General features: G+C 40.0%; 55 protein-coding genes and 2 tRNA genes (1 of these 57 running past the window's edge). 47 read left to right on the top strand and 10 right to left on the bottom strand.

The window, feature by feature from the left end:
- The 3 genes from ACYSNU_RS14380 to ACYSNU_RS14370 all read left to right on the top strand — a co-directional run.
- Positions 1–375, top strand: the end of a protein-coding gene (locus tag ACYSNU_RS14380) for an ABC transporter ATP-binding protein (protein WP_461737880.1). Its footprint begins 1407 nt before the window's first position; the window shows 375 of its 1782 coding nt (coding positions 1408–1782); its start codon lies off the left edge, out of view; the stop codon is at positions 373–375.
- A 316-nt stretch (positions 376–691) separates the two neighbouring features.
- A complete protein-coding gene (gene licT, locus ACYSNU_RS14375; RefSeq protein ID WP_461737879.1) occupies positions 692–1531 on the top strand; it encodes a BglG family transcription antiterminator LicT in 840 nt (279 codons plus the stop codon).
- Between the two features lie 146 nt (positions 1532–1677).
- The gene (locus ACYSNU_RS14370; RefSeq protein ID WP_461737878.1) at positions 1678–3594 is read left to right on the top strand and encodes a beta-glucoside-specific PTS transporter subunit IIABC; all 1917 of its coding nucleotides are present in this window, start codon (positions 1678–1680) and stop codon (positions 3592–3594) included.
- A 53-nt stretch (positions 3595–3647) separates the two neighbouring features.
- Here the strand turns inward: ACYSNU_RS14370 and ACYSNU_RS14365 are convergent, their stop codons facing one another.
- Positions 3648–4559: a MurR/RpiR family transcriptional regulator gene (locus ACYSNU_RS14365; protein WP_461737877.1), complete on the bottom strand. Its 912-nt coding sequence runs from the start codon at positions 4557–4559 to the stop codon at positions 3648–3650.
- 234 nt (positions 4560–4793) lie between these two features.
- Here ACYSNU_RS14365 and ACYSNU_RS14360 point away from each other — a divergent pair, with 234 nt between their 5' ends.
- The 11 genes from ACYSNU_RS14360 (at position 4794) to ACYSNU_RS14310 (ending at position 15921) form a co-directional block, all read left to right on the top strand.
- The gene (locus ACYSNU_RS14360) at positions 4794–6167 is read left to right on the top strand and encodes a 6-phospho-beta-glucosidase (RefSeq protein WP_461737876.1); all 1374 of its coding nucleotides are present in this window, start codon (positions 4794–4796) and stop codon (positions 6165–6167) included.
- Between the two features lie 90 nt (positions 6168–6257).
- Entirely contained in the window at positions 6258–7697 is a 1440-nt protein-coding gene (locus ACYSNU_RS14355) for a 6-phospho-beta-glucosidase (protein WP_265458945.1), read from the top strand.
- Between the two features lie 104 nt (positions 7698–7801).
- A complete protein-coding gene (locus ACYSNU_RS14350) occupies positions 7802–9259 on the top strand; it encodes a glycoside hydrolase family 1 protein (RefSeq protein WP_461737875.1) in 1458 nt (485 codons plus the stop codon).
- A 213-nt stretch (positions 9260–9472) separates the two neighbouring features.
- Positions 9473–10435 (top strand): AraC family transcriptional regulator, encoded by a 963-nt coding sequence (locus tag ACYSNU_RS14345; RefSeq protein WP_265458947.1) that lies wholly within the window; start codon positions 9473–9475, stop codon positions 10433–10435.
- A 298-nt stretch (positions 10436–10733) separates the two neighbouring features.
- Positions 10734–12047: an MFS transporter gene (locus ACYSNU_RS14340; RefSeq protein WP_461737874.1), complete on the top strand. Its 1314-nt coding sequence runs from the start codon at positions 10734–10736 to the stop codon at positions 12045–12047.
- A 14-nt stretch (positions 12048–12061) separates the two neighbouring features.
- Positions 12062–13642 (top strand): alpha-L-rhamnosidase-related protein, encoded by a 1581-nt coding sequence (locus tag ACYSNU_RS14335; protein ID WP_461737873.1) that lies wholly within the window; start codon positions 12062–12064, stop codon positions 13640–13642.
- Between the two features lie 16 nt (positions 13643–13658).
- Complete coding sequence (locus ACYSNU_RS14330) at positions 13659–15005, top strand: MFS transporter (RefSeq protein WP_461737872.1); 1347 nt, start codon at positions 13659–13661, stop codon at positions 15003–15005.
- Between the two features lie 102 nt (positions 15006–15107).
- Positions 15108–15341, top strand: coding sequence for a DUF2969 domain-containing protein (locus ACYSNU_RS14325; protein ID WP_461737871.1), 234 nt, complete (start codon positions 15108–15110; stop codon positions 15339–15341).
- A 117-nt stretch (positions 15342–15458) separates the two neighbouring features.
- Positions 15459–15542 (top strand) — tRNA-Tyr (locus ACYSNU_RS14320).
- A 1-nt stretch (position 15543) separates the two neighbouring features.
- Positions 15544–15615, top strand: a tRNA-Gln gene (locus ACYSNU_RS14315).
- Positions 15616–15753: 138 nt separating this feature from the next.
- Positions 15754–15921, top strand: a complete 168-nt coding sequence (locus tag ACYSNU_RS14310; RefSeq protein WP_461737870.1) for a hypothetical protein — start codon at positions 15754–15756, stop codon at positions 15919–15921.
- An 80-nt stretch (positions 15922–16001) separates the two neighbouring features.
- Here ACYSNU_RS14310 and ACYSNU_RS14305 read toward each other — a convergent pair whose 3' ends face one another.
- Complete coding sequence (locus ACYSNU_RS14305) at positions 16002–16610, bottom strand: TetR/AcrR family transcriptional regulator (RefSeq protein ID WP_461737869.1); 609 nt, start codon at positions 16608–16610, stop codon at positions 16002–16004.
- Between the two features lie 225 nt (positions 16611–16835).
- Between ACYSNU_RS14305 and ACYSNU_RS14300 the strand changes: the two genes are divergently transcribed.
- Both ACYSNU_RS14300 and ACYSNU_RS14295 read left to right on the top strand, forming a co-directional pair.
- Positions 16836–21080 (top strand): acyl-CoA dehydratase activase-related protein, encoded by a 4245-nt coding sequence (locus ACYSNU_RS14300; protein WP_461737868.1) that lies wholly within the window; start codon positions 16836–16838, stop codon positions 21078–21080.
- A 309-nt stretch (positions 21081–21389) separates the two neighbouring features.
- The gene (locus tag ACYSNU_RS14295; protein WP_461737867.1) at positions 21390–22097 is read left to right on the top strand and encodes a GntR family transcriptional regulator; all 708 of its coding nucleotides are present in this window, start codon (positions 21390–21392) and stop codon (positions 22095–22097) included.
- 66 nt (positions 22098–22163) lie between these two features.
- Here ACYSNU_RS14295 and ACYSNU_RS14290 read toward each other — a convergent pair whose 3' ends face one another.
- Positions 22164–22799 (bottom strand): YigZ family protein, encoded by a 636-nt coding sequence (locus ACYSNU_RS14290; protein WP_461737866.1) that lies wholly within the window; start codon positions 22797–22799, stop codon positions 22164–22166.
- A 126-nt stretch (positions 22800–22925) separates the two neighbouring features.
- Between ACYSNU_RS14290 and ACYSNU_RS14285 the strand changes: the two genes are divergently transcribed.
- The 3 genes from ACYSNU_RS14285 (at position 22926) to ACYSNU_RS14275 (ending at position 23975) form a co-directional block, all read left to right on the top strand.
- On the top strand, positions 22926–23213 hold the full coding sequence (locus tag ACYSNU_RS14285) for a DUF7662 domain-containing protein (protein WP_265458955.1): 288 nt from the start codon (positions 22926–22928) through the stop codon (positions 23211–23213).
- A 77-nt stretch (positions 23214–23290) separates the two neighbouring features.
- The gene (locus ACYSNU_RS14280; RefSeq protein ID WP_265458956.1) at positions 23291–23611 is read left to right on the top strand and encodes a PTS sugar transporter subunit IIB; all 321 of its coding nucleotides are present in this window, start codon (positions 23291–23293) and stop codon (positions 23609–23611) included.
- Between the two features lie 61 nt (positions 23612–23672).
- Complete coding sequence (locus tag ACYSNU_RS14275; RefSeq protein WP_461737865.1) at positions 23673–23975, top strand: hypothetical protein; 303 nt, start codon at positions 23673–23675, stop codon at positions 23973–23975.
- 133 nt (positions 23976–24108) lie between these two features.
- Here ACYSNU_RS14275 and ACYSNU_RS14270 read toward each other — a convergent pair whose 3' ends face one another.
- Positions 24109–24336 carry a DUF378 domain-containing protein gene (locus ACYSNU_RS14270; protein ID WP_265458958.1) on the bottom strand — a complete coding sequence of 76 codons (228 nt, stop codon included), beginning with the start codon at positions 24334–24336 and terminating at the stop codon, positions 24109–24111.
- 383 nt (positions 24337–24719) lie between these two features.
- On the opposite strand from ACYSNU_RS14270, the gene ACYSNU_RS14265 reads away from it, so the two are divergent.
- The 3 genes from ACYSNU_RS14265 (at position 24720) to hpf (ending at position 27385) form a co-directional block, all read left to right on the top strand.
- Positions 24720–26033 carry a DEAD/DEAH box helicase gene (locus ACYSNU_RS14265; RefSeq protein ID WP_461737863.1) on the top strand — a complete coding sequence of 438 codons (1314 nt, stop codon included), beginning with the start codon at positions 24720–24722 and terminating at the stop codon, positions 26031–26033.
- Positions 26023–26712: a ComF family protein gene (locus ACYSNU_RS14260; RefSeq protein WP_461737862.1), complete on the top strand. Its 690-nt coding sequence runs from the start codon at positions 26023–26025 to the stop codon at positions 26710–26712. Before ACYSNU_RS14265 ends, ACYSNU_RS14260 begins: the two co-directional genes overlap by 11 nt.
- Positions 26713–26830: 118 nt before the next feature.
- Positions 26831–27385, top strand: a complete 555-nt coding sequence (gene hpf, locus ACYSNU_RS14255; protein WP_265458961.1) for a ribosome hibernation-promoting factor, HPF/YfiA family — start codon at positions 26831–26833, stop codon at positions 27383–27385.
- Positions 27386–27629: 244 nt separating this feature from the next.
- Here the strand turns inward: hpf and ACYSNU_RS14250 are convergent, their stop codons facing one another.
- Complete coding sequence (locus tag ACYSNU_RS14250) at positions 27630–29570, bottom strand: ABC-F family ATP-binding cassette domain-containing protein (RefSeq protein WP_461737861.1); 1941 nt, start codon at positions 29568–29570, stop codon at positions 27630–27632.
- A gap of 311 nt (positions 29571–29881) precedes the next feature.
- Here ACYSNU_RS14250 and ACYSNU_RS14245 point away from each other — a divergent pair, with 311 nt between their 5' ends.
- On the top strand, positions 29882–30535 hold the full coding sequence (locus tag ACYSNU_RS14245; RefSeq protein ID WP_461737860.1) for a redox-sensing transcriptional repressor Rex: 654 nt from the start codon (positions 29882–29884) through the stop codon (positions 30533–30535).
- 73 nt (positions 30536–30608) lie between these two features.
- Here ACYSNU_RS14245 and ACYSNU_RS14240 read toward each other — a convergent pair whose 3' ends face one another.
- Positions 30609–30953 carry a thioredoxin family protein gene (locus ACYSNU_RS14240; protein WP_461737859.1) on the bottom strand — a complete coding sequence of 115 codons (345 nt, stop codon included), beginning with the start codon at positions 30951–30953 and terminating at the stop codon, positions 30609–30611.
- 179 nt (positions 30954–31132) lie between these two features.
- Here ACYSNU_RS14240 and ACYSNU_RS14235 point away from each other — a divergent pair, with 179 nt between their 5' ends.
- Positions 31133–32182, top strand: a complete 1050-nt coding sequence (locus ACYSNU_RS14235; protein WP_461737858.1) for a permease — start codon at positions 31133–31135, stop codon at positions 32180–32182.
- Positions 32183–32195: 13 nt separating this feature from the next.
- Positions 32196–33038, top strand: coding sequence for a TIGR03943 family putative permease subunit (locus ACYSNU_RS14230; RefSeq protein ID WP_461737856.1), 843 nt, complete (start codon positions 32196–32198; stop codon positions 33036–33038).
- 149 nt (positions 33039–33187) lie between these two features.
- On the opposite strand, the gene ACYSNU_RS14225 is transcribed toward ACYSNU_RS14230, so the two are convergent.
- Complete coding sequence (locus ACYSNU_RS14225; protein ID WP_461737855.1) at positions 33188–33910, bottom strand: GntR family transcriptional regulator; 723 nt, start codon at positions 33908–33910, stop codon at positions 33188–33190.
- A gap of 374 nt (positions 33911–34284) precedes the next feature.
- Between ACYSNU_RS14225 and ACYSNU_RS14220 the strand changes: the two genes are divergently transcribed.
- From ACYSNU_RS14220 to ACYSNU_RS14185, 8 genes are all read left to right on the top strand, one after another.
- Positions 34285–35427: an acetylornithine transaminase gene (locus ACYSNU_RS14220; RefSeq protein WP_461737854.1), complete on the top strand. Its 1143-nt coding sequence runs from the start codon at positions 34285–34287 to the stop codon at positions 35425–35427.
- A 251-nt stretch (positions 35428–35678) separates the two neighbouring features.
- On the top strand, positions 35679–36707 hold the full coding sequence (gene argC, locus ACYSNU_RS14215) for an N-acetyl-gamma-glutamyl-phosphate reductase (protein ID WP_461737853.1): 1029 nt from the start codon (positions 35679–35681) through the stop codon (positions 36705–36707).
- A 26-nt stretch (positions 36708–36733) separates the two neighbouring features.
- On the top strand, positions 36734–37924 hold the full coding sequence (argJ, locus tag ACYSNU_RS14210; protein WP_461737852.1) for a bifunctional glutamate N-acetyltransferase/amino-acid acetyltransferase ArgJ: 1191 nt from the start codon (positions 36734–36736) through the stop codon (positions 37922–37924).
- A 64-nt stretch (positions 37925–37988) separates the two neighbouring features.
- A complete protein-coding gene (gene argB, locus ACYSNU_RS14205) occupies positions 37989–38741 on the top strand; it encodes an acetylglutamate kinase (protein WP_265458972.1) in 753 nt (250 codons plus the stop codon).
- Positions 38742–39006: 265 nt separating this feature from the next.
- On the top strand, positions 39007–39273 hold the full coding sequence (locus ACYSNU_RS14200) for an IreB family regulatory phosphoprotein (protein ID WP_265458973.1): 267 nt from the start codon (positions 39007–39009) through the stop codon (positions 39271–39273).
- Entirely contained in the window at positions 39273–39701 is a 429-nt protein-coding gene (ruvX, locus tag ACYSNU_RS14195) for a Holliday junction resolvase RuvX (protein ID WP_265458974.1), read from the top strand. Before ACYSNU_RS14200 ends, ruvX begins: the two co-directional genes overlap by 1 nt.
- Before the next feature lie 22 nt (positions 39702–39723).
- Positions 39724–40056: a DUF1292 domain-containing protein gene (locus ACYSNU_RS14190; RefSeq protein WP_461737849.1), complete on the top strand. Its 333-nt coding sequence runs from the start codon at positions 39724–39726 to the stop codon at positions 40054–40056.
- A 424-nt stretch (positions 40057–40480) separates the two neighbouring features.
- A complete protein-coding gene (locus tag ACYSNU_RS14185; protein ID WP_461737847.1) occupies positions 40481–42064 on the top strand; it encodes a hypothetical protein in 1584 nt (527 codons plus the stop codon).
- Between the two features lie 267 nt (positions 42065–42331).
- Here ACYSNU_RS14185 and ACYSNU_RS14180 read toward each other — a convergent pair whose 3' ends face one another.
- On the bottom strand, positions 42332–43378 hold the full coding sequence (locus tag ACYSNU_RS14180) for an oxidoreductase (protein WP_461737846.1): 1047 nt from the start codon (positions 43376–43378) through the stop codon (positions 42332–42334).
- A 304-nt stretch (positions 43379–43682) separates the two neighbouring features.
- Between ACYSNU_RS14180 and ACYSNU_RS14175 the strand changes: the two genes are divergently transcribed.
- The 7 genes from ACYSNU_RS14175 (at position 43683) to ACYSNU_RS14145 (ending at position 48344) form a co-directional block, all read left to right on the top strand.
- Positions 43683–44555, top strand: a complete 873-nt coding sequence (locus tag ACYSNU_RS14175; protein WP_461737845.1) for an AraC family transcriptional regulator — start codon at positions 43683–43685, stop codon at positions 44553–44555.
- A 139-nt stretch (positions 44556–44694) separates the two neighbouring features.
- Positions 44695–45066, top strand: a complete 372-nt coding sequence (locus ACYSNU_RS14170; RefSeq protein WP_461737844.1) for a hypothetical protein — start codon at positions 44695–44697, stop codon at positions 45064–45066.
- A 357-nt stretch (positions 45067–45423) separates the two neighbouring features.
- A complete protein-coding gene (locus ACYSNU_RS14165; protein WP_461737843.1) occupies positions 45424–45744 on the top strand; it encodes a nucleoside triphosphate pyrophosphohydrolase family protein in 321 nt (106 codons plus the stop codon).
- Complete coding sequence (locus ACYSNU_RS14160) at positions 45734–46324, top strand: uracil-DNA glycosylase family protein (protein ID WP_461737842.1); 591 nt, start codon at positions 45734–45736, stop codon at positions 46322–46324. The genes ACYSNU_RS14165 and ACYSNU_RS14160 overlap by 11 nt, the downstream gene beginning before the upstream one ends.
- Before the next feature lie 43 nt (positions 46325–46367).
- A complete protein-coding gene (locus ACYSNU_RS14155) occupies positions 46368–47147 on the top strand; it encodes a class I SAM-dependent methyltransferase (RefSeq protein WP_461737841.1) in 780 nt (259 codons plus the stop codon).
- 180 nt (positions 47148–47327) lie between these two features.
- Positions 47328–47714 carry a hypothetical protein gene (locus ACYSNU_RS14150; RefSeq protein ID WP_461737840.1) on the top strand — a complete coding sequence of 129 codons (387 nt, stop codon included), beginning with the start codon at positions 47328–47330 and terminating at the stop codon, positions 47712–47714.
- 15 nt (positions 47715–47729) lie between these two features.
- Complete coding sequence (locus tag ACYSNU_RS14145) at positions 47730–48344, top strand: Type 1 glutamine amidotransferase-like domain-containing protein (protein ID WP_461737839.1); 615 nt, start codon at positions 47730–47732, stop codon at positions 48342–48344.
- On the opposite strand, the gene ACYSNU_RS14140 is transcribed toward ACYSNU_RS14145, so the two are convergent.
- A complete protein-coding gene (locus tag ACYSNU_RS14140; RefSeq protein WP_461737838.1) occupies positions 48289–48561 on the bottom strand; it encodes a hypothetical protein in 273 nt (90 codons plus the stop codon). The two genes, ACYSNU_RS14145 and ACYSNU_RS14140, sit on opposite strands and share 56 nt — an antisense overlap.
- Before the next feature lie 148 nt (positions 48562–48709).
- Between ACYSNU_RS14140 and ACYSNU_RS14135 the strand changes: the two genes are divergently transcribed.
- On the top strand, positions 48710–48937 hold the full coding sequence (locus ACYSNU_RS14135; RefSeq protein WP_265458986.1) for a hypothetical protein: 228 nt from the start codon (positions 48710–48712) through the stop codon (positions 48935–48937).
- Positions 48938–49082: 145 nt separating this feature from the next.
- Here the strand turns inward: ACYSNU_RS14135 and rnhC are convergent, their stop codons facing one another.
- A complete protein-coding gene (gene rnhC, locus ACYSNU_RS14130) occupies positions 49083–50027 on the bottom strand; it encodes a ribonuclease HIII (RefSeq protein WP_461737837.1) in 945 nt (314 codons plus the stop codon).
- 142 nt (positions 50028–50169) lie between these two features.
- On the opposite strand from rnhC, the gene ACYSNU_RS14125 reads away from it, so the two are divergent.
- From ACYSNU_RS14125 to ACYSNU_RS14100, 6 genes are all read left to right on the top strand, one after another.
- A complete protein-coding gene (locus ACYSNU_RS14125) occupies positions 50170–50607 on the top strand; it encodes a cell division protein ZapA (RefSeq protein ID WP_461737938.1) in 438 nt (145 codons plus the stop codon).
- 14 nt (positions 50608–50621) lie between these two features.
- On the top strand, positions 50622–51170 hold the full coding sequence (locus tag ACYSNU_RS14120; RefSeq protein WP_461737836.1) for a CvpA family protein: 549 nt from the start codon (positions 50622–50624) through the stop codon (positions 51168–51170).
- 194 nt (positions 51171–51364) lie between these two features.
- Positions 51365–53728 (top strand): endonuclease MutS2, encoded by a 2364-nt coding sequence (locus tag ACYSNU_RS14115; protein ID WP_461737835.1) that lies wholly within the window; start codon positions 51365–51367, stop codon positions 53726–53728.
- 88 nt (positions 53729–53816) lie between these two features.
- The gene (gene trxA, locus ACYSNU_RS14110; RefSeq protein ID WP_461737834.1) at positions 53817–54131 is read left to right on the top strand and encodes a thioredoxin; all 315 of its coding nucleotides are present in this window, start codon (positions 53817–53819) and stop codon (positions 54129–54131) included.
- A gap of 195 nt (positions 54132–54326) precedes the next feature.
- Positions 54327–56126: an excinuclease ABC subunit UvrC gene (uvrC, locus tag ACYSNU_RS14105; RefSeq protein WP_461737833.1), complete on the top strand. Its 1800-nt coding sequence runs from the start codon at positions 54327–54329 to the stop codon at positions 56124–56126.
- Between the two features lie 208 nt (positions 56127–56334).
- A complete protein-coding gene (locus ACYSNU_RS14100; RefSeq protein WP_461737832.1) occupies positions 56335–56997 on the top strand; it encodes a hypothetical protein in 663 nt (220 codons plus the stop codon).
- The last annotated feature ends 40 nt before the right edge of the window (positions 56998–57037 follow it).

Genomic DNA, 57037 nt, shown 5'->3' with positions numbered 1-57037 from the left:
GATGGATTTATTGAAAGCCTGCCAGGAAAATATCATGCGAAGGTCATTGAACGGGGTGCCAGCTATTCCAGCGGGCAGCGCCAGCTGATTTCCTTTGCTAGAACGATTGTAACGAATCCGAAGGTCTTAATCTTAGATGAAGCAACTGCAAATATCGATACGGAAACTGAAGGGCTGATTCAAGAAGGTTTGGCCAATATGCGTCAAGGCCGGACAACGATTGCCATCGCCCATCGTTTGTCGACGATTAAAGATGCCAATTTAATTTTAGTTTTGGAAAAAGGTCATGTTGTTGCACAGGGAACCCATGACAGTTTACTAGCTGAAGATGGTTTATATAGCGACATGTATCGTCTACAAAATAATGAGTTTTAATAATGAGTAAATAAAGTAAAAGTTTTGCTTTTCTAGTCGTTGGACTGTGGGAAGCAAAACTTTTTTTTGTCAAAATAAAGTTAGATTGACAAGAAAAACGGCACGGGCTATTATTTTGTATAGAGAAAAATAATTTTAGAGAAAAAAATTTATGTGAAAGCGTTGACAAAGCATAGCAAGAAGTTTACAATAAATTTAACAATTTATGTGGATAGTGATTGCTTTGGCAAGCTAAACCTGGTATTGTTCTCGTTTATTTGGCGACTTTTGCGCCGTGAGAATAGTATGAGGTTCTTTTTGACGAGGAGGGTTCTTATTGGTTATTGAAAAGATTCTCAATAACAATGTCGTAATAACAAGAGATGAGCAGCAAAACGAAGTCATCGCCATGGGTCGCGGGCTGGCCTTTCAAAAAAAGATTGGTGAAAAAATTGAAGCCGACAAGGTCGACAAAATTTATCGCCTAGCCGACAATGCGATTTCCCAAAAGTTTCAAGAGCTTTTGGCGGAGCTACCCTTGGAGTATTTGAACACCACCGATGAGCTGATTAATTATGCCAAGCAGCAATTAAATACTGAATTGAACGAATCCATCTATATTTCCTTAACCGACCATATTCACACGGCGATTGTGCGGCAGAAAAAAGGCATTGTCGTAAAAAATGCCCTGCTGTGGGATATTAAGCGCTTTTACCCGAAGGAATTTCAAATCGGAGTGAAGGCTTTGGAAAAGATTGAAGCAGAGTACGGTCTGCGTTTACCAGAAGATGAAGCCGGCTTTATTGCGTTGCATCTGGTTAACGCCCAGGCGGAAAATGACAGTTTGAATGATACCTATGAGCTGACTAAAATCATGCAGGATATCATGAATATTGTGAAGTATTATTTTAAAACTTCCTTTAATGAAGATTCGGTTTATTTTTATCGCTTTACCACGCATCTACGCTTTTTCATTATGCGGATGCTATCAAACTCGCCTCATTCTGGTGAGTCTGATGAAGATTTATTAGAACTGGTCAAAATCAAATACCGCAATTCCTTTGAATGCGTCAATCGAATCGATGAGTTTTTAAAGGAAAAATACTATTATGAAATGACCGACGACGAACGCCTTTACCTAACCATTCACATTGCACGTTTGATGGAGAAGGGTTAATAAAGATATTTATTTCAATTAAAGGAGGCCCGTAGTAGTTTCCCACTTGGTCAGGGAAAGAGCAAATTGACCAAATTTTGGATAGTGACATTCAGTTGGCTAAACCTTCAAAAATTTTAAAAAACAAATTATTGGAGGAAAACAAAATGGGTAAATATCATGATTTAGCAGCAAAGATTGTAGATGAAGTAGGGGGCAAAGAAAACATTAATTCTTTAACCCACTGTATTACACGGCTTCGTTTTAAATTAAAAGACGAAGGTAAGGCAAACGACGAAACCTTGAAAAATATGGACGGAGTGGTAACTGTAATGAAAAGCGGCGGCCAATATCAAGTCGTAATCGGCAACCATGTGCCAGCCGTTTATGAAGATGTGATTGACATTGCCGGTATTTCTGACAGTACCTCAAGTGAAGGTGGCAAAGACGGCAATATTTTCAATCGTCTAATTGATTTACTAAGTGGGGTCTTCCAGCCTTTCTTAGGTGCGATGGCTGCGGCCGGTATGGTTAAAGGTTTAAATGCCTTGTTAGTCTTTTTAGGTTCTCTTGGTTGGTTTAATTACACCGCTACTGGCGGCACGTATATTATGTTGAATGGGATCGGCGATGCAATTTTTTATTTCATGCCTGTCATTATTGGCTACACTGCCGCAAAAAAATTCAACCTACAGCCAATGGTCGGTCTTGTAATCGGGATGGCTCTAGTCTATCCAAACGTCCAATCTTCTGCTTTATCCGCTCTAGCTACTGACGGTGTTGCAGGATACAGCTTGTTTGGTTTACCAGCCTATACAACCTTCTTAGGTATTCCATGGGTGGGTGGTTCATACACAAGTTCTGTAGTACCAGTAATCTTTATTATTGCTTTAGCAGCACAAATTCAAAAATTAATGAAACGCATTATTCCTGAAGTAGTGCAAACTTTCTTGGTACCGTTTTTCGTTTTATTAATTTCTTTACCAATCGGCTTTTTAGCAATTGGTCCAGTTATCACAATGGCAACTGATTTATTAAGCTCAGGTTTTACTGCTTTGATGAACTTCTCACCAGCGCTATATGGTGCGATTTTAGGTTTCGTTTGGCAAGCGTTGGTTATCTTTGGGTTACACTGGTCTGTTGTGCCATTGGCAATTTTACAAATTACTCAAGACGGCTTCTCACAAGTGCTTTCCGCTTCATTTGGTGCCAGCTTTGCCCAAACTGCGGTTGTCTTTGCAATGATGTTCAAATTGAAAGATAAAAAATTAAAAGCCTTGACTATTCCAGCGATTATTTCTGGTATCTTCGGCGTAACTGAACCGGCAATTTACGGGATTACTTTACCGAAGAAAAAACCTTTTGTCTTCTCAATGATCGGTGCTTCTGCTGCCGGCGCTTACTTGATGATGAATAACTTGACTGCCTACACAATGGGCGGCTTAGGTGTCTTTGGTTTACTAAATTACATTAACGGAACCGATGCAAGTGGTGTGATGACTGGTGTGATTGGGATTGCTATCGCAGCGGTAATCGGTTTTGGTTTAACAATTGTCTTTTGGAAAGACGATTCTGTTGTGGCAGATGTTGAAGTAGATGTCGATACAACAGTTAAAATCAAATCGAAAAAAGAAATCATCACCTCCCCTGTACAAGGAACTGTCGCTCCATTGAGCCAATCAAAAGATGAAGCCTTTGCATCAGGCGCTTTAGGCAAAGGTGTAGTGATTACACCGACAGAAGGTAAAGTTGTGGCACCATTTGACGGTACTGTCATGACCTTGTTCCCAACAAAACACGCAATTGGTTTAGTTTCTGATGATGGCTTAGAATTATTGATTCATATCGGCATTGACACTGTGCAATTGGATGGTAAATATTTTGAAAGCTTTGTTAAACAGGGCGACCGGGTGACACCAGGTCAAACGCTCGTAACTTTTGATAAAGATGCCATTGAAAAAGCTGGATTCAGTACAGAAATTCCAGTAATTGTCACGAATTCCGGGGACTACTTGGATGTTTTAGAACCAAGTGTGAAGGAAATCAATTTTAATGATGAATTTATCACGGCTTTAAATCTATAATAAAAAAGGGCTCAAGCTCAGAAAAATCAGCTTGAGTCCTTATTTTGTGAGGACTAATTGGGAATCCACGAGTCAGCAGCCGTTACCTCTTGATTTTCTTTAATGAAATCAATGTCGCTGGTGCGGGTATCGAAGGCCTGGCCCAAAGTAATTAAATGTTGCAGATTTTTTTGATAATGTTCCGAAAAGACAGCAGCATACAATAAATCCAGTAAATAAACGATTGAGGTATTACTGGAGAAGTTGCCGATTTTCGAATAAAGTTTTTCCCGCGTCGTAATTCGCAGGACGGCATCGCTGTGATCTGCCAAATAATTATTGCCGATGGTGGTAATCGCAATCACCGGCACCTGATTTTTTTTGAAAATCGGCAGCAGTTTTTTGGCCATGTTACTTTCACCCGAATAAGAAATTAAAATGGCACAGTCTTGAGGACTGAGATTATAGGCTTCGTAAAAACTGTCATAATTGACTTCTGCTAAAGCGACAGAAAAGCCTAGCCGATTCATTTTTAAAATGAAGTCTTGGGCAATCAAGGAGTTGCCGCTGGTTGCAAAAATCCGGATTTTTTTGGCCAAAAGCAAAAATTGCTTGGCCTGCTGCAGCTGGTCGTGATGCAAGAGACTATATGTATCTTCAATAGTTGCTTGTTCTAAGTTCGCTAATTTTTTAGCGATACTCATGACCCCGTCGCTTTCACTGAAGGGCAGATTCCAGTCGCTGGCGGTAAATTGATTATTCAAATACTGCCATTCTTCTAGAAAGGCCTCCCGCAGTGCCAGCCAGCCTTCAAAATCCATTTTTTTGGCGAGCCTGATAAAAGTGGAGGGATGGGTAAAAGTTTTTTTAGCTAATTCCTGCACCGTTAATTGATTTAAGTTTTCTGGTTCTGCCAGCATAAAGTCTGCTATCGTTTTTTCTGAAGGGGATAGCTTTGCGGCTTTTAATTTTTCTCGTAGTAACATCTGCTCACCTCTATTTACAAAAATGTTAAATTAATGATAATGATTTGTAAAGGTTTTTTTAAGTGAGTTTACAAAAAAAGTTGATAATTTAGTGATTTGTATATGATATTCGCAAATTTTTTCTAATTTTACTAGCAATTTTGTAAACGATTTACCTAAAATCATAATTTCTATTGTAGAAGTCATTTACTTAGGTGATAATCATTTTGTAAATAAAAAGAAGGAAGTGACAGCATGAAAGGAATTAAAATTGCGACTATTGGTGGAGGAAGTTCTTACACACCAGAATTAATGGAAGGTTTTATCAAACGGTATGATGAGCTGCCGATTTCAGAAATCTGGTTGGTAGACGTTGAAGCAGGAAAAGAAAAATTAGCAATCGTTGGCGCTATGGCACAACGGATGTGGGATGCTTCTCCTTATGATGTGAAAATTCATTTAACTTTGGATCGTGAAGAAGCCTTAAAAGATGCTGATTTTGTGACAACGCAATTCCGTGTTGGTCAATTAAATGCCCGGATTAAAGACGAAAGAATTCCTGCATACTACGGCATGTTAGGTCAAGAAACCAATGGTGCTGGCGGTATGTTCAAAGCCTTTAGAACGGTACCAATAATTTTAGAAATTGTTGAAGATATGAAACGTCTCTGTCCGGATGCTTGGTTGGTCAACTTTGCTAACCCAAGTGGCATGGTAACAGAAGCTGTTGTTCGCTATGGTAAATGGGACCGAGTTATTGGCCTGTGTAATGTACCTGTGATGGCGATGATGGTGGAACCAGAAGCTCTAGGTGTTGAAAAAGATGATTTAATTTACAAATTTGCTGGTTTAAATCATTTCCATTGGCATAAAGTTGCTGACAAAAATGGCAACGACATCACGTTGAAATTAATTGAAAAATTATTCACTGAAGATGCTGGCTTACCGAAAAATATCTTTGATGTTCCATTCTTTATTGAACAATTAGAACAAATGAAAATGATTCCGTGCGGTTACCACCGTTACTATTACCGGGAAGAAGAAATGTTAGACCATGCCCTTGAAGAATATAAAACAGTTGGCACACGGGCGCAACAAGTAAAACAAACCGAAGCAGAATTATTTGAACTCTATAAAGATCCAGAATTAAATTACAAACCAGAACAATTACAAAAACGTGGCGGTGCGTATTATTCAGACGCTGCTTGTGAAACAATTGCCTCAATCTATGGTAATAAAGAAACACAAATTGTCGTATCAACCAAAAACGACGGTGCCGTACCAGATCTACCAGCTGATTGTGTTGTGGAAGTAACCGCTTATGTTGGCGCTCAAGGTGCCCGCAATGTTGCCTTTGGTTCATTACCACCAGCAGAACGTGGTTGGTTGCAAGTGATGAAGAACATGGAATTATTAACGATTGAAGCAGCCGTTACTGGCGATTACGGCACTGCCTTACAAGCTTTCACAATTAATCCGCTAGTGCGCTCAGGAGCAACTGCCAAACGCATTATGGACGAATTATTTATCGCCCACAAAGATTATCTGCCACAATTCAGCGAAACAATTGCTAAATTAGAAGCAGAAGGCATCACTGTACAAGATGAAATTGCGAAAGATTTAGTCTAAAGGTCAATTTTTCCCCACAGAAAAAGAACATTTGACCAGTAAAGTAAATAATGTACTAAATATTTTAAATCAAGTTAGGAGCACAAATTCATGGCATTTAGAAAAGATTTTTTATGGGGCGGCGCAACTGCTGCCAATCAATGTGAAGGCGGATATAACGAGGGCGGCCGTGGCTTAGCCAACGTGGATGTTGTGCCAATCGGCAAAGACCGCTTCCCAATTATCGCCGGTGAAATGAAAATGTTCGACTTTGATGATGAACATTTCTATCCAGCTAAAGAATCGATTGATATGTATCACCGTTTCAAAGAAGATATCGCTTTGTTTGGCGAAATGGGCTTTAAAACTTACCGCTTATCGATTGCTTGGAGCCGGATTTTCCCAAATGGTGACGAAAAAGAACCAAATGAAGATGGCTTGAAATTCTATGAAGATTTATTTAAAGAATGCCATAAATATGGCATTGAACCATTAGTGACCATCACGCACTTTGATTGCCCAATGCATTTAATCAAAGAATACGGTGCATGGCGCAGCCGTAAATTAGTCGGCTTTTACGAAAATCTTTGTCGCGTGATTTTCAACCGCTACAAAGGCTTAGTAAAATACTGGTTGACATTTAATGAAATCAACATGATTTTACACGCACCATTTATGGGAGCGGGCCTCTACTTTGAAGAAGGTGAAAACAAAGAACAAATCAAATATCAAGCAGCTCACCATGAATTAGTTGCTTCTGCAATTGCTACAAAAATTGCCCATGAAGTGGATCCAGAAAATAAAGTTGGCTGTATGTTAGCTGCCGGCAATTTCTATCCTTATACTTGTAAGCCAGAAGATGTTTGGTCAGGGATTCAAAAGGATCGGGAAAATTATTTCTTCATCGACGTGCAATCTCGTGGTGAATATCCGGCCTATGCCTTGAAGGAATTAGAACGTAACGGCATCAAGATTGAAATGGAAGAAGGAGATACGGAAATTTTGAAGGAACACACTGTTGACTTCATTTCCTTCTCTTATTACTCTTCACGGGTAGCAACAACCGATCCAGAATTATTGGACCAAACAGCCGGCAATATTTTTGCCTCTGTCAAAAATCCTTACCTAGATGCTAGTGAATGGGGCTGGCAAATCGACCCTCTTGGCTTGCGCATCACGATGAACCAAATGTACGATCGCTACCAAAAACCATTATTCGTTGTTGAAAATGGTTTGGGGGCAGTAGACACTCCAGATGCTAACGGTTATGTGGATGATGATTACCGGATTGAATACATGAAGGCCCACATCGAAGCGATGAAGGATGCTGTAGAACAAGATGGTGTTGATTTATTAGGCTACACTTCTTGGGGCTGTATTGATTTAGTTTCTGCCGGCACTGGCGAAATGAAAAAACGCTATGGCTTCATCTACGTTGACCGGGATAACGACGGCAACGGCACCTTAGCTAGAAGCAAGAAAAAATCATTTGATTGGTACAAACAAGTTATCGCATCAAATGGCGAAAATGTTGAAAATATCAAAAGATAAGTATAACTAAACAAAGAAAAGGCGGTGACGGCTGCCTTTTCTTTGTTTAGCAAATTTTTAAAAGCGTTTTTCTCGTTTATAAAAAATATTGAAGGAGCACAACTATGGGATTTCCAAAAAACTTTTTATGGGGCGGTGCCACCGCTGCTAATCAATACGAAGGCGGCTATCTATCCGGCGGTAAAGAACCCAGCACCTTAGATGCCATCACTGGTGGCAGTCACACAGAGCCACGGCGGATCACCTTTAAAACAAAAGAAGGCCAGCTTGAATCCGTTACGAGAGAGCATCGACTGCCAGAAGGAGCAGTCGGCTATATTGATCCGGATTTATATTATCCGAGTCATGTGGCGACCGATTTTTATCATCACTATAAAGAGGATATTGCACTATTTGCAGAAATGGGTTTTAAATGCTTCCGTTTATCAATCAACTGGTCACGGATTTGTCCTAAGGGCACTGATGAAGTCAATGAAGAAGGCCTCGCTTTTTATGATGCAGTCTTTGATGAATTAAAAAAACACAATATTGAACCAGTCGTGACTATCAATCATTTTGATATTCCAATGTATTTGGCGGACAATCTTGACGGCTGGAGCAATCGCAAAGTCATCGACTATTTCTTGTTCTTCTGCGAAACGATTTTCAAACGCTATAAAAATAAAGTCAAATATTGGATGACCTTCAATGAAATTAATTTTCTGCGCAGTTGGACTCAAATTGGTATCCATGATAATTCTAAACAAGCCAAATTCCAAGCAGCTCATCATTTATTTGTCGCTAGCGGCAAAGCAGTTCAACTGGGACATGAAATCAATCCTGAGTTTCAAATCGGCATGATGGTGGCTTATATTCCAAGCTACCCGATGTCTTCGCGCCCTGAGGATGTTTTGGAAGCCTTGCAATTTAATCGTGACCAAGAATTTTATATTGACGTGCAGGTCAAAGGCTATTACCCAGCTCATAAGCTAAAAGAATTTGAGCGGGAAAACATTATCATTGAAAAAGCTCCTGGGGATGACGAAATTATCGCTAACGGAACCGTCGATTATATTGGCTTCAGCTATTACATGTCGACAGTCTCTTCTGCCAATCCAGAAAATGTTAAGTTTGTCGGCGGCAATCAAATGCCCGCCGTTAAAAATCCTTATTTAGCAGAATCAGAATGGGGTTGGGCAGTTGATCCGCTAGGTCTACGGATTTCTTTAAGCAAATTGTATGACCGCTATCACATTCCGTTATTTGTGGTGGAAAATGGTTTTGGTGCTGTCGACGTTGTTGAAGCTGATGGCAGCATTAATGATGACTACCGCATTGATTATTTCCAAAAACACGTCGCTGCCATGAAGGATGCGATTGATTTAGATGGTGTTGATCTAATCGGCTACACACCATGGGGCTGTATTGATTTAGTTTCCGCCGGCACCGGTGAGATGAAAAAGCGCTATGGTTTCATCTATGTTGACCTAGACGACAACGGCCACGGCAGCTTAGCCCGCAGCCGTAAAAAATCCTTTACCTGGTATCAAGAAGTGATTGCCAGTAATGGTGAGAAGATTTAAACAAGCTAAATTAATTAGCGCTATGAGCTAAGCTGACAGAAAAGTTTTCTTTCTAATTGAAAATAGTTACCACAAACTAATTTTGAAAATGAATTAGTTTGTGGTTTTTTTTATTAAAGAGAGAGTTGCTATCTGTTGGACTCATAGTGCTTTTTTTGCTGGTATATTGTCTGATTATCAGCTATAACTAAAGAAAAGACTTTGGAGGGTGCAATGAATCAGCAGGAATTAAAGGCTATTTTGTGGCAAGAAAATGCGATTGAATTTGAACAACGGACACAAGGCTATAATGTCAATGACCAGAACTTACCTTTTGCAGAAATTGCAGTGCCGAAAATGCCTAGCGACCATTTTTTTCGTGAGGGTAATATTTTTATTAATAAGCATCACCGTTACTCGGCGATGCCGGCCCATACTCATGAATTTGTTGAATTCAATTACATGTACTCCGGCAGCTGTGTTCAATATATCAATGACCAGCCGATTTATTTGCAGGAGGGAGAAATTTTGTTGATTGATAAAGATATCATTCAGCGGATTGACCCTCTGGCCGAAGATGATATTCTGATCAATATCTTATTAAAGGATGATTCGATTACGACAGAGATTGTCGTCAATATGGTGAAAGCTAACAGTTTAGTGAATGAATTTTTGCTGACGGCCTCAAATGAGCTATCCTCCCACAACAATTTTATTCATTTTAAAAGCGGCTCAAATGAAGAAGTCAAAGAGACATTATTTAAGATGATTACAGAATATTTTGAAAAAAAGAATTATTATATGCGCTCGCTAAATCTTTTATTGTCACTGCTCTTTATTCAATTAACTAGAGAACTAGAAGCGGAAAATCTGGAAAATTATCAGGCGGAAACCAATATTTTGGATGTTCTCCGCTATATTGACAGTCACTATCGCAACTTGAATCTTCAGGAGCTAGCGGAGGTTTTTGGCTACAATAAAAATTATCTGAGCAATAAATTAAAGAAGGAAACTGGCCGTAGCTTCCAAGAATTAATCAATACTCTGCGCTATCAAGCAGCCATTGAGATGATTGAAGAGACTGACCAAAGCTTTGAAGAAATTGCCTATCAGCTAGGTTTTGAAACCTTGCCTTCACTTTATAAATTATTCGCCAAATACACGGATAAAACACCTAAAGAATTTCGTAAACACTAAAAATATTTTGAACCTGTGACCTTAGCTTTATAGTTGAAATACTATTCAAACAACAAATTATCTGTTTAATTATGCTTTCAAAATAAGTGAAAACTCTTTTTGAAAGGACCATTATATTTTCTGAAGCAAAAATTCAGAGATGGTAATTTTGTTTGATAGTCTTTTATCTTTGCGCTCTTGTTACAGGTTTTTTTGTTGTCATCTGTGATTTGGATAAAAACGTCTGGGTTTTTGCAATAGTTGAAAATTGTAAATCCGCTTACAATGACATCAGATAAAAGAAAAGGATGTGCAGGATATGAAACAAAATGCAAAAGGGGATTTGGTTAAAGAATATACCCCATTGGCGACAGCTGCAGGAATTGGCTCCATGTTAGGGTCCGGCTGTATTGTCGGCTTGTCAGCTACAATTACTGTTTGGCAGGCGGGATTGGGTTTATCAACAGGACAGGTGGGGATTATCTCAGGTGCTCTAACATTTGCAATCGCTTTCGGTTCATTGTTTGCTGGTCAGATTACTAAAATTTTTGGATTGATTCGAGCATTTAACTGGTTGAACTTATTTTATGCTATTGGAACACTTATCTGTATTCTAGCGAATGATTTTTCCTTTTTATTAATTGGAGTCATTATCATGGGCTTTTCATCTGGTGCCGATTTGCCAATTAGTTTAACAGTCGTTTCCCACGACGCTCCAGATGAGACCACCTCTGCAAAGCTGGTCTCATCAACGCAAATTTTTTGGCAGGTAGGGGTCTTCATCTCTTATATTTGTTCTTTCTTACTGTCAGGTATTCAAGGCGTTTTAGGCGCTCGAATTGTCTTTGGTATTTTATTTATTTTTGCAGTAGTGACTTGGCTATGGCGCTTAACTTCTAAAACATTCCGCGCCTTTCATGAAGCGGGAACTATCCGCCAAGCAGAATTAAAAGCTCAAACAAGTGGCCAAGCAGAAGTCTCCTTTAAAACGGTTTTATTTGGCTCTCAAATGAAAAAATATTTCAGCTTCTTCATGGCCATCATTGTCTTTTATGTTTGCTGGAATTTATTGGCGAATACTTGGGGACAATTCCAAACCTACGCGTTAACCAATGCTGGGGCAACTCAAACACAAGCAACCGGTCTAGGAATCGTATTAAATGTAGTTTCCTTGTTAACGACCATCGCCTTTACCTCAGTAGCAGGCGGCAAATATCGCAATAAAGCCTTCTTCGTAGGAGCTTTTGTCCAAATTGCAGCAATGTTAGGCATGGCCTTAATTGGTGGCGGCGCAGGGTTTATTGCTTTGGCAATCACCATTGGTTTTTATAATTTTGGAAATCCGCTGGCCGGAGAAGCAATTTATAAAGTTTGGACGCAGGAATCTTTTCCAGCTGAAACCCGGGCTTCACTGCAGGGCTTTATCAACGGTTTTTCAAGAATGTGCTGTGGCTTGTTTGCCTTTGTGACACCTTATCTCGTTGCTCCTGGAATGATTCAACAATCCATGTACGGCTTTGCAGGAATTGTGGCAATTGCAGCAGTAGCTGGCATTGTCATGATGCGTCTGCAAAAGAAATACAATGTAGGTAGTTCCCAAGAAGAAACTGCAATAACTGCAGAAAACCATTAAAAGGAGAATCAATTATGGCTTTTACTTTTCAAATTAATCCAGATGTAACTTGGCTGCATGATGAAAAATTACTGCAAAGGGCTGAGGAAAATTTACCCGAACTAAAAAAACACCAGATTCAGTTTAAAGATATTGTTGAAATGCAATTTGACGGCAAGGGTATTGATGGTGTTGATATGATTTCCTCACCGAAAAAAATTAAGCAATTGGCAGAGTATGCTTTGGCGAAAGGTGAAAGCTTAATTTTAGACTTAGGCGACCACTATGTGGGGACCTTTCAAATAGATATCACTTCTGTCGGTTCACCGATGGATGCCCCTTTATATTTGAAACTAAAATTTGCAGAGGTGCCAGCAGAAATTGCTGCCGATTCTGCTGATTACCAAGGCTGGCTATCCCGTTCTTGGATCCAAGAGGAATTTGTCCATCTGGACGTCTTACCAGCAACTTTATCTTTACCACGCCGTTATAGCTGTCGGTATGTTGAATTATCTGTAATCGATACTTCACCAAAATGGCAAGCTAGTTTTTCAAATCCAGTTTTTATTGCAGAAAGCAGTATTGATTTAAAACATTTGCCAACTAAAGAGCTGGCGGACAAAGAACTACAAAAAATTTATGATGTGTCAGTAAAGACTTTAGCTGACTGCATGCAGACGGTTTTTGAAGATGGTCCTAAGCGGGATCGCCGTCTGTGGATTGGCGATTTACGATTGCAGGCACTGGCCAATTATGCCACCTTTGATGATTTAGCCTTAAGCAAACGCTGTTTGTATTTATTTGCAGGCATGACTACAACGGAAGGCAAAATTCCTGCTAATGTCTTTACTGCGCCAGCTTTAATTCCAGATGATACTTTTTTATTTGATTATAGCTTATTTTTTGCGACAATCTTGCATGATTATGTGCTTCACTCAAATGATCAAGTAGTTTTAAAAGAACTATATCCAACTGCTAAAAAAGCTGTTGACTTGGCATTACAGCAAGTAGACCAAGAAGGTCGCCTAGTTCTCTCTGAAGAGTGGCCAGTATTTGTCGATTGGTCCAATGAGTTTTTAAAGGATTCAGCGGGACAGGGGATTTTAATTTATGCGCTGAAACGCTTTTTAGTTCTAGCAGAAATGGTGGGAGAGCCAGAGGTGGCCGCTTATCAAAGCCAGCTATCGCAATTAGTTAATTTCAGCCAGACTCATTTATTTAACCCACAAGAACAACTCTTTTTAGTTGAATCAAATGGCGAGTACAATATTGCCAGCCAAGTTTGGTTAGTTTTGGCAGAAGTGTTTGAAACAGAGCAAAATCAACAAATTTTAAAACGGATGCAGCAAAAATTATTTCCAATCACAGGAATTGCTACACCTTACATGTATCATCATGTGGTAGAGGCTTTGTTTGTGGCCGGTTTAGACCATGATGCCGTTAAGTTAATGAAAGAATATTGGGGCAAAATGATTGAGATGGGGGCCGATACTTTCTGGGAGGCCTTTAAGCCTGAGGACCCAAGCTTTTCACCTTACGGGAGTCCGATTATCAGCAGTTTTTGTCACGCATGGAGCTGTACACCGGCATATTTGATTGAGAAATTTTTAGCTTAGTGAAGGAGTTAGTCCAATGGAAAATCTTGCAGCTCAACCCAAAATTTCTAAATGGCGCCAAAGAATTGGCTACGGTGTGTCAGATTTGGCCTGCAATTTAATTTGGCAGATGATTTCTTTATATCTTTTATATTTTTACACAGATATTATGCAGTTAAATGCCGCAGCGGTTAGTCTGATGTTTGTGTTCACCAGAATTTTTGATGGGGTGACCGATTTACTAGTCGGTTACCTAATTGATCATACGACTACCCGGTGGGGCAAGTCCCGGCCATATTTTCTCTTTGGAGCAATTCCTTTTGCAGTTTTTGCCTATCTTTGTTTCAGTGTTCCGGAAATTTCCGGTAACGGTAAGCTGATTTATGCTTACTTTACGTATTTCGGCCTTTCACTTTCTTATACTTTAGTCAATGTACCAATGGCTTCGGTGTTACCCAGCTTAACAAATGACACCAAAGAGCGGACGGCTTTATCGACTTCGAGAAAGTTTTTCGGATTTTTAGGTGCGACGATAGTCAGTGCATCTGCTCTGCGATTAGTTCAAGTTTTTGGTCAAGGTAATCAAATTTTGGGTTTTAGAATTTTAATGGCCGTTTTTGGTGTGGCAAGTTGTCTGTTGTTCTTCTTTACTTTTTTTAATATTCGAGAAATTCCAACACCGCATATAAAAGTCAAACTACAAGATGTTTTTCATTCTTTAGCCCAAAATAAGCCATGGAAAATTTTTGCTCTCAACATTTTATTTATGTGGACGGGTTATTTTCTGCAAACTAGCGCGTTAGTCTACTATTATACAGTGGTTGTCGGCAGTACAGCATTATCGGTCACAGTGGCAACAATCATGTCAGTGATTCCGATGGTGGCAAACTTTTTTGTGCCTTTTCTTGCGGGACGTTTAGGTAAGCGAAATCTGTATCTGCTGGCCGCGGGTGTTCAAGGTTTAGGTATTGTCCTGATTTTATTGGGGCAAGCCAACCATACAATCATCATCGCTGGTGCAGCAATTTCTGCAGTAGGCTACGGGCTTAAAGAGAGTATTTACTTTTCGATGCAAGCAGATCCGGTTGATTACAGTCAGTGGAAAACAGGAATCAATGTTGCTGGATCGCTTTCGGCAATTAATGGTTTTCTAGGCAAGGTAGCTCAAGCGCTGTCTGGAGGCTTAGCAGGTGCGCTTTTAGCCTGGGGCAATTATCAGCCGGATGCAACGGCGCAAAGTAGCCAAGCCATTTTCGCTATTCAAGCGATGTATGGCTATCTGCCATTATTGTTGATTATCTGCTCGATGATAACTATGAGCTTTTACGATTTAGATAAACAATTTCCTTTAATCAAAGCTGAATTGTCAGCAAATCAAAATTAGTCTGAAGGCCTTCTCTGTAAAATACGTCAATCAGTTTGCAGAGAAGGATTTTTGTAGTACAGACTTATGCTTTATGGTAAACTATCCTTCGAGGTGAAAATGGTGAGCAAAAAAAATAAAGATATCGAAATCCGTGTGGAAGCCAGTGAGAAAACAGTTAATGGCAGCCAAGTGACAGTCAATCAATTATTTATTGGAAAAAAACAAATTGGTGAAGTTATCGAAAAAGGTCCGAAGAATTTCGATTATGAGATGAGCGGTGGTTTTAAAGGCTCAGTCAAGACTTTTGACGAAGCGGTTGAATTAATTATTCGCCAATGGAATTTGCAAGAGTAAGATAACAAAAAAAAGTTTGGAAAAAGACTTGTCAAACCCTGAGAAATTATGTATTATATCTAAGTCAGGTTTTTTACTAGCTGACCTGAGAGCTGAGAAAATTTCAGCTAATAGCTTGGAGGAGTAGCGAAGTGGCTAAACGCGACGGACTGTAAATCCGTTCCTTAGGGTTCAGTGGTTCGAATCCACTCTCCTCCACCATTGGGGTATAGCCAAGCGGTAAGGCAAGGGACTTTGACTCCCTCATGCGTTGGTTCGAATCCAGCTACCCCAGTAAAATAACAAATTGCTCGTCAAGCCGCTGCTTGACGAGTTTTTTATTTCAAATAGAAATTCTAAAGTGCTCCTCCTTGCAGTTTTTTTTGACTTAGGTAAAATAATATTGAAGACAAAATTTCAAGGAGGAAAACAAATGGCCTTAAAAGCAAGAATTCAAGAAGCGGCTGAAAAAGTTTACGATATCATTAAAGATGATAAATATGATGTCGAAATGAGATTAACCACCAAAGGTAAAGGCGTTAAAGTAAAAACCAATCGCAATACTCAACACAATAAAAAATGGGGCGCCAAAATTCACTAAGCATGACTAAGTTATTGCTTGAAGTTGGGACTTCAAAAAAATTCTGGACCAGAGGGAATTTCCTTTGGGCCAGAATTTTTTTATCTTTCAACTTCTAAACCGAGAACCGTCAGATGACCATTACCGACTAGTTTGATCACTAGGCGGGCTAGGTGATTGGCGGGCATCTCAGTGTCGCTGGTGAGCCACCAGTGGAGTGTGCCGACAAAAATGGAAGTCATATATTCCACCACAAAATCAATCGGCACTTCAATATCATTTTCAGTGATTCGCAGCTTTTTGAAGACATCGTCGTATTTTTCATAAAGAATGTCAGCTAGTTTTTGCCGCAGTAATTCATTGGAGGAGCCATCCATTATTAATAGGAAGAAAGTTCTATTTTTATGGATTTCTTTGTAGATATTAGTCAGTAAAATTTCGATTGTTTTGACTTTGATGCGATTGCCTTGGACCAGCTCAGATGGATCAAGAATATCTGAAAAAGCTTTGACAGCAAAACCAAAAATATGATCGTATAAATCCTGTTTGTCTTTAAAATGAGCATAAAAGGTTGCCCGATTAATCATCGCTTCATCGGCGATATCTTGAATGGTTAAATTATCGTAGCCTTTTTCACTAACGAGTTTGATAAAAGCTTCAATAATCATTTTGTGGGTTCGCTTGACCCGCAAATCTGTTTTCTTCGCCATAAAAAAACCTCTTTTTTTCCAACAAAATAAAAACATTTGTCGTTTATCTCACAAAATGCAGAATATTGCTTGTTGAAAATTAATTAAAATCTTTCTAAAATAGATACATATAGTATATCAAACAGTTTGTAAGATAATCAACAAAGTGTCGTAAAATTAATATTTGTTAATTATCTCACTTGAGACAGGTTTTACTAGGCTGATAGAGCCAAGGAGATGAAAAATATGACAATTAGAGCAGGAATTGACGTTGGTTCCACCACGGTAAAATTGGTTATTTTGACCGAGGAAAATGAAACAATCTTTGCAAAATACGAACGCCATTACTCTGATGTTAAGCAAGCCACGATTAAAGTTTTAAAAGAAGCACAGGAAATTTTAAATAATCAAGAATTGACCATGACCATTACAGGCTCCGGCGGAATGGGCTTGGCAGAAGTTTTAGAGATTCCCTTTGTCCAAGAAGTGATTGCTTGTACGAAAACTGTCGAAGAAATTATTCCGCAAACCGATGTTGCCATCGAGCTTGGCGGCGAAGACGCCAAGATTACTTTTTTTCAAGGCGCTTTAGAACAGCGGATGAATGGTTCTTGTGCCGGAGGAACCGGAGCTTTCATTGATCAGATGGCCGTTCTTTTAAAAACGGACGCCAATGGAGTCAATGAATTGGCGAAAAATTATACAACTATTTATCCGATTGCATCCCGCTGCGGCGTTTTTGCGAAAACGGATGTACAGCCTTTGATTAATGAAGGGGCGGCTAAAGAGGATATTGCTGCGAGTATTTTTCAAGCAGTGGTCAACCAAACAATTGCCGGCTTAGCAGCGGGGCGGAAAATTACCGGAAAAATTGCTTTTCTCGGTGGACCGTTATTCTTTATGTCTGAGCTGCGGCGGCGTTTTATTGAAACTCTAGATATAGCAGATGAAGATGTGATTTTTCCAGAAAATCCCCAGCTGTTTGTGGCGATGGGAGCCGCTCTTTATTCTGAAGGCAATCAGGCAACCTCTTTAGAAAAATTACTGGATTCTTTGGAAAACGGCAATCAAGAACAATTGGCACCAACGGATACCTTAGAGCCGCTTTTTAAAAACGAAGAGGAGTTGGCGTTGTTTAGAAAACGCCACAATCAAGCCCAAGCGAGTCAAAAAGAGTTAGCTCAACATTCTGGCGTGGCCTTCTTAGGGATTGATGCCGGTTCAACGACGACAAAAGTTACCTTGATTGATGAAGAAGGTAATTTGTTGTTCAGCCATTACGGCAACAACCAAGGACAGCCATTAGAAACGACGATGGCAGTTTTAAAAGATTTATACAGTCAAATGCCGGCTGATGTTTTCATTGGAAAAGCGGCTGTGACTGGCTATGGCGAGCAATTAATAAAAAATGCTCTGAAAATTGATATTGGTGAAGTCGAAACGATGGCCCATTATAAAGCGGCCAATCATTTCCAACCGGGTGTTGATTTTATTTTGGATATCGGCGGTCAAGATATGAAGGCGATGACCATTAAGGATGGCGTCTTGTCGTCAATCCAATTGAACGAAGCCTGTTCATCTGGGTGCGGCTCGTTTATTGAAACCTTTGCTAAGTCTTTAAATTTTGACGTGAAGGACTTTGCTTTAGAAGCCTTGAAATCAAAAACCCCAGTGGATTTAGGTTCCCGCTGTACTGTATTTATGAATTCAAAGGTTAAGCAAGTGCAAAAAGAAGGTGCGACTGTGGGCGATATTTCAGCAGGACTTTCTTATTCGGTTATTAAAAATGCGATTTATAAAGTTATTAAAATTCGCCGCCCAGAAGAGCTTGGGGAAAAAATTGTCTGTCAAGGCGGGACTTTTTATAATGAAGCTGTTTTGCGGGCCTTTGAAATGATCAGCGGCCGCCAAGTTGTCCGGCCGTCGATTGCCGGCTTGATGGGAGCTTATGGAGCAGCTTTAATAGCTTTAGAAGATTATGAAATCGGCGAAGAAACCACAACGTTAGCTGCCGATGAATTAGATGCTTTTACAGCGGATAAAGAATTCACCCATTGCGGACTTTGCGAAAATAATTGTATGATGACAGTCACCGTTTTTTCAGATGGTCGCCGATTTGTCACTGGTAACCGTTGTGAGCGGGGCGCCCGCATTAAGGTCAAAAAAGAAGATCGTAAAGTTAATTTAGTTGATTATAAATATAAACGTCTGTTTAAATACCGTGCCTTGAGAAAAGATAAAGCCACCAGAGGCATCGTTGGGATTCCCCGGGTATTAAATATGTATGAAAACTATCCGTTATGGCATACAATTTTCACTGATTTAGGCTTTAGAGTGCAGCTGTCACCCCGATCAAACAAAGAATTATATGAACAAGGGATGGAAACCATTCCTAGTGATACTGCCTGCTACCCAGCCAAAATTACCCATGGTCACATTCAAGCGCTAATTGATGACCAAGTGCCGTTAATTTTTTATCCTGGTGTCGTTTTTGAAAGAAAAGAAGATGCCAAAGCGGACAATAATTTTAATTGTCCAATCGTTCAAAGCTATCCAGATGTAATTAAAAATAATGTCGATGATATTCGTGACGGCAAAGTCGATTACCGCAATCCTTATTTAAATTTAGGCAATGAGGAGTCGGTGATTAAAGTAATGAGCGAAGCCTTTGCGGACTTAGGCATTTCAGAAGAAGAGATGGCTGCCGCAGTTCATCACGGTTATGAAGAGCTGGAAAACTTTAAGGAAGATATTCGGCAAAAGGGCGAAGATACTCTAATGATGCTCAACATGAAAAATGAAAAAGGTATCGTGCTGTCAGGCCGACCTTATCATTTAGATCCGGAAATCAATCATGGCATCGCTGAAGTGATTACCCAAGAAGGCTTCCATGTCTTAACAGAAGATAGTATTTCTCATCTTGCTAATGTCGGCAACTTACGGGTTGTCAATCAATGGGTCTACCATTCCCGTTTATATGCAGCCGCTCGGGTTGTAGCCAAATCAAAAAATTTGGAATTAGTTCAATTAAATTCCTTTGGTTGTGGCTTAGATGCCGTTACAACTGATCAGGTCGAAGAAATTATGGATCAATACGGAAAAATTTACACCGTCTTGAAAATTGATGAAGGTTCTAATCTCGGTGCGATTCGCATTCGACTGCGTTCCTTAAAAGCAGCCGTCGGTGAACGCAGTAAGATGCATTTTGAACCGATGAAACGCTATGAAGAGCCAGAAAAAATTATCTTCACGAAAGAGATGAAGAAAAATCACACGTTATTGATGCCGATGCTCAGCCCAATTCACCAAGAGGGCTTAGTTGATTTAGCCCTGCAGGCCTCAGGCTATGATGTTGTCTGCCTGCCTTCAGAGGACAATGAAGCGATTAATGTCGGCTTGAAATATGTAAATAACGATGCCTGCTACCCGGCAATTATTTCCATTGGACAACTTGTGGAAGCTTTGCAAAGCGGTGAGTATGATTTAGAAAATGTCTCGGTGATGATGACGCAAACCGGTGGCGGCTGTCGGGCGACCAACTACATTCCGCTGTTACGGAAAGCCTTAAACGATGCTGGCTTTGAGCAGGTGCCAGTCGTGTCAATCTCGATGGGAAATAAAGGTGTCGAAAGCAATCCTGGTTTCAAATTTACTTTACCGATGATTAAACGAGTCGTTGTCGCCTTCTTATATGGTGATTTGTTTGAACGCTTAGTTTATCGCACCCGACCTTATGAGTTAGAAAAAGGTATGATTGATCAAAAGCACAAAGATTGGCTGGCTAAGGTTGCTAAGAATGTTAAAAACGGTTCCCTTACACAGTTCAATATGAACATGAAAAAAATCATTCAAGATTTTGATACCGTACCGTTATTGGATGTTGTGAAGCCGAAAGTCGGTGTTGTCGGAGAAATCTTAGTAAAATATTCACCAACCGCAAATAACGATATCGTGCGTCTTTTGGAAAGTGAAGGGGCCGAAGCCGTCGTGCCGGATATTGTGGGCTTTATGAATTATTCGTTATACAACCAAATTTGGAAGTACGACAATATGGGCATGTCCAAACAAAGTAAAATGTTAGCGCAATTTGCGATTCGGGTTATTGAGATGGTGGAAAAACCGATGGACAAAGCGTTGCGGAAATCCAAACGCTTTGACGGAATTCATTCCATTTACGATATGGCCGAGGAAGCCGGTAAAATTTTATCCATCGGTAATCACACCGGTGAAGGTTGGTTCTTAACTGGTGAGATGATTGAATTATTAAAAGACGATGTCGATAATATCGTCTGCATGCAGCCATTCGGGTGTCTGCCTAATCACGTTGTCGGCAAAGGCGTCATTAAAGAATTGCGCCGCCAATATCCACGAGCTAATATTGCAGCGATTGATTACGATCCAGGGGTGTCAATTGTCAATCAATTAAATCGGATTCGCTTAATGATGGCAACAGCGGAAAAAATGTTAGCATCAAAAGCTGCTGTTCAGTAAAAAAGAGTTTAAGTTAAACAAATTACAAAAAGACTTTAAGTTAAACGACTTACTAAATGAAATGAAGTTGAACCAGACATCAAAAAGTGGAACAGCTGAAAGGCAGCCACTTTATGAAAGCTGCTGCAGGTGTCCCAACTGGTCCAAATATTTCGAAAAGTAAGGGCAGTTTGCTTAAAGTCTTTTTCTAATTGTCTTTTTTTCAAGAAAATTTGTAGTTTAGGTATATACCAGTTATAATATATTCAAATATACTGCTCAGCAGGGCTAGAGAATGCCTGAAAAGTCTGAGTATTGGAGGAATTTAAGATGGCTGGCAACTTACCAGTATATATTCAAATACACGATCAAATAAAAAAAGAAATCGAAAGCGGCCACTGGAAAGTCGGCGACCGTTTGCCTTCAGAACGAGAGCTTTCTGTCACCTTTGGCGTGAGTCGCATGACTTTAAGGCAGGCGATTCAAACGTTGGCAGATGAAGGGATTTTAGAACGGAAAATCGGCTCCGGAACATATGTCGCCCGTGAAAAAGTGCAAGAAAAAATGACGGGCACCACCAGTTTCACTGAGATTATGCGCTCGCAAAATCGTGAACCTTCCAGTCGGACTGTTTCTTATTTTAAGACAACTCCAAGTTCCAGTGAAATGAAACATTTAGACTTGAAGGAACAAGATGCAATTATCCGCATGGAACGGGTGCGTTATGCCGATGGCGTTCCGATTTGTTTTGAGGTGGCGGGAATTCCCCTCGATTTAGTGACGAATTTTAGCCGAGATGAAGTGACCAATTCTTTTTATAATACGTTAGAGGGTAAAGGCGGCTACAAAATTAACGGCGCCAATCAAACGATTTCGGCCCATCTAGCTTCTGAAAAAATTGCGGATTATTTGGAGATTAAAAAAGGCGATGCCATTTTACGCCTGCGACAAGTTTCTTTTTTAGAAGATGGCCGACCTTTTGAATATGTCCGCAGTCAATATGTGGGTAGCCGGTTTGAATTTTATTTAGAAAAATAAAAACTAGAAAAGGTTCCTCCCTGGCGATGTTCTTAGGAAATCTTCAAGGAGGACTTTTCTATTTTTTTATTGGACTAAAGTTTCTACATAACGGCTCGTTCCCAGCGCAAAGCTGACTTGCCCGCTAAGCAAGTCGACCACTTGTTCTTGGAAGACCTCTTTTTCCACCTCGTCCACCATGCAGACAACTTGAACCCGCTCAGTGAATAAAGTATCTGACACATAAATTCCTTGGGTTTCAAGAAAATTTTGTAATTTTCCTAATATTGGGTATTCAATGTTGACAAAAATTTCCTGTTGCAACCGCCCTTGCACAATGCCAATTTCCTTTAAGGCAGCGGAGACTGACCCGGCATAAGCCCGGATTAGACCACCGGCCCCAAGCTTGGTGCCACCAAAATAGCGGGTGACCACTGCGACAACGTTGATCAGCTGATTTTTTTTCAAGACCTCCAGCATCGGAACACCGGCAGTACCACTGGGCTCGCCATCGTCAGAGCTCCGCTGAATCTCACTTTGCTCACCGATAACAAATGCTGAGCAGTTGTGATTGGCCTTCCAATGCTCTTTTTTTATTTGGAGGATAAATTCTTTAGCTTCCTCCTCGGAGGTGACGCGTTTTAGTCCGCAAAGAAAACGCGATTTTTTGACCTCTGTTTCCACCACACCATCGGCTTTGATTGTTAAATAATTCGCTAGCATTTTTTTCCTCTTCTTCAAAATGATGTTTGTTACTGATAGTATAACAAAAACCTACCACGGATGAACAATTGATGATTGAAATTATCACAAAAAATCGGCATAATAAAAGAAAAAGCGGGTGATTGGATGAAGCAGCGTACACGGAAATACGATGGTTTGACCCATTATTTAAAAAGTAATAACGGCTCTCAGGTGACGTTGACCTTCACACAGTTTGACGAACTGCTTTTTCCTTACAGCGGCTTGCCGCAAACTGCCCAAAAGGATAAGGATTGGTGGGCCAACGACTATCTTCATCCGGAAAAAGGCGCATACGGCTGGCTAAATGCTGGCTATGAAGTGGTGGTGGTCAATTTGGCTAAAGAGTTCATTGTTTTTAACAAATTGGTAAAATCCAGCTCACTTTTAGGATAACAGACAGAAAGCGTTGACAACTCGTTTTGAACTTGTATAATTAATACTATCAAGCAGAGAAAGAAGAGGATTTTATTATGGCAAAAAAAACAATCATGCTAGTTTGTTCAGCAGGAATGAGCACTAGTTTATTAGTAACTAAAATGCAAAAAGCAGCAGAAGCGCAAGGCGTAGATGCAGATATCTTTGCGGTATCAGCTTCTGAAGCAGATTCTTCATTGGAACAAAAAGATGTTAATGTTTTACTTTTAGGCCCACAAGTTCGTTTTATGAAGGGTGACTTCGAAAAACGTTTGGCACCAAAAGGTATTCCATTAGAAGTAATCAACATGTCTGATTACGGTATGATGAACGGTGAAAAAGTTTTACAACAAGCCTTAACTTTAATTGAAAAATAATTTGTGATTGATTGAGCTGGGTCAGATTAATGGCCCGGCTTTTTTGTTTGGGAGGAAAATAATGGGATGGTTTGATTGGTTAGAAAATAGTTTAGTGATGTTTGCGGCTTTGCTGCTAGTAATAGGCTTAATTATCCGAACAAGAAAAGTTTCGTGGAGCAAATCAGAAAAATTTTTATTGCTCTTAACTGTTGGCTTTTTCTGCCTCGATACATTGTGGTGGTGGCAGGGCTGGCATTTTTTCTGGAGTGATTTCGATTTTCAGATTGGCCAAGACATCTTTAAGCTGACCATCTTTTTTATCGGCTGGCTGATTAGTTATTTCAGCCTACTAATAAAACGCTTGAACCGTTTAAAAAAATAAAAAAGCGGCTGCTAAAAATATTAGGCCGCTTAAGTAAAACTAATTTTTCTGGTAATCGTCCAACTGACGAAGAAATGACATTAGTCTTAAAAATTCATTCAACTAGTTGAACTATCTGTAACGTTGATTTTTCTTACATTGTGGTGGTATCTCTGACTTCAGCAGTGCGAGAGATTAGCGGGAAGAAGCGTAAAGAATAAATGGCACAAATTCCGACTACCACATAAATAATTTTTGCTAGGATTGTTTCTGGTCCACCAGCGATGGCTGCAACTAAGTCAAATTCAAACAAGCCTACTAATAACCAGTTTAAGCCACCAACAATCAATAACCCCAAAGCGATAAAATCTAATGTTTTCATTGTTATTTCCTCCTTCATTTAAGATAGCTTCATGCTAACGGCTTTCTCTAAGACTGACAATTAATCGGCCTAAATGTTTTTTTATGAGGCCTCTTTCCTGAAGTAAAACTTCTTCAATTTTTAAGATTTCATATTGACTCCGCTACTAGTCGAAAGAAATCTTTTTCCTAATTTTCCCGATGATTAAAGAGTTTCCTGTTGATTTTTGCAGATTACTTGCAGGTGTAAGAAACTTTTAATTATAAAAAACGACCATAATCCTTCTAGATTTCAAGCGCCTTAGAAATATTTGGAGGTTGCAATGTTTTTGTAATCTTATGAAAGCCTCTTTTACGTAAATGAAATCAAAAATATTTTGCGCAATTTATAGCGGGGGTATTTATATGAGTGAGTTTTATGGTCGTCGGGAGCTGCGACGAAAAGCGTTAAGCAAAAAATCCAATTTGAATATTTCGGCAAGCATGAAAATTAGCCAGTCGACGGTAGTATGTCAGCGCTGTGGGAGCTCTTTTTCAAAAGAAGCAGTTCGTTTACCTAATGGCCATTTTTATTGCCCAAATTGTATTCATTTGGGGCGGGTTAGTTCCAACTTGGCTCTAGTCCATCAAAAAGAACCACTTCGCACACCGCAAGCTCTTAAATTACAATGGACGGGAACGCTAGCGCCACAGCAAATTAGCGGCTCTCAACAGGTTTTAAAAGCAATGAAGCAAAAACGCAATTTATTATTGTGGGCGGTGACGGGTTCAGGAAAAACAGAAATGCTTTTTAAAGGTTTAAAGGCCGCTTTGAAAAGTGGCGAACGGGTTGCAATTGCTTCTCCCAGAATTGATGTCTGTCGGGAATTGTACCCTCGGTTGCAGGCTGTTTTTCCAGATATTGATATTTTACTTTTGTACGGTAACTCAGAGGAAACCTATCGGTATAGTCTGTTGACAATTTGCACAACCCACCAGCTGTTGCGTTTTTATCAGGCGTTCGATGTCTTAATCATCGATGAAATTGATGCCTTTCCCTTTGCAGATAATCCTCAGTTGGCATATGGAGTAGCCCAAAGCCGCTTACCAAAGAGCAGTTTAATTTATCTGACTGCTACGCCCTCAACCAAACTACTACGACAAATCAAAGACGACTTTACGATTGAAAAAATTCCGGCCCGCTATCATCGCAGGCCGCTGCCAGTCCCAAAATTATTATGGTGGAATAATTGGTGGCAGCGCTGTGCTTCTGGAAAAAGACTAAAAAAACTGATTCAACTCTTAAAGCGATTATTGGCTCAAAATCGTGTTCTGCTATTTTGTCCCAGCATTTCTTTGATGGAAATGTTAGCTGAACATTTAAAGAAAAAATTTTCTGAGTTGCCAATAGCCGCTGTTCATGGCAATCATCCAAGACGGGAAGAAATTGTCACAGAAATGCGGGAAAATAAATACCAACTGCTTTTGACGACTACCATTTTAGAGCGGGGAGTCACCTTTGAAAAGCTCTCAGTAATTGTTTTAGGAGCGAACCATCGCGTTTTTAATCAAGCAGCATTGATCCAAATTGCAGGTCGGGTTGACCGCAAAGGGCCGCCAAGTCATGGGGAAGTCATTTTTATTTATGATCAGATGACCACAGCCATGCGTCAAGCGCTCAGGGAAATTAAGGCAATGAATCAGGCTGGCATAAAGGCGGGATTAGTCGATGAAGTGTAGCTATTGCAATCATGAAATCATTCGCAATCTAAGTCTTGGGGAATTACTGTTGCCGCAAAAAATGAAAGAATGGGAGCTCTGTCAAGCTTGCCATCAGAAATTTACTTTTCAAGGGCAGGTTTCAAACTGTTCCGGCTGTCAAAAGCCGATGATTAAGCCAGGACTTTGTAGTGATTGCCAATTTTGGCGGTCCTATTATCCAAAGCTAGAATTTCAGCAGGAAAGTTTATTTGTCTATGATGCAGCCTTCAGTGAATGGCTGAAGGAATATAAAATTTTGGGGAATTATCAGCTGCGTCACACCTTCACTAAAGAAGTCAAAGGACATTTAAAAAAATATCGCAAAGAAAAATTTTTGATTTGTCCGTTGCCTCTATCTAAGAAAAGGTATCGAGAGCGGGGCTTTAATCAGGTCAGCAGCCTTTTAACTGCCGCTGCGATTCCGATAACTGAATTATTAAAGCGGCGGGAGACAGCGCCGCAAGCGTTGAAAAATCGCCAAGAGCGTTTGGCGATGCCGCAGCCTTTTAAATTAAAGGCTGCTCCAGAAAAAATTACGGGAAAAAAAATTTTATTAGTCGATGATGTCTATACAACTGGCCGGACGATGTACTATGCCGCTGTTCTTTTACAGTCGGCTGGAGCTCGGCAAATTCTCGGTTTTTCTCTGGCAAGATGATTAAAAATGATAGCGATTTATTTTGCAAAAGAATTAGACAAAAGTTATAATAGAATTAAGAAGAGGAGCGTGAGTGGTCCACGCTTTTCTTTATTGGTAGACGAAAGGGGAAATTGTTATGTTCAAATACAATGTCCGTGGAGAAAATATCGAAGTTACTCAAGCTATTCGCGATTATGTTGAAAAAAAGGTAGGAAAATTGGAAAGATACTTTACTGACGTTCCAGATGCTACCGCTCACGTAAACTTGAAGGTGTATACTGAAAAGACAGCGAAGGTCGAAGTAACAATTCCACTTCCGTATCTAGTTCTTCGAGCAGAGGAAACTTCGCCAGATTTATACGCAAGTATTGATTTGGTTGTCGATAAATTGGAGCGGCAAATTCGCAAATTTAAGACTAAAATCAATCGTAAATCCCGCGAAACTGCTGTCAACACAGCGGATGCTGCTGTTTTATTTAACGAAGAATCTGGTGAGGAAGAAACAAGCTCTGAATTAGATATCGTTCGTACAAAACGCCTATCATTGAAACCAATGGATAGTGAAGAAGCGGTTTTACAAATGAATATGCTAGGACATAATTTCTTTATCTTTGAAGACGCAGAAACAAACGGCACCAGCATTGTTTACCGTCGTAAAGATGGAAAATATGGCTTAATTGAAACAAACTAAGCGTGACTTAAAAATTTTCGGAGCCGGACAAGTTTACTTGTCCGGCTCTTTTGATTTTTAAAAAAAGTAGATGAAGCATTAATAGATTTATCAAGTCCTCATTTTAGTCATCCAAGTCCAGCATTAAAACTTTTTTCGGTATCAAAAAAATCTGACAGCTCATAAACTGAGTGTCAGATTTCGAGGTTTAATTGAGTAAAACTGAATTTTTTTCTGTTTAACTACTGCATTGGCGCGATTTTAACTATTTTTCTAGTTCTTCTAATTCAATGCTTAAGTTTTCCCACTCCTCTAAGGTGGCTTCCTGCTCTGCTGATAAGGATTCCAAGTCTTGATTCAAACTCATCAGCTGACTGTGGTCATCAGCATATTTGGGGTCATTCATCTCAGCCTGTAATTTGGCAATGCTAGCATCCAGCTGCGCCAAATCTTCTTCAGCCTGTTGGATTTTCCGTTTTAAATTCCGCAGTAATTTTTGCTGTTCTTTGTCTAAGAAGAATTGGTTTTTTACATCTGGTTCGCTGACTGTCAACTTCTCAGAATTTTCCGCTGCCGCCAGTGCCGCCAATTCCTCCTCTTCTTTTTTCTTTTCTAAATAGTAATCATAATCGCCTAGATAGACTTTGCTGCCGGTTTCAGAGAGCTCAATTACTTTAGTGGCGATGCGATTGATAAAATAGCGGTCATGGGAAACGAAAAACAACGTACCTTCATAATCAATTAAAGAATTTTCTAAAACTTCCTTGTTGTCGATATCTAAATGGTTGGTGGGCTCATCGAGAATCAAAAAGTTTTCTTTATCCATCGAAAGTTTTGCCAGAGCGACCCGCGCTTTTTCACCACCGCTGAGTAGAGGAATTGTTTTTTCAACATCATCTCCGCTAAATAAAAAGCCCCCTAAAACAGTACGGATATCTTTTTCCGGTGTCGTGGGATGTTCGTCCCACAGCTCTGCCAAAACGGTTTTATTACTGTGAAGGTCGGCTTGACCTTGGTCGTAATAGCCAACAGAAACATTTGTTCCAAAGTGGGCTTCCCCTTTAATAAAGGGGATCTCGCCGATTAAAGATTTCAGCAGCGTTGATTTACCAATCCCATTTGGCCCCACTAGAGCAACGGCTTCTTGTTTGCGGATGTCCAGATTGATTGGGTCAGATAAAACAGTCTGATCATAGCCGATGGCGGCGTCCTCCACCTGTAAAACGACATTGCCAGAGACTTTATCAATCGCAAACAAAAAGGAAACTGATTTTTCATCCCCTTCAGGCCGATCCATCCGATCCATTTTTTCTAATTTTTTCCGGCGGCTTTGGGCTCTTTTAGTCGTGGAGGCCCGTACGAGATTACGGGCAACAAAATCCTCAAGTTTAGCAATTTCTGTCTGTTGTTTTTCATAGGCCTTCCACTCAGAAGCTAACTGTTCGGCCTTTAAATCTAAATAGCGGGAGTAATTGCCTTTATAATTTCGCAGTTTATGGCGGGAGAGTTCATAAATTTCATTGACCACTTTATCCAAAAAATAGCGGTCATGGGAGACAATTAAGAGAGCCCCAGTATAGCCCTGCAAATAATTTTCCAACCAACTAAGCGTTTCGATATCTAAGTGGTTGGTTGGTTCATCCAAAATCAAAATATCCGGCCGCTGCAAAAGTAATTTTGCTAAAGCTAAACGAGTTTTCTGACCACCGGATAGTGTTTCGATTGATTGTTGATAAAATGTTTCATCGAAATTAAAGCCATGAAGGACGGAGCGAATTTCATTTTCATAGCCGTAGCCGTTTAAATCAGAAAAATCATGCTGCAGTCGATCATATTCTTTTAAGACGCTTTCGTACTGAGGGCCTTCAGGAGTGCTTGTTGAAATGATTACTTCCAACTCCCGCATGCGGGCCTCCATTTGACGAACCTTTCCAAAGGCCTTCAGCATTTCCTCCCAGACGGAATCTTTTGAAGCAAGACCGGTATCTTGAGCCAAATAGCCAAGAGTCGTCCCCTTGACTTTAGTGATATTTCCGGCATCCGGAGCTTCAATACCGGCAATTATTTTTAACAAGGTCGATTTGCCGGCACCGTTACGACCTACCAAACCAATTCTAGAATTGGAGCTGACTTCCATTTGGATATTTTCAAAAAGCGACTCCGCACCGAAGTAACGAGCCACTTGATTTGCCTGTAATAACAGCATATGAATCCTCTTTCTACAGTAAATTTGCTGAACATAGTGTATCATATTTTACTTGAATCAGCGACCTTGTGAACTAATTCTAAAATTATCACAAAGTTAAGCTAATTTATTGCTTTTTCCTGATGGTTACTGCTATTATTAGGCTGTCACTATTTGTGAAAGATTTTTTTAGACTGACAGGTGCAACGAGCGGTAAAATTTCGTGAAAGCATTTTATTCAGAAGGCTTGAAACACTGCATCAGCGAAAAGTTACCCATTCAGCTAAAAATTGCGATAAACAGTTTCATGTGGATGAACAAGGAGGATAATTATGAAAGATCATGTAATTCCCAAGGCGACGGTCAAACGTTTGCCGCTATATTACCGTTACTTAAGAATTTTAAACAACGCCGGCAAAACAAAAGTTTCATCAACCGAATTAAGTGAGGCAGTCCAAGTGGACAGCGCTACAATCCGCCGTGACTTTTCTTATTTTGGCGAATTAGGCAAAAGAGGTTATGGCTATGACGTGGAAAGCTTGATGAATTTCTTTGCTAAAACTTTAAATGATGACCAATTGACCAATGTTGCTTTAGTTGGTGTCGGAAATTTAGGTTCAGCTTTGTTAAAATATAAATTCCACCAAAGTAACAGCATTCGTATCAGCTGTGCCTTTGATGTTAATGAAGAAATTATCGGCAGAATTGTCGATGGTATTCCCGTTTATCCAATGGAGGATATGCTGGAACAGATTCGTGTACAGCAAATTGAGGTGGCGATTTTAACCTTGCCGGCTGCCAGAGCCCAAGAAGTAGTTAAGCAGCTTGGGGAAGCCGGGGTTAAAGGTGTGTTAAACTTTACTGCCGCACGTTTGTCAGCACCAAAGGATGTTTTAATTCAAAATGTTGATTTAACGAATGAATTGCAAACGTTGATTTACTTCCTACACAATAATAATTCTGCTACGACAGAAGAAAAAGCTTAAAAAAGAGCTGAATTATCTTTTCACTGGATTTTAAACATCAGTGATTCGATAATTCGGCTCTTTTTAACGACCATTATTTAAATAAGCTTTCATAATCAACACTCGTATCGCTCGCTTGTAAATCCTCTACTAAGCTGCTAATTTTTTCAAAATTGATAAAACGAGCTTGCCGTTGCAATTCTTTTCCCTTTGAAAAAACCAATACCGCCGGGGCCGTCATCACCTGAAATTCACCAGCAACTTCCGGCACCTCAAAGGCATCCATTTGATAAAGCGGGACCGTTAAATCCTGCGCCAATTTTTCTAAGCGGGGCTTGACCGCCACGCAGACACTGCAATCAGGCATCGAAATATATAAAATGCTGACTGGCTCTTGTAATGCGCTTTGGATTGCTGCAATATCTGAATATTTTTCCATTTGACCACCTCAAGTTTGACTTCTTAGCTTCATTTTAGTCGGGATTATCAAAAATACCAATAAAATGCTTGCAGGACAACATTTCGTTTTCTAAGGACAAATTAAAAATCGAAAAAAATCTTGTAGTTTTTTTCTAAGAGGCGTATTCTTGAAAAGAATTTACAGGAGGTTTGGATTCTATGTTCGATTTTTTACCCAGCTCAGTTTTACAAATGAGTACAATCTTTCTTTCAATTGTGATTGAAGCTCTGCCTTTTGTTTTATTAGGCTGTATTATCTCCGGTGCGTTGCAGGTTTTTTTAACCCCTGCCAGAGTTAAACGGTTTTTGCCAAAAAATAAAATTCTCTCCATTCTATTCGGCTCCTGTATGGGCTTTTTCTTCCCCTCCTGCGAGTGTGGTATTGTGCCGATTGTCCATCAATTTGTAAAAAAAGATGTACCAGTCTACACGGCATTCGCTTTTATGCTGACAGCCCCGATTATTAATCCAGTCGTTATTTTTTCAACTTATATCGCCTTTAGCAATACTTGGCGCTACGCTATTTTGCGGATGGTGGGCAGTTTTGTTGTCGCCTTAGTTGTGGGCTTGTGGCTAGCTTATTTATGCAAAGAACAAGTGCTGAAAACCCGTTTAAATGAAGCCTTCAGTCAGCATCATTTGTCAAAAATTCCAGAGACGGCCTTAGCAGGCGCTAATCAAGTTGCAGCAAATTCTAAGTTTACAGCAAACGGTTTTTCAGAAGCTGTCCTTGAAGATTACGGTAGTGAAGAGAAGATAGTTGAAGACTCTCATGAAAATGAACATCATCACCATGGGAGTGAAAAAAAAGGGTTTCTATCACAAGTGGGCAATGTCTTAGTTCATGCCATTGATGAATTTTTTGACACCGGTCGTTACTTGATGATTGGTGGTTTAATTGCGTCGGCCATGCAAACTTATTTGCCGACTGGGGCCATGTTGACACTGGGCTCAAATACTTTTTTAGCGATTTTGGTGATGATGGTTCTAGCCTTCACCATGTCCTTGTGTTCAGAAGCCGATGCTTTTATCGGCTCATCGCTGCTCAGTTTATTTGGTTCCGCTCCGGTCGTGGCTTTTCTAGTTTTTGGCCCAATGGTGGACATTAAAAATTTATTGATGATGAAACGCTATTTTTCAACGAAATTTATTTTACAGTTAGTTGCCATTATCACGGTGACCGTTTTGATTTACGGTTTAGTCATTTAAAGGGGGAGCAATTGTGCTGCGTTTTTTAATTTTATCTGGTTATTTTGAAGTGATGATGTATCTGATGGTCACAGGAAAATTAGATCAATACATCAATATTCACTACCAATATTTAGCAATACTTTCGATGATTTTAGCTCTCGTCTTGGCCCTCGTTCAATTGTATTTGTGGATGACTGGCAAAACTGAACAACCTCACCAACATGAAGAAGAGCTAGACCATGATCATCATTTGAATAAATGGTATCAAAAATTGAGCTCCTATGGCTTATTAATAATCCCGCTACTGGTGGCGACTGTTTTTCCAACGGTTAGTTTAGATGCAACGATTGTTGAAGCGAAGGGGATTACCTTTCCCATCAGTGAAGAGTCGGTCGGCGATCCAGAGATGAATACCCAATATTTGCGGCCGGACACGAGCATTTATTACAATGACTCAGATTATAATTCTATGATGGAAACTTTATTAAGCAAATATGAAACAGATAATGCAATTAAAGTCACCGATGATAACTACTTGGAAATTATGGAAATTATTTATAATTTTCCCAGCATCTTTCAAGGAAAAACTATTAAGTACACCGGTTTTGTTTTTCAGGCGCCCCAAGGTGAAGCCAATCAAATTTTTGCCTTTCGCTTTGGCGTGATCCACTGTGTTGCCGATTCGGGTGTGTTTGGTCTGCTGAGTAATTTGCCAGCAGGAGTCAATTTTGAAAATAACGATTGGGTGACTGTTGAGGGTGTTATCGGCACGACTTATTATGCACCTTTGGAGAGTAGTATCCCTTCCATTCAAGTGACATCAATTGAAAAAGTCAACGCCCCGAGCAATCAATATGTTTACCGGGCCTTTTAAAAATTGTTCCTTCTCCCTTGATTTGAAAAAAATAGAAAATATTTTTTATTGGAGAATTAGCTTGTGCTTTTTTTAAAGTTCTTATTGAATAAATCACTACAAAAAAACTCCCGCAGTTTATTAATTGCGGGAGTTTTTTTCTAAATAGTTCAGGCTGTTTTTGCTTCAACAAATGTGATTCGCCGATCATTGCCGATACTGCGGCAGATGGAATATTCAATCGGTTTGCTGTCTTTTAAATAAACGACTTGTTCTGTAACTAAAATACTTTGGCGATTAGGTACGGCTAAAAGTTTTTGATCTTCTTTTGTCGAATTTTCAGCATAGACGGATTTAAAAATGCCGCCAAAACGCAGATGCAAAGTATCAACTAAATGACGATAAATCGAGTTTTCGATAATTTCTTCGGTCAATTTAGGCACCATTGAAACCGGTATGTAGACGTCTTCTTTAACGTAAGGCTTGCCAGCTAATGTGTAAAGTCTTGCAAGATAATAAACAGGTTGTTCGCGACTGATGCCTAATTGTTGCTGTGTATCTTTATTAGGAAACTGCACTTCAAAATCTAAAATCGAAATATTTAATAAATCAAACTGTTCTTCTGACAGCTGCAATTTTTCATATTCAAATTTTTGCAAACAATCAGTGGAATTGCCCCAAAGCGCTGGACTCATTACGCGGGTTCCAGAACCCCTTTGCGAATTAATCAAGCCTTCGTTCATTAAGAGATTCAATGCTTTTTTAATCGTCATCCGGCTCACATTAAATTCTTCAACAAATTCAGTTTGATTCGGCATTAATTGATTTGGCGGATAACTGCCTGAACGAATTCTTTCGCGGATAGCGGCTGCAATTTCTTCATATTTTGTCATAATCATTTCCCCCCTGTATCTTTAGTATAGTGAGCAAAGTATACTTATACAATCAATCGAATTTTCATTTCAATTCGAAATTAAAGTGTTTTTTGAAAGCAAGAATACATAACAAATAAATGTAAGGCTTTCTCGCTACAAAATCTTGTTCTCGGGGATAAATGGATAACTTGATAACGAAAAATGATTCTAACCAAGAATTTCTTCCTTCTTAAGAATTTTTTTAGCAAAATGCAAAAGATGGAATCTAAAAAATATTATTTAGGAAATTTTTGTATATAAATTTTAAAATCAAATTATTTTTACATAAATATTCTTTGACATGCATAAAATGATTGGGTATACTTTTGAAAACGAAAAAAAGAGGCGTTAGTATGAGTAAATTATTCAATAATTATGGACGGCAGGCATTTGAAATTATTTCTGGTCAAGGTTCGGTTGTAAAAGATGATCAAGGTCGTGAATTTTTAGATTTTACCAGCGGCATCGGTGTGATGAATGTAGGCTATGGTCATCCCCAGTTGGTGGCAGCTTTGCAGCAGCAAAATGAAATCTTGTGGCATATGCCAAACTTATATCAAAGTCAGCTGCAAGAAATGGTTGCTGAAAAATTAATTGGTAAGAAAGATTATTTGGCCTTCTTTTGTAATAGCGGCGCTGAAGCGAATGAAGCGGCGTTGAAGCTGGCCCGCAAAGCTACGGGCCGCAGCAAAATTATTACATTTATCGATTCCTTTCACGGAAGAACTTATGGGGCGCTGAGTGCAACTGGTCAAGCCAGCATTCAAGAAGGCTTTGGTCCGATTGTGCCAGACTTTATTTATCTTCCTTATAATCAGATAGGGGAACTGGAAAAAGTTCTGGATGAAAACACAGCGGCCGTGATGCTGGAGGTAATTCAAGGAGAAGGCGGCGTTTTACCGGCGGATGAAGCATGGCTGCAACAAGTGGCCGCTCTCTGTCAAAAAAATAATTCGCTGTTAATCGTCGATGAGGTTCAAACGGGCATGGGGCGGACTGGTAGTCTCTTTGCCTTTGAACAATTTCATATCGAACCAGATATTATTACTTTAGCAAAAGGCTTAGGCAATGGAATTCCTGTGGGGGCCATGCTTGGCAAAACCAAGCTTGGAGCGGCCTTTGGTCCCGGGAGCCACGGTTCAACCTTTGGCGGCAATAAATTAGCTATGGCAGCCGCCAGCGCTGTGTTAGATATTATACAGGGGGAAAATTTTCTCGCAGCTGTTCAGCAAAAATCCGCTCTACTTTTTGACGAGCTTCAAAAAATTCAATCGGATAAAATTGTGGAAATCCGTGGTAAAGGTTTGATGGTAGGACTGGTGATTGCCGACGAATTTTCTGTCAAGGAGGTTATCCAAGAATTACAGGAGCAAGGGCTACTGACTTTGCGGGCCGGCCAAAATGTTTTGCGACTGCTGCCTTCATTAACCGTAACGGAAGCGGAAATCAAACAGGCGACAGGTCTCATTCAAAGCGTTTTAACTAAATCAAATTAAAAATAAAACTGTGGGATAAAACTTGGCAGTCAGGCAATCGCTGGCGAAACTTTTTAAAAGAAAAGTTTTAATAGTTTGCCGAAACTCTCCATTAAAAGAGTTTCTCTTCAACCAAGCTGCTTCCGCAGTTTTTCTTTTTGAATTTTTTTTGAATAAAAAATTGGAAATTCGCAATAAAAACTTATAAAAAGTCATTGACATGCATAAAGATATTTTCTATAATCAGAGTTATTAAAAGACGAGGTGATTGGATGAAGGCGGCAATTGTTGGAGTTACAGGTTATACAGGAATTGAATTGATGCGCTTGATTCAAGGTCATCCTCATTTAGAAATTGGAACTTTATGCAGTGGTACGATGCATAAAAATGATATTGCTGAACTTTATCCTCATTTAAAAGGTTTAGTGCAACAACCGGTGGAGGCTTTTGATGCTAAAAAAATAATGTCAGAAAATGAACTTGTTTTTTTTGCAACACCAGCAGGCATCAGTAAAGAAAATGTTGCCGTTTTTCTTGAAGCTGATTTTCCGGTGATTGACTTGTCCGGTGATTTGCGTTTGAAAAATCCAGCGGACTATCAAAAGTGGTATCAAAAAACGCCGGCTGCTGCAGACATTTTGGAAAAAGCTTTTTATGCGGTACCAGAATTTTATGACAAGCCGGATGGAAATTTAATTTCAAACCCCGGCTGCTATGCGACAGCCACTGAACTGACTTTATCACCATTAATCAAAAATCACTTGATTGATTTAGATTCCATCGTGATTGATGCAAAGTCTGGCTTATCAGGCGCTGGTAAGAAGCTGACGGAGGCTAGTCACTTTGTTAATGTGCAGGAAAATATGAGCATGTACAAGGTTAATCAGCATCAGCACATTCCAGAAATCGTGGCCCATCTCAAACAATTTGATCATGAGCTAAAAACACTCCAGTTTACAACAAGTTTGCTTCCTATTACAAGAGGAATTTTAGTTTCCTCTTATGTCAAATTAAAAGCAGGGACCATAAAAGAGCAAGTAGCTGAGGCTTTTTCTTATTATGATGACAAACCGTTTGTGCGGATGCAGGAGGAAAATCAGCTGCCTCAAATTAAACAGGTCGTTGGCTCAAATTTTTGCGATATCGGCTATGTCATCAATCCAGAAAATAATTATCTGACACTGGTCACTGTGATTGATAATTTAGTAAAGGGCGCTGCGGGATTAGCGCTGCAAAATTTTAATAAATGGGCGGGAATTGATGAGACCAGCGGCTTGTTAGCTGTTCCTATTTTCCCTTAATCAAAAAAAGAAACGAAGGTAAGGTTATGGAAATCATTTCAGGGACCATCGCAGCTCCCCTCGGTTTTTATGCGGACGGGCAGCACTGCGGATTGAAAAAAGAGAAAAAAGACATCGGCTGGTTTTATTCAGAGGTGCCGGCAGCGGTGGCGGGAGTCTTTACCACTAATAAAGTTCAAGCAGCTCCCATCAAATGGGACAAAGAAATTGTAAAAAATGGCAAAGTGCAAGCAGTTGTGGTGAATTCGGGAAATGCCAACGCTTGTACCGGACCAGCTGGCCATGTGGCTGTAAAAAAAATGGCTGAAAAAGTTGCCGAAAAATTAGCGATTCCTACAGAATTTGTGGCAGTTTCGTCGACCGGCATCATTGGTCAACCGATGCCGCTGGTGACACTTGAAACAGGAATTAATAGTTTAGCAAAAGACGGCAACGCGTATCATTTTCATGAAGCGATTTTGACGACAGACACGGTGACAAAAGAAATCGTGGTGACTGAGGAAATTGCCGGGGAGAAAATTATCCTCGCCGGTGTCGCTAAAGGCTCCGGGATGATTCATCCCAACATGGCGACGATGCTGGGCTATGTTACGACGGATGCCAATATTTCAGCAGAACTGCTACAGGAAATTTTAAAAGAATTAACAGAAGTGACTTTTAACCAAATTACCGTCGATGGCGATACTTCGACAAATGACACAGTTCTAGTTATCGCAAACGGTTTAGCACAAACCAAGCCGATTTTAAAGGACAGCGAAGCGTTTGCGATGTTTAAAGCGGACTTGCATTTTGTATTAGAAACACTAGCCAAAAAAATTGCCCAAGACGGTGAGGGCGCTACGAAATTAATCGAAGTAGAAGTCACTGAAGCAAAAGACCCGTTGGCTGCTCGGATGGTAGCGAAATCCATTGTTGGTTCAGATTTATTAAAGTCAGCAGTCTTCGGTAAAGATCCCAACTGGGGTCGCATTCTCTGTGCCGGTGGTTATGCTGGCGTTGATTTTGATTTTGAAAAAGTTGCGATAGCTCTAGCAGGGATTCCTGTTTTTGAAGCAGGGATGGCAGTTCAATTTGATGAAGAGCTGATGGCTGAAAAGTTGGCGGATACAGTCGTTCCTATCAGCATGTCATTGGCTGAAGGACAAGCCAGTGGTAAGGCTTGGGGCTGTGACCTAACTTACGATTACGTCAAAATTAACGCATTGTATTCAACGTAAAAAAATAAACACATTCAAATAATTTCATGGAAAATAAATTGGTTAAAAAAAGGAGCTGGCTGACATGGCTGGAACAATTGTAATTAAAATGGGAGGCGTGGCCTCAGATAATTTAACACCGGAATTTTTCACTCAAATTCGAAAATGGCAGGCCCAAGGAAAACAATTGGTAATTGTTCATGGTGGCGGCCATTATATTTCTGAAATGATGGGGACGTTGAATATTCCGGTGGAAATTAAAAATGGGCTGCGGGTAACCACGGCAGAGACTTTGGAAATTACGCGGATGGTTCTTTTAGGTAGGGTTCAGCCGATGATTACCACCACTTTTCAAAAGGCCGACTTAACGCCGATTGGCTTAAATGCCGGCTGCGATCAATTAATTCAAGGCTCGATTATCGATCAAAATTCTTTAGGCTTTGTCGGTCAGGTTGAGGAAATTAATACTGAGTTGATTGAAGTGTTGTTGGAAAAGAAACATATTCCAATTATTGCACCTTTAGGAATCACTAGTGAGGGACAATGGCTAAACATCAATGCAGACGACGTTGCCTGCAAAGTAGCCAGCGCATTACAGGCGGAGGAATTATTTTTATTGACAGATGTCCCTGGGATAAAACAGGAAAACCAGTGGCTATCTGAGGTGCAGGCGGATCAATTAGACAATTTGAAATCAGCCAAAGTGATCACCGGTGGCATGATTCCTAAATTGGAAAGTGCCAAAAAAGCTTTAGAAAACGGCGTTGGCCTGGTCCACATCAGTAACGCCATTGATTATGCCGGCACTAAAGTGGTTTATCCGGCAGTTGCAGTTTAAAAAAGAGACTTCAAAAAGTATTTTATTAACAGATAAATCATGAAAAAAATTATCTGTTGATGGGTTGCTGGCTGAAGTCTTTTTCTTTTGCAGATTTTAAAATGTGTACCAGTTAGTTTTATTTCTTGCACTAAGATTTAATTTTGTTTGTCAAAAGATGATTCACAGCGAATGTAAGAATTATTTAATTTGTAGTTTGTGCTTAAGTCTAGTAAAATGTTATTTGAAAAGAAGGAAATCCCAGAAGGAAAAAGAGGTGTTGAAGATGGGTTTTACAGATGAAACAGTTCGTTTTGATTTTGATGACAATCATAAAAAAGCTGTCAGTGAAACATTGGCGATTGTCTATCATGCATTAGAGGAAAAAGGGTACAATCCAATCAATCAGATTGTCGGCTATTTGCTGTCAGGAGACCCGGCTTACATTCCCCGTTATCGTGATGCCCGCAACTTAATTCGCCGGCATGAGCGGGATGAAATTATGGAGGTTCTAGTTAAACATTACCTCGCTGAAAATGGGATTAAATTCTAATGCGGCTGATGGGTTTAGATGTCGGCTCAAGAACAGTCGGCGTGTCAGTCAGTGATCCGTTAGGCTGGACTGCGCAAGGGGTGGAAATTATCCGCATCAATGAAGATGAGGAAAATTTCGGCTTTGAGCGGTTAAAAGAGCTGGTGGCGGAGTATGAGGTGACAAAATTTGTCGTCGGTCTGCCGAAAAATATGAATAACACCATCGGACCTAGAGCAGAAGCTTCCATGGCCTATGGTGAAAAAATCAAGGCATTATTTGATTTACCAGTGGACTATCAAGACGAACGCTTGACAACGGTACAGGCTGAGCGGATGCTCGTGGAAGAAGCAAATGCTTCCCGCGCAAAACGCAAAAAAGTAATCGATAAGCTGGCCTCTGTCATGATTTTGCAAAATTATCTCGATAGCCATAGTCATCAACTATAATTTTTAGAAAAGAGGAATTCCAATGACAGAACATCACCATCATCATGACCATGATCATCATCATCACCACGATCACAACCATGAAGGACATGAACATATTACTTTAGTAGACGATGAAGGCAACGAAACCCTTTATGAAATTCTGCTAACTGTTGATGGCCAAGAAGAATTTGGTCGCAACTATGTGCTACTTTATCCAGCCGGCTCACCGGAGGACGAGGAAGTAGAATTACAAGCTTATGCTTACATCGAAAACGAAGACGGCACAGAAGGCGAACTGGAACCAATCGAGACCGACGCAGAGTGGGATATGATTGAAGAAGTGTTCAATACTTTTATGACGGAAGAAGAATAAACAGTTGATTTATTAGGCTAAACCCTTGATGGATAAGGGTTTAGTCTTTTTTTTTATTTTTTGAATGCCAGTATATCATTTGTTTTAACACTTGCATGTTGATTGCATCTTGTTATTGACAGAGGTGGTTCAAGTGTAGCGAAGAGCCTATTCAATGAAATTAAAAATGCATTGACGAATGAGTTAAGGCGAGTTCGCTTAGTAAGTTTCGCTGCATCTAACAGTCAAAGTGAACTGGCTTGGATGTTTAAAATTAACGAAGGGCTTTTTTCTAAAAAAATATTGAAAATAAACAGGTAACAATCAGCCATTATAAGGACTGTCACAATTTTTTAGAAAATAAAATTTGAAAAAACACTTAAACCTTTCCTAATAATTATTTGGTAGCCTTATAATAAATGTGCTCGGAAATGGATGGATCAAGATGGATAAGGAACTCTTTATTATTGAAATGCTTTCGGCACAATCCCTTGTCGTGGCTAGTGATCGAGAAAATAAACGCAAAACTTTTTTTGTGCTGTTGGCAGGTTTGCTGGCCACAATTAGTTTATTTTGGGGCATCAGTACGCTCGTCTATTTTGATTTAAGTCAACGCACCCAAAATTGGGTATATAGTATTCGCCTAGAACATCTCTATTATTTTTCATTAGGTCTTGGGGCTGTGATTGGAATTATTTTATTATTTTTCATGATAAGCAATCTGCGGGATACTTGGCAATTAAAAAAACATTTTAGTCATTGGTTAGAGGAACAGGCTGACACAATTGTTGCCTACCCATTAGTTTATTATGGGTTAGACTATTTTTATTTGGCTAAAGATGAAGGTCCTAATCAGCGAATCAAAATCAAAAAGAAACCAAAACAAAAGATTCCGGTCACAATTGGTGACTATGAAGTTTATTTGGGGAAAAGAGAAGGGGTAGCTGGAACTAGTTATAGTCAGTTGTTTATCTTACCGACAGAAACGTTCCCTGTCTATGATGAGCATAACTTGAAAGGCAACCGTGATTGGAAATTTTTTGGTGGGCTATCGATCGTTGCGGGAGTTATCTTAATTGGTATGATTTATTATGGTTTGCGTCATGAGACTGTCTCCATACCAGAAACCACAGCAAATACTGAGTATCCAACAGAATTTACAACTTCTTCTAGCATGCCAGAAGCTGTAGAAACTGGTGGATTGATTTCGCAAGTTGGTAATCCCCCTACAACTACTGGTGGTGAATTATTTCAACTAGATATTAGCCAAAGCGATGAACTATATCAAACAACTGATGGTGGCACATCTTGGCAATTTGTGCCGATTCGCTTAGATTGGCTGCGGGCAGGGCATTACACAACAACGGATGGAGAGCCGCCGTTAGGTTATTGGTTGGATAAAACATTTCAAGTTGGGGCTGATTTTAGCTGGTATGTGTATTCTCCAGACAATCTTAATTTGTATTTCTTACACTCAATGGATAATGGTCAGACGTGGCAAACTAGTGTGGTTTCAGATTTGCTTGCAGAACGTCTACGTTATCGTAAAGCAAACTTTTTTAATCCAGGACAAGCTGGTGCAGGTCGCGGCTACGTTGCCTACTCATTAGAAGATCCTTCTGTTTCGGCGGAAGATTTATTTTTCTTTTTTACCAATGATTATGGGCAAACCTGGCAAGCTGGTGTTAGTGCAAATTTTGACCGACCAATTCAAAATGTCAGTTTTTTATCTAGTCAAATTGGTTTTGTCAGTACCAGAGATGATGTGTATTACACAACGGACGGAGGTTTAAATTACGACCAAGCCATTATTTCGCCACCAGATGGCTATGCAAAAGGTGGTTTAAATATTTTTGATTCACCAAATGAAGTTGTCCAGATAAATTCCACGACTTATAGAGCAATTTTTAATTTTACTAAGACTGGGGATTTTGAAGGAAACCAGATGGATAGTTGGATTTATCAATCAACTGATGGTGGAGCTAATTGGGAAGTCGTTGAACAAGGAAACCAAATACGGATTAATTAAAATCCAAAAGCTGCCATCCAAAAGTATTAAAATAAGAATCATTTATTTTTGCAATAAAGAATACAGAGAGATAGTAAAGTATTTATGATCGAAAGATAAAAACTAGCAATCTAAAAGCCAAAGCCGCTGATATAAAATTTAGGGTTTTGGCTTTTTTGATTTTAATATTGAAATACTGAGGTTCATTTGAAAACTAAATTTTCAGGTTTACAAGTTTATAAATTGACCTTGCCAACTCAACTATTTATCCAATTTCCCAAAATTTCTTTAGTTGCTACTTTTTCTTTGCCCTCGTAAATATGAATTGTTATAGACTTGAAAGCTAGTGTCCCGCAGCTGAACTGCGGCATCCGCCAGCCAATTCACATTACGAATTAGTGCGCGGCCCTGCAACACTAAATCTGCTTGATTATTTTGCAAAATATATTCACATAGGCCAGCATTATCCAAGTGGCCAACAGCAGTGACAGGAATTGTCACGTTTTGCTTCATAACGGTTGTATAAGGAACTTGATACCCATCAGAAATGGGAATATTAGGTTTTTTATCGATCAACCCGCCTGTGGAAATATCTAAACAATCAACACCAGCAGCTTCTAGCCACTGACCAATTTGTAGCCATTCATCAATTGAGTTTTGAACACCGGTTTCGTCATAATCAGAAAGAGACAGTCTGACCCACAATGGCCCTTTGTAGAATTGGCGAATTTCTGTAACAGTTTCACCCAAAAAGCGATAGCGATTTTCTAGATTGCCACCATATTTATCAGTTCGTCTGTTGGTTAAGTTTGATAAAAATTGGCTAATCAGATAACCATGGGCACCGTGAAGTTCAATCATATCAAGATTGGCAGCAACACTGCGTTTCACTGCGGCAACAAATGCCTGCTGAATGGCTTTTATTTCCTCATAACTTAATGCGGCAGGTTCGGGATATTCTTGATTAAAACGCAATGGACTTGGCGCCACCGTTTTAATGGCATCCTCTGCTTTACGCCCCGCATGATTTAGTTGAATGCCGACTTTGGTGCCAAAGGAATGTAAAATCTCAACTAAGCGGGTTAATTCTGCTTGTTGCGCTTCATTCCAAAGGCCTAAATCATTTTTACTGATGCGGCCGTCTGGCAAGACACCAGTCGATTCAATGATAATTAAACCGACCTTAGAAAGAGCTCGTGCACCGTAATGGGCAAAATGAAAAGGGGTTAAGATACCATCTTCTTTTTTGACCTCATACATACACATGGGGGACATCACGACACGGTTAGCCAGTTCTAAATTTGTAATGGTAACCGGAGATAATAATTTTGACATGGTCGACTCCTTTTGTGACTGCCGGTAGGGCTGTCTTTTTTTGTACCTTCATCATACCGTGAAAAAAAGAAAAACAACAGCAGGCACTTTTTTATCAGGTAGTTACAAAAAAGTAAGTGAGGGATGTCAAAGGGATTTGCAGGAAGCTTTTTGATGGCGACAAGTTTATTTTCCTCCAACTCTCCACGGATTAAACTGATTTCTTGTATAATGAAAATGGTAACTGATTATCCGACAATTTCCGACACAAAAAGTCGGTTTAGAAAATGTTGACTGTTTTATATTGTAAGTAGGAGGAAATGTTATGGATTGGATGAGACAATTGAATCAGGCTTTGGATTATATTGAAGAAAATTTGACTGGTGAAATCTCTCAAGAAAAAATTGCTGAGATTGTCCACTGCTCCAGCTATAATTTTCAGCGGTTGTTTTCTTATATGGCCAATCAGTCCCTGTCTGAATATATTCGCGGGCGCAGGCTGACTTTGGCGGCCTTTGAGATCTTAAGAAATGAAGAGCGTCTGCTAGATGTAGCAATAAAGTATGGCTATGCTTCCCAAGATGCTTTTAGTCGGGCTTTTAAAACTTTTCATGGCGTCTTGCCTTCACAAGTGCGCAAGCAGCCGGTTCAGCTGAAGTCTTGTCCCAAACTTTCCTTTCAACTAACAATTAAAGGAGAAAAACAAATGCGCTATCAAATTGAAGAGTGGCCGGCCTTTAAAGTTGCCGGCTATAGCTATCCTGTCACAACAGAAACCGTTTTTGCAGAGGTTCCCAAAATTTGGGCATCTGTCTGGCAAAATGGTCGCATCAATGAGTTGACCAAACTTTTTCAACAGGCAGATTACCGACCTGCTGGTTTTTTAGGCGTTGCTATTGGTGGGCAATGGGGAGATTCAGAAAACATGAAATATTTTATCGGGGTAACCAATTATGTGGATGTCCCAGAGTGTCGTGATGTTCCTGCTCCTGAAGGCATGACTGAAATTTCCTTAGCGAAAGCCAAGTGGGTGGTCATCGAAGCCAATGGAGAATTGCCTTCAGCTGTTCAAGATGTTTACCAACAATTTTATCGGGAATGGCTGCCAAATTCCGGTTATCGACTGGCAGATTTACCAGCACTTGAATGTTATTTGCAAGAAGGTCATCAAGAGGTCTGGATTGCTGTCGAAAATTAAATACTATTTTGCAACTAATTTTTACTTTTGACTACATTTTTTAGTGAAACGGCTTAAATTTGCGACCAAAGCCCGATAAAGAAAGTCTTTCTTTTTGATACACTAGTGTTATTAGGGAATCAAAAGGAGGGGAAGGGGAATGAAAAAAGGGTTATTGGCAGTAATAATGGTTGGCTTGTTGAGCTTAAGCGGCTGTCTGGCGCCTAAAACTTTTAACGGTAGTTCAACAGGAAATGAAGATCAATTTATTACCTCTTATTCGGTTTTAAACACAACACTATCCAACGAGTTGGAGTTGAAAGCTGGAGACATTGTCGATGTTTTTGTCGAGAATAATTGCGGGCAATTGGAAATTCATCTGGAGGAACCCGGCGGTCATAAAATGCTGCGGGAAAAATTTCTCACCACTAGCGAATCATTTCCCGTTGAAATCTCAAAAAGCGGCAAATACCAAGTCTCGGTCATTGGCGATAATGCCAAGGGCAAAGTCAGTATAGTGAAACAAAGCTAAAACTTTCAATACTAATTGATAAATCAAATATCCAAATAATACAAAATTTACTTTTAGGTTCAATAACCACAAAAGTAAATCTGCAAGAGTTTCTAAAGAGGCTGTGACATTAGTTAGAACAGAGCCGAATTTTACGAACAATATCGATTGAAAACCACTAGATATTGTTAATTTGCGATGAGGACCTATTGGACCGCAGGAGCAAATATAGTTCGGGTTTCATCTGTTAAAAAGACTAATGCCACAGGCTTATTTTTGTTATTCAAAAGTTTGAAGATGATTTTATTTTGAAAATTAACTAAAAGAGCTTTCTTTGGTAAAATAAAGAGGACAAATCTGCTTGATAGGAGAAGTTCTATGACAGAATTAAGAGACTACCAAAAAATCGTTTATCAAAATAAAATCAATCATCAATTTAATGTCACCAATATTGAAAAAGAATTTTTATTTTTATATGGCGAAGTCGCAGAAGCTTTTGATGCCTATAAAAAGGGCCAAAAGGTGGGGGATGAGTTGGCGGATGTGGCAATTTATCTTTTAGGTTTGGCTGAAATTTTGAAGGTCGATTTAGGCTATGAACTAGAGCAAAAGCTTGCTATCAATCAAAAACGCCACTATCAAAAAAATTCGCAGGGCTACGCTCAGCGAATTGAAGAAGGACCGCAGTATGACAAATAAAAAAGAAAATTTTGAAATGTTGGCTCAACAAATTGCTCATTGCCGCATCTGTGAGGGCCGCTTAGACCCTGCGCCCGTCTTTCGGGGAGACCAACAGTCGAAAATTGTTCATATTAGTCAGGCCCCTTCTAAAACGGTGGCTGAAACCAAAATGCCCTTCACAGATGCCAGTGGCCGCAAGCTGCGGCAGGAATGGTACCAAATTTCTGAGGAAGAGTTTTATTTAGAGACTATTTTTTGCTTTGCGGCAGTCGGTCTTTGCTTTCCGGGGAAAAATAAAAGCGGCGGTGATAAACAGCCGCCAGCCATTTGTGGAAAAACGTGGTTGGCTCCTATTTTAGAAGCAGTTGATTATCAACTCATGATTTTAGTCGGTGGCAAAGCGGCCAATCATTTTTTCCCAAAGGCCGATTTTTCAAGCCTAGTGTTTGAAAATCAAGAAATTAATGGGCGGCCGGTGATTATTTTGCCGCATCCATCACCTTTGAATATTAAATGGTTTAAGGACCATCCAGACTTTTACCAATGGCGTTTAGCAGAAGTTCGCCAACAGGTGCAGACTGTTTTAAAGATAAATTAAGCTTTAGTGGTTAAAAAATTTAGTACCTAATAAAGGAGAAGACATGGATATTAATCAACATAACAGCCAGGCTTGGGATCAAAAGGTGAGTGACCAATCTGTTTATACTTTAGCAGTTAGTGCTGAAGAGGTAGCAAAAGCCCGCAAAGGAGAATGGCAAATTGGCGTTACCGCGGGAAAACCAGTTCCTCGGGAATGGTTTCCGCTAGAATTATTCGATAAAAAAATTCTTTGTCTAGCTTCTGGCGGTGGTCAGCAAGCACCGATTTTGGCAGCAGCCGGTGCCGAGGTAACAGTTGCTGATATTTCCGAAAAACAATTAGAGCAAGACCGATTTGTTGCAAAGCGAGACCGGCTTTCTTTTGAAATAGTACAGGGCAGTATGACGGACTTGTCGCAGTTTGCTGATGAAAGCTTTGATATTGTCGTTCATCCGGTTGCTAACTTATTTGTGGCAGATATAAAAATTGTCTGGCAGGAAATTGCCCGTGTGTTAAAACCACAGGGGATTTTAATTGCAGGGTTCACGAATCCGCTGTTGTATATTTTCGATGAAGCGGCCGAAGAAAAGGGCGAGTTAGTAGTGAAAAATGTGATTCCCGGCAACTCATTAGATTGGTTGCCTGAAAATCAGCGGGGAGACTATTTAGCTAGTGGACAGACCATTGAGTTTGCCCATACTTTGGAGGATCAGATTCAAGGGCAGCTGGCTGCCGGCTTTGTGCTGACGGATTTTTATGAGGATGATTTTGGCGGCAGTCGCCCACTAGATAAATATATTAAATGCTTTGCTGCAACGCGGGCAGTTAAATTATCAATTTGAATGCTAATACGGATTTACTATCAGGACTTTGCTTTAGTATAGCTCTGATAGTAAATCCTTTTTTTATTCTAAAAGTTTTCAAATGTTTCAGCTAAACTGTATAATAAAAAACGAGACTGCCGAGGACATGAGCAGAAAAATTTGCGATAGCAACGAGCAAAAACAAGTGAGGTTTAACTGATGAAAGAAATACTGCGTAAATACAAAGCCTTAATTTTTGGAGGGATAATTGCCCTCTTCTTTGGAGTGTTTATTTTGGGAGAGCGATTTATTCAGGGGAGCTGGTGGGTGCGAGGCTTTGGCATCATCTTGGTTCTAGGTGTTTTTTATTCAATTTACCAAGATATCACACGGCGGGAACACTTTGAAAAAACTTTAATAGCTTATGTAGCGACTTATCAAATTCCTTTGGAGCAGCTAGGAGACATTACCGGTTTTGACAAATATGATTTTCAATTATCTACAAAGAATCAAGTGAGCTTTATTTACAGCGGAAACCAAAAAAAGACCAAGCAAGTCTTAGCTGCCTTAGAAAAAAAATACGGCAAATTGACGAGCGAGGCGTGATAGGAGATAGTTTCTATGAAAAAATTATTTTTAGCATCTTCATTTTTGGATAGTTATCAATATTTTGCTGATTTTGCTGGAAAAGACTTAAAAGGACAACGGCTTACCTTTATTCCAACAGCCAGTCTGGTGGAGGATAGTCTGCCGTTTTTGGATGAAACACGGCAACTATTTAAAGACTTACGCTTAGTTGTTGAGGAGTTAGAAATTACCACTGCTTCGACAGAGAAAGCTCAGGAGGTCTTAGCCAGAAATCAGCTGATTTTTGTTTCTGGCGGCAATACATACTTTTTATTGCAGGCCCTTCAACAAAAAAACTTACTGCCGGTTTTGACAGCAGAAATTGCTAAAGGAAAACTTTACATCGGCGAATCAGCGGGCTCGATTTTGGCCGCACCAACCATTGATTACATTGATAAAATTGATGACCCCAGCCAAGCGCCACTAATCAAAGGTTATCAGGGGCTAGGCGAAATTGAAATCTATCCGCTGCCCCATGTTGGCAATCGCTATTTTGGCACCTTGATTCAAGATATCATCGAAGAGTATCAAACTAAAATCCCACTGCTGCCGTTTACTGATCAACAGGCAATTCTGGTGGCAGGGGGCGAGCATCGCTTGATTGGATAGAAGCCGAGCTATTCTTTTTAAAAATTATGATGAGGTTGCTGATAAATAAAGCGCCTAAAGCGAAAATCAGTAAGTAAATAAATGGCAGTTGGCGCATGTGATAATCGGTATAGAGATTTTCTGGTAGACGGGAAGCATTGTCGATTTGAATTAGATAAAAGAAGCTGAGACCAGCTAAAATGGTAAAGCTTAGATTTGCAGCGGCTAACTTTTTCATTTAAAAAATCCCCTTTCAAGCTTGGTAAGGCCAGTATAGCGATTACATTTTAGGGAATCGTTAAGAAAAGTCAAAGTTAAGAAAAATTTTCTTTTTTCCTTTTACGGCTGTTGTATAGTAGTAAGGAAGTATGTTGAGGAGGTGCGAAATGATTCGCAAAGTGAAAGTTTTTAGTGCCAATACATTAACCTATGAAAATCCCCATCAAGAAGTAGAGCGGCAAGTAAATGAATATATAGCTTATGTCATCGACCACGATGCTGAGGTGTATGATATTCAATATCAAGAAAGTGCTTTTCGCGAGTTGAGTGTTTCCGCCATGGTTATTTTTGGTGAGCCTCGAGTTAAGGAAGATAGCGAAACTAAACCAGCATAATTAACGGGCCTGTGACAAAAACTTATCAGCCGTCGACAAAATAATTGAAATTTCATCTGCTGTTCGCTGTACTAAATAGCGAACAATGAAGTCAAAATTATTTTGTTAGTAACGATAATAAGTGCTGTCACAGTCCCATTTGTTTTTATTTTAATAAGTTTTGGGCTTTTTGCGTATTGGCAAAATGCAATTTAGCGTATTTCCCTAATAAGTCTAGGCCGCCTTTTTTTAAAATGCGGCTGGCAACTTGATCTGATTTTGCTCCAGCACCAGAGGGTAATTGCAAACCGACTTCTGCTGATTCTTCTGCTAGTTCATTCAAAAAACTGGCACGACAAAGAATCGAAGCGGCGGCAACAGCTAAGTGATACTGTTCACCTTTAGTGATGAAGTAGATTTTTTCGCTGACCTGTTTTTTTTCAGCGGCAAGATATTTGCGATAATTGCCTTCTGGAGTAAACTGGTCTATTAAAATAGCGTCAGGTTTAGTCGGCGCAATTTTTGCTAAGAGCAGACTGATTGCTTGATTATGCAAAACTACTTTCATGTGGACAGCGTTGTATTTTGGCTGCACGGCATTGTATTTTTCCGGAGGCACAACGAGCAGCTGATAGTCAATCAAGTCTGCTAATTGGCTGGCAATTTGCTTAATCTGCAAATCGGTTAGCTCTTTTGAATCACGCACGCCGAGGGCTTTTAATTCGGCCAATTTTTCTTTAGGGGCATAGGCCGCACAGACAACTAATGGACCGAAGTAGCTGCCGTTGCCGACTTCATCACTGCCGATAACTGACAGTTGACTAAATCCAGCCGGTAAGCCGGGTTTAGTAGCCGCTGATTTTTTTTTCGTAGCAGTAGCTGTTCCGCTGACGTTAGTTGCTTGTGGTGAACTATCCCATTGCTGGGCTTCTTTTTCCGCAGCCGGCCCTTGGAACATAACTTTGCCGGAATTATAAATGGTCACGGCAGTTGTGCCTTTTTTAGCAAAGAGCTGAGCGTGGGGAACTTGTTTTTTTTCAGCAAATCCTTGATAATAGGATAAGATTTTTTGATAAGTAGGAGTATCAGGTTTTAAGACGATGGTTGCCATGAAGAATCCTCGTTTCTTTTTTCTGATATTTATCATATAATAGGAACAACTTTTTTGAAAGGAATTCTGATTAATTTAGCATTCCCAACGGACTTCTGCTAAAATGGAAGCTAAAGGTTGATTTAGGAAGGAAATGATTGAAGTGGCCTTAGAAAAAAATCGCTACAAAGCGGTCATCGACGGCAAGACTTATACCATAATTGGTTCAAAGAATAAACAGCACATGGATTTGGTCAATCAGCTCGTGAATGACCAATTAAAAGAAATTCGGCAAATTTCTCCCAGCATCACCAAGGAGGAAGGAGCTGTCCTCTTAGCAATTAATGCAGTTTCTGATCAATTGACGAAGCAAACGCGGATTTTACATTTGGAAAAAGAAATCGCCGAATTAAAGCAGCGGCAAATTCGTATGGTGGAATTAGAAAACCGAATTAAGCGGATGGAGGCTTTGGAACAAGAAGCCCGTGATGTTTTAAAGAAGCAAGGGCGCAGTGATGTGGAGGTCCACAATCATGTGGAGGCCCAGCAGATTTTAAATGAAAATCGCAAACAACAAATCAAAGAAAAGACACAGAGTTAACGAAAGGACACATTATGCTAACCCTTGGGATTCTTTTGTTATTAGGGATTGCCTTTTATTCCGGCGCACGGCGGGGACTGGCAATGCAACTAGTATATACAGTCGGCTATTTTGCCACCTTTATTATCGCCCGGACTTACTATCAAGACTTGGCACCCTCTTTGGAATTATTAATTCCTTATCCAGCAGTCACGGAAAATGCAACCATGGTCTTTTTCGACCAGCAGATTTCCTTAAACTTAGATCAAGCGTTTTATGCCGCCACAGCCTTTTTAATTATTACCTTTATCGGTTGGCTGGCAACCCGCTTTATCGCAATTTTCTTTAAAAAATTGACCTACATCCCAATTTTAAAACAATTTGATTGGGTGGCCGGGGGCATTCTCAGTTTTATTGTGGTCTATGTCGGAATTTTTCTGATTTTAACGATTGCTAGCTACGTGCCAATGGAAGCTGTGCAAAATCAATTTGAAAGATCTGAAGTTGCCCGCAGCATTGTCACCAACACACCGATTCTTTCCAGTATGATGGAAAATTTGTGGGTGACTCAAATAATCGGCTGATCAAACGAGTCGAGTAAATTAACATACTTGTGACAGAAGTAGTCAGCTTTTGTTCACAGTTCATCAAGGTTGTGACATAAGGACAGACAGAAAAAATCGCCATTAAAAGCGAGCATCTCTTCTGGAAGCGACTTATGTTGCAACTTTTTTAGCGGAGTAAATAAACTCAAAAATTGAGTTGAGAAGGTGAAAATATGAATCAACGAATTTTAACGACCTTAGAATTTAATAAAGTAAAAAAAGCCCTTGAAAATTACTTGGCAACCGACCAAGGAATAGAAGAGCTGGAAAAATTAGTGCCAATCAATGACCGCCAACGGATTCAAACCGCCTTAGATGAAACCGAGGACGGCTTAAAGGTTCAACGTCTGCGGGGCGGCATTCCCGTACCGAAATTAAAAAGTATTCGGCCTCATATGAAACGAATCGAAATTGGTGCCAATTTAAACGGTATCGAGTTAGCTGAAGTGGCCCGCGTCTTAAGCACCACCAATGAGGTAAGCAAATTTTTCGGTGATTTAGCGGATAGTGAAATCGAATTTGCCCGTCTGTATCATTGGAATGAGCAATTGGTGACGATTCCTGCTCTCACCCGCCGTTTAAAAGAGGCAATTGACGAAGATGGCCGCGTGACAGACGAGGCTTCGCCAGAGCTGCGGAGCATTCGTCAAAGCATCCGTCGTAGCGAACAGAGTGTTCGAGAAAATCTGGACGGGATTGTTCGTGGAAAAAATGCCAAATACCTTAGCGACGCTTTGGTAACGATGCGTAATGACCGCTATGTGATTCCGGTGAAAGCCGAATACCGCAATATTTTCGGTGGCGTTGTCCACGACCAAAGTTCTTCAGGACAAACCTTATTTATCGAGCCTAAGCAAATTGTCGAATTAAATAATCGCCTGCGGCAGCATCAAATTGCTGAGCGCACAGAAATCGAACGAATTTTATCAGAATTATCTGCAGAGCTAGTTCCCTATCGGCGAGATATTTTACAAAATGCTTACGTGATAGGCCAATTTGATTTTATCAACGCTAAGGCCCGTTATGGAAAAGAAATCAAAGCAATCGTTCCTGAAATCACTGAAGACAATCAGGTAGATTTTCGCCAAGCTCGGCATCCTTTGATTGACCCGGAAAAAGTCGTACCCAATGATATTGCAATTGGCCGAGATTATCAGGCGGTGGTTATCACGGGTCCTAATACCGGTGGGAAAACCATTACGCTGAAAACTTTAGGTCTGTTGCAATTAATGGGCCAAGCCGGCTTAGCTATTCCAGCGGCTGAAGAGAGCACAATGGGGATTTTTGATGAAGTCTATGCCGACATCGGTGACGAACAGTCGATTGAACAAAGCTTGTCGACATTTTCATCTCATATGACAAATATCGTTAGCATTTTAGATAAAGTCGACGAAAAAAGTTTGGTGCTCTTTGATGAACTAGGTGCGGGAACCGATCCGCAGGAGGGGGCCGCTCTCGCAATTGCTATCCTCGATTTTCTCGGAGCCAAATCAGCTTACGTGATGGCGACAACTCATTATCCTGAGTTGAAAATTTACGGCTACAATCGTCCCGGTACAATCAATGCCAGCATGGAATTTGATGTCGATACTTTAAGTCCAACCTATCGCTTATTAATCGGGGTACCTGGGCGCAGTAATGCCTTTGAAATTTCTCGACGGCTAGGTCTTGATCCAACGGTGATTGATTCAGCCAAACAAATTATGGATGACGAGAGTCAAGATTTAAATGAAATGATTGCCGATTTAGAAAATCGTCGGAAAATGGCGGAAACCGAATATTTAGAAGTTCGCTATCATATGGACGAAGCCGAAAAATTGCATAAACAACTAGAAGAAGCTTACAGCTTTTTCTATGAAGAACGAGAAAAAGAATTGGCCAAGGCCCGTAAAGATGCCAATAAAATTGTTGAAGATGCACAAGAAAAATCCGAAAAGGTCATCTCTGACATTCGTAAAATGCAATTGGCGGGCGGCAACAGTGGCGTCAAAGAGCATCAATTAATTGATGCCCGCACGCAACTTGCTGGTCTGCGGCAAGAGGAAGACCACTTGCAAAAGAATAAAGTTTTGAAAAAAGCTAAGGAACAAAAACGCCTAAAAGCCGGTGACGAAGTCATGGTCAATACTTATGGTCAACGGGGTACACTGATTAAAAAAGAAGGAGACAGCTGGCAGGTTCAAATCGGCATTTTAAAAATGACGGTGCCAGAAAGTGATATGACTGTCGTTGCACCAACGAAAGAACCGGTGCAACGGGTGGTCAATACAGTACGTTCTAGCCAAGCTAGCCATGTTGCCAATCAATTGGATTTGCGGGGCAAGCGCTATGAAGAAGCACTGGCAGAAGTCGATCAGTATTTAGATGCTGCAATTTTAGCCGGCTATCCGCAGGTGACGATCGTTCACGGAAAAGGTACCGGCGCTTTGCGACAAGGGATTACCGATTATTTAAAAAATCATCGCAGTGTTGCAAGCTTCGAATTTGCACCGAATAATCAAGGGGGCAACGGTGCTACAATTGTTAAGTTTAAGTAAGAACACTTATTAAGAGTAAGCAGATTATTAGGCATCGAAAAATGACGGTGCTATAATAATGGCAGTGAAAAACTAGGAGGTATGTCAAATGGCACAAGTTGTAACAGATAAAACATTTAACACTGACACAGAACAAGGTTTGGTTTTAGTTGACTTTTGGGCTACTTGGTGTGGACCTTGTCGCATGCAAGCCCCAATCTTAGATCAATTGGAAGAAGAATATGACGAATCAGAATTCAGAGTGGTGAAAATGGATGTGGATGAAAATCCAGAAACGCCAGCATCATTCGGAATTATGAGCATCCCAACTTTACTTTTGAAAAAAGATGGCGAAGTTGTAGATAAAGTAATTGGTGTTCATAGCAAAGACCAATTAAAAGAATTAATCAGCCAACATATGTAAGCTGAAAAAATATTGGTCTGCAGTGCAAGGAAAACTTGTGCTGCAGACTTTTTTTGTTTTCAAAAGAAAATCAATCCAACCGCCAGTCAGCTTAAAATGACTTCTCTTGACTTGGCGTGTTATAATAAATCAGTAAATTGAGAACATCAGTTCCTTTAGTTATCATTACCCAAGACTAGTGAGGATGAATTTTCCATGAATGAACGAATTAAAAATAAATTGGCCCTGCTACCGGATCAGCCGGGTTGTTATTTATATAAAGATAAATACGGTACTATCATCTATGTCGGCAAAGCTAAGATTTTAAAAAATCGTGTGCGCTCTTATTTTACTGGCAGTCATGACACGAAAACTGAGCGGCTTGTAAGTGAGATTGATGATTTAGAATATATTGTGACAGAATCCAATATTGAAGCCTTGCTGTTAGAAATTAATTTGATTAAGAAAAATGACCCTAAGTACAATATTATGCTGAAGGATGATAAAACTTACCCTTTTATCAAAATTACTAATGAAGATTATCCGCGACTTTTAATCACTCGAAAAGTCTTAAAAGACAAGGCTTTGTATTTTGGTCCTTATCCCGATGTCGGCGCCGCCAATGAAACAAAAAGATTGCTAGATCGTTTGTTTCCTTTGCGAAAATGCAAGGTTTTGCCTAAAGAAGTTTGCTTGTATTATCATATGGGCCAATGTTTGGCACCCTGTGTTTTCAATGTTCCCAAAGAGACCTATAAAGATATGGTCAAGGAAATCAAGAAATTTTTGAATGGTGGCCATACAGCAATTCAAGACCAATTGAAAATTAAGATGGATACGGCAGCTGAACAGATGGAATTTGAAAAAGCTGCTGAGTACCGAGATCAAATCAACGCCATTGAAACAATTATGACTCGCCAAAAGATGACCAATGCCGATTTAATGGATCGGGATGTCTTTGGCTATGCGGTTGATAAAGGCTGGATGTGTGTCCAAGTCTTTTTTGTCCGCCAAGGCAAATTAATTGAGCGGGATGTCTCGATTTTTCCCTTCTACAATGATGCTGAGGATGATTTTTTGACTTACATCGGCCAATTTTATCAAGAGAATCAGCACTTTGTTCCAAAGGAAGTGCTAATTCCAGATGATATTGATATGCCCAGCGTTGAAGCGCTGCTCAAGACTAAAGTTTTGCAGCCGCAACGGGGAGAAAAGAAAAAGTTAGTCAAGCTGGCGGCTAAAAATGCCGGCGTTGCATTGAATGAAAAATTTGATTTGATTGTCCGCAAGCAGGAGCGGACATTAGGCGCCGTAGATCGGTTGGGAAGCGCACTGAATATTCCGAGTCCAACCCGAATTGAAGCCTTTGATAATTCAAATATTATGGGGACCGACCCAGTTTCGGCGATGGTGGTCTTTATTGATGGCAAACCTGCTAAAAATGAATACCGCAAATACAAAATTAAAACAGTCAAAGGACCGGATGATTACGCTACGATGCGGGAAGTTATTTACCGCCGTTACTCGCGGGTTCTTAAAGAAGACTTGCCTTTTCCAGATTTGATTTTAATTGATGGAGGTAAAGGTCAGGTAGATGCTGCCCGAGATGTGCTGGATAATCAGCTGGGCTTGGATATTCCGATTGCCGGTCTAGCAAAAAATGATAAACACAAAACCAGTGAATTACTCTTTGGTCCAAATTTAGAGGTGGTACCTTTAGAGCGCAACTCTCAAGAGTTTTTCCTATTGCAGCGGATTCAAGATGAGGTCCATCGATTTGCGATTACCTTCCATCGCCAGCTCCGCAGTAAAAACAGTTTCTCTTCTAAGCTGGATCAAATTGACGGCTTAGGTCCCAAGCGCAAAAAGCTTTTGCTGAAGGAATTTAAATCGGTTAAAAATATTACCGCCGCCAGCATTGAAGAATTGCAGGCGATTGGCTTACCAAAAGGCGTTGCTGAAAATGTCTTTGCTGAGTTGCATAAGACAGAAGGGCCAGAAAAAGAGCAGGACTAAATTTAATCAAGTTATTGGAAAGCTAACTGGAATCTCCTAAGGGTGATTATTCCAGTTAGCTTTTTGCATTTTAAAGCTTATTTTTCAGATAAGAAAGCCTGTTGGTCTTTACGCTACATAAAATTATCGATAAAATAAAAGTAAGAAAAGCTGCAGAAGATTTTTAGCAAAGTTGCTGTTGTAATGGGAAGTGAAAGAGGGGGAGAAGATGAAAAAAATTGCTATAGGCTTCATCGTATTAACAGGATTAATACTTACAGGCTGTAATAATCAAACAGAAAATTCGCAAACGGCTGACTCACAGGCTAGTTCTACTACTAGCAGTAGTCTAGAAAGTAACGAATCAACCAGCAGCCAGCAGACTCAAGAGACTAGTCAGATTTCTGAAACTAGTGGGAGTACAACAGAAAGCTCGTCAATAGCTGATGCTGTCAATAAATTTCCTTATGCTGTTGATTTATCTGCCTTTGCTAGTTCTGTCACGTTTTATCATGGCTTTAGTGTCAATTACCCAACTTCTTTTACGTTAGATAACTTAATGTCTAGAGAGCCGCTCATTACGATAACCTATGAAAGTCCCGACAACACAGTGAGCGCCTCAAGATATCAAGGAAGCATCACTGAAATTCCGACAAAGGAAATTCGGGTTTTCTCAGCTAAGGATAATCAAATTCGCAGTGTTTTTGTGAATACGCAAATTAATTTGGACTTGCATCTTGAAGGAGAACAAAATTATCAAGAAGGCGTCAATAACAGACCTATGTATTTGTTTGCCAATGCTGACGGTGGCTATTCGTTGGCTACGCCTAATTATGCCGGCAACGTGCCGGAGCAAGATCAAGATGTCATGCAGGAAGTGTTGAGAGCATAAAAAGAATCAGAAAAAAACTGCCAAAAATTTTCCAGTAAAA

Source organism: Enterococcus sp. LJL120, assembly GCF_054871765.1.
The sequence above is the reverse complement of the archived record's forward strand: the minus strand, read 5'-3'. Positions and strand labels throughout refer to the sequence as shown.

Bases quoted from the DNA above. Each gene is read 5' to 3' on its own strand.
- ACYSNU_RS14370 (WP_461737878.1), top strand. From the start codon at position 1,678: ATGGGTAAATATCATGATTTAGCAGCAAAGATTGTAGATGAAGTAGGG.
- ACYSNU_RS14365 (WP_461737877.1), bottom strand. From the start codon at position 4,559: ATGTTACTACGAGAAAAATTAAAAGCCGCAAAGCTATCCCCTTCAGAA.
- ACYSNU_RS14360 (WP_461737876.1), top strand. From the start codon at position 4,794: ATGAAAGGAATTAAAATTGCGACTATTGGTGGAGGAAGTTCTTACACA.
- ACYSNU_RS14355 (WP_265458945.1), top strand. From the start codon at position 6,258: ATGGCATTTAGAAAAGATTTTTTATGGGGCGGCGCAACTGCTGCCAAT.
- ACYSNU_RS14350 (WP_461737875.1), top strand. From the start codon at position 7,802: ATGGGATTTCCAAAAAACTTTTTATGGGGCGGTGCCACCGCTGCTAAT.
- ACYSNU_RS14345 (WP_265458947.1), top strand. From the start codon at position 9,473: ATGAATCAGCAGGAATTAAAGGCTATTTTGTGGCAAGAAAATGCGATT.
- ACYSNU_RS14340 (WP_461737874.1), top strand. From the start codon at position 10,734: ATGAAACAAAATGCAAAAGGGGATTTGGTTAAAGAATATACCCCATTG.
- ACYSNU_RS14335 (WP_461737873.1), top strand. From the start codon at position 12,062: ATGGCTTTTACTTTTCAAATTAATCCAGATGTAACTTGGCTGCATGAT.
- ACYSNU_RS14330 (WP_461737872.1), top strand. From the start codon at position 13,659: ATGGAAAATCTTGCAGCTCAACCCAAAATTTCTAAATGGCGCCAAAGA.
- ACYSNU_RS14310 (WP_461737870.1), top strand. From the start codon at position 15,754: ATGGCCTTAAAAGCAAGAATTCAAGAAGCGGCTGAAAAAGTTTACGAT.
- ACYSNU_RS14305 (WP_461737869.1), bottom strand. From the start codon at position 16,610: ATGGCGAAGAAAACAGATTTGCGGGTCAAGCGAACCCACAAAATGATT.
- ACYSNU_RS14300 (WP_461737868.1), top strand. From the start codon at position 16,836: ATGACAATTAGAGCAGGAATTGACGTTGGTTCCACCACGGTAAAATTG.
- ACYSNU_RS14295 (WP_461737867.1), top strand. From the start codon at position 21,390: ATGGCTGGCAACTTACCAGTATATATTCAAATACACGATCAAATAAAA.
- ACYSNU_RS14290 (WP_461737866.1), bottom strand. From the start codon at position 22,799: ATGCTAGCGAATTATTTAACAATCAAAGCCGATGGTGTGGTGGAAACA.
- ACYSNU_RS14285 (WP_265458955.1), top strand. From the start codon at position 22,926: ATGAAGCAGCGTACACGGAAATACGATGGTTTGACCCATTATTTAAAA.
- ACYSNU_RS14280 (WP_265458956.1), top strand. From the start codon at position 23,291: ATGGCAAAAAAAACAATCATGCTAGTTTGTTCAGCAGGAATGAGCACT.
- ACYSNU_RS14275 (WP_461737865.1), top strand. From the start codon at position 23,673: ATGGGATGGTTTGATTGGTTAGAAAATAGTTTAGTGATGTTTGCGGCT.
- ACYSNU_RS14270 (WP_265458958.1), bottom strand. From the start codon at position 24,336: ATGAAAACATTAGATTTTATCGCTTTGGGGTTATTGATTGTTGGTGGC.
- ACYSNU_RS14265 (WP_461737863.1), top strand. From the start codon at position 24,720: ATGAGTGAGTTTTATGGTCGTCGGGAGCTGCGACGAAAAGCGTTAAGC.
- ACYSNU_RS14260 (WP_461737862.1), top strand. From the start codon at position 26,023: ATGAAGTGTAGCTATTGCAATCATGAAATCATTCGCAATCTAAGTCTT.
- hpf (WP_265458961.1), top strand. From the start codon at position 26,831: ATGTTCAAATACAATGTCCGTGGAGAAAATATCGAAGTTACTCAAGCT.
- ACYSNU_RS14250 (WP_461737861.1), bottom strand. From the start codon at position 29,570: ATGCTGTTATTACAGGCAAATCAAGTGGCTCGTTACTTCGGTGCGGAG.
- ACYSNU_RS14245 (WP_461737860.1), top strand. From the start codon at position 29,882: ATGAAAGATCATGTAATTCCCAAGGCGACGGTCAAACGTTTGCCGCTA.
- ACYSNU_RS14240 (WP_461737859.1), bottom strand. From the start codon at position 30,953: ATGGAAAAATATTCAGATATTGCAGCAATCCAAAGCGCATTACAAGAG.
- ACYSNU_RS14235 (WP_461737858.1), top strand. From the start codon at position 31,133: ATGTTCGATTTTTTACCCAGCTCAGTTTTACAAATGAGTACAATCTTT.
- ACYSNU_RS14225 (WP_461737855.1), bottom strand. From the start codon at position 33,910: ATGACAAAATATGAAGAAATTGCAGCCGCTATCCGCGAAAGAATTCGT.
- ACYSNU_RS14220 (WP_461737854.1), top strand. From the start codon at position 34,285: ATGAGTAAATTATTCAATAATTATGGACGGCAGGCATTTGAAATTATT.
- argC (WP_461737853.1), top strand. From the start codon at position 35,679: ATGAAGGCGGCAATTGTTGGAGTTACAGGTTATACAGGAATTGAATTG.
- argJ (WP_461737852.1), top strand. From the start codon at position 36,734: ATGGAAATCATTTCAGGGACCATCGCAGCTCCCCTCGGTTTTTATGCG.
- argB (WP_265458972.1), top strand. From the start codon at position 37,989: ATGGCTGGAACAATTGTAATTAAAATGGGAGGCGTGGCCTCAGATAAT.
- ACYSNU_RS14200 (WP_265458973.1), top strand. From the start codon at position 39,007: ATGGGTTTTACAGATGAAACAGTTCGTTTTGATTTTGATGACAATCAT.
- ruvX (WP_265458974.1), top strand. From the start codon at position 39,273: ATGCGGCTGATGGGTTTAGATGTCGGCTCAAGAACAGTCGGCGTGTCA.
- ACYSNU_RS14190 (WP_461737849.1), top strand. From the start codon at position 39,724: ATGACAGAACATCACCATCATCATGACCATGATCATCATCATCACCAC.
- ACYSNU_RS14185 (WP_461737847.1), top strand. From the start codon at position 40,481: ATGGATAAGGAACTCTTTATTATTGAAATGCTTTCGGCACAATCCCTT.
- ACYSNU_RS14180 (WP_461737846.1), bottom strand. From the start codon at position 43,378: ATGTCAAAATTATTATCTCCGGTTACCATTACAAATTTAGAACTGGCT.
- ACYSNU_RS14175 (WP_461737845.1), top strand. From the start codon at position 43,683: ATGGATTGGATGAGACAATTGAATCAGGCTTTGGATTATATTGAAGAA.
- ACYSNU_RS14170 (WP_461737844.1), top strand. From the start codon at position 44,695: ATGAAAAAAGGGTTATTGGCAGTAATAATGGTTGGCTTGTTGAGCTTA.
- ACYSNU_RS14165 (WP_461737843.1), top strand. From the start codon at position 45,424: ATGACAGAATTAAGAGACTACCAAAAAATCGTTTATCAAAATAAAATC.
- ACYSNU_RS14160 (WP_461737842.1), top strand. From the start codon at position 45,734: ATGACAAATAAAAAAGAAAATTTTGAAATGTTGGCTCAACAAATTGCT.
- ACYSNU_RS14155 (WP_461737841.1), top strand. From the start codon at position 46,368: ATGGATATTAATCAACATAACAGCCAGGCTTGGGATCAAAAGGTGAGT.
- ACYSNU_RS14150 (WP_461737840.1), top strand. From the start codon at position 47,328: ATGAAAGAAATACTGCGTAAATACAAAGCCTTAATTTTTGGAGGGATA.
- ACYSNU_RS14145 (WP_461737839.1), top strand. From the start codon at position 47,730: ATGAAAAAATTATTTTTAGCATCTTCATTTTTGGATAGTTATCAATAT.
- ACYSNU_RS14140 (WP_461737838.1), bottom strand. From the start codon at position 48,561: ATGAAAAAGTTAGCCGCTGCAAATCTAAGCTTTACCATTTTAGCTGGT.
- ACYSNU_RS14135 (WP_265458986.1), top strand. From the start codon at position 48,710: ATGATTCGCAAAGTGAAAGTTTTTAGTGCCAATACATTAACCTATGAA.
- rnhC (WP_461737837.1), bottom strand. From the start codon at position 50,027: ATGGCAACCATCGTCTTAAAACCTGATACTCCTACTTATCAAAAAATC.
- ACYSNU_RS14120 (WP_461737836.1), top strand. From the start codon at position 50,622: ATGCTAACCCTTGGGATTCTTTTGTTATTAGGGATTGCCTTTTATTCC.
- ACYSNU_RS14115 (WP_461737835.1), top strand. From the start codon at position 51,365: ATGAATCAACGAATTTTAACGACCTTAGAATTTAATAAAGTAAAAAAA.
- trxA (WP_461737834.1), top strand. From the start codon at position 53,817: ATGGCACAAGTTGTAACAGATAAAACATTTAACACTGACACAGAACAA.
- uvrC (WP_461737833.1), top strand. From the start codon at position 54,327: ATGAATGAACGAATTAAAAATAAATTGGCCCTGCTACCGGATCAGCCG.
- ACYSNU_RS14100 (WP_461737832.1), top strand. From the start codon at position 56,335: ATGAAAAAAATTGCTATAGGCTTCATCGTATTAACAGGATTAATACTT.